Here is a 55,954-nt window from a genome sequence, read left to right as displayed (position 1 = left end):
GGCCCTTCGCGATCAACGCCACCTGGTTCTCGTGCTGGGCGGCGTCGACCAGCTGGTAGAGCAGCGGCCGGGCCACCGACACCAGCAACGGGGCCACCGGTGCAGGCAGCGAGACGTCGGGGCCCGCGGCGTCTGCCGTTCCCGTGGCAGACGCCGGAGCGGGAGCAGCCCCGGAACCCGGGCGGACGGTGGCAGGGGCGGCAGGGCGGACGGTGGCAGCCGAGGCGGAGACGGCGGCACCGGGCGCACCCTCCGCCCTGGCAGCCGCGGCGTCCGGGCCGGGCACAGCACCGGGCGCAGTGCCTGGGACGGCAGCGTCCGGGGTAACGGCGTCCGGGCCGGGCACAACGGCATCAGCGGGTTGTGGCGACGTGGGCGGCATCAACGGCTCCGTGAGGACAGTGGCGGCGGGAGCAGAGACAGGCGCGGAGGGCAGCCCACCAGCGGCAGGCAGGCGGTGCCAGAGGCACACAGGCACCAGACTCGCCAGCGCGGGGCGCTTCAGAACACGGTCGAGACGCTCATCACCAGCCAGAACCAGCGCGAAGCAGTCGGGGGCCCGGTGCGCCCACATCCCGTACAGCAGCTCAAGAGCGTCGGTGCGCAGCCGGTGGGCGTCGGGCACGACCACCAGGCGGGCAGAGCGCCTCAGTTCACCGGCGATCATCTCCTCGGCGTCGGCCAGGATCCGCGGCCGGGGCCGGCGCTGGTCGAGCCCGAGGGCGGTGTAGAGGGCCCGGCTCATGGCCGAGCGGTCTCGCTGCGCGCCCACGCGCACCCACACGGCCGTCAGGCCCGGGTCGGTCGTCTGGCGTGCTGTGACGGCCCCCTCCACAGCAGCGGTGGCGGCGGGGCCGGTCACGCACAAGATCTCCCGGTCGGCGACAACGTCGACCAGCGCCCCGGCCAAGGCCCCGGCCAGGGCGCTGCCCCCGGCCAGGGCCGCGGGGGCAGCGGAGGAGCCAGAGGCGGCACGGGGCGCAGCACCGGCAGCGGCGGGGGATGCGGCGCGGTCCGGCGACGATGCGGCAGACATCAACAAGCTCCAACAGGGGTGGCAGGGGCGGGCGGTCAACGACGAGCGGCAGAGCGGCGGGGCGGCGGGTATCAGCCGTCATAGGCGAGGCGGGCGTGCCAGGCGACACCGGGACCGGACGGGCCCGGAAGGGGGGTCAGTACGGGCGCGTGGTGCACCTGCAGGTGAGCGGCGAGCATGGTCAGCTCGGACATCACCAGGGCGTGGTGGATATCGCGCAGCTCCCGCTCCACGGCTTCGCCGTCCTCGTCGTCCTGGTGGTGGTTCTGGGGCGGTGACCAGGTGCCGGAGGTGAGCGCGGCGCTATCGGGCGCGGTCACGGCGGGGCCGTACGGGGAGAGCGTGAGCAACTGGCCCGGCCCGGTGGCGACATCCGCCGGGTCCACCCGGCGGCCGGCCGCCCGGCGAGGCACCGGCGGCGGCACCAGGCAGCACGGCCTGCTTTCCCCGGCACCGGGGCCAGGGGCGGACACCGGGCGCGTCACCGGCACCGGGGCGCGGACCACGCCCGGCCGGCTGGCAGCAGGACCGGCCGCAGCGGCGGGACCGTAGGTGAGCCACAGGACGACCGCGCCGTTACCATCCGGCCCGTTGTCCTCGTCCAGCGGCAGGCACGGATCGGGCCGGTGGGGCGGGAAGACCTGACGACCGCGGTAGGTGAACCACTCCCCTACCTCGTGGACCAGGAGCGTGGCGAGCCCGTAGTGGGCCTGCGCCACCGCCAGGGCCAACACCTCGGCGTCACTCGCGCCGTGCGCGCACGCGGCGATCAGCTCATCGTCCGCCCAGTGCTCAAACCAGTGCATGGCGAGCACCGGGCCGGACGGGTCGAGGACGTCCGGGGCGGTGAACCGCACACGCGCGGTGAAGCACTCCGGATCCGTACCCGGCCCGGACCAGTGCAGGCGGATGCCCCGGTGGTCGAACGTGACCGCGGCCAGCAGAGCGGCCAGACGCTCCCCGTGCTCGGCGACCGCCTGCCCGCGGCACGGACGACACAACGACTCCCCGGCCGTCGGCCCGTACCGGCCACACACACAACGGAGGCTGTCACGGGCCAAAGGCGGTGCGTACGCCACCAGAGACGGCAACAGCGACAGCGAGGCAGCCGGGAACGGCTGAGCGCTGGCGACACCGGCCGGGACACCGGCGGGCAGACCGGCGGGCAGCAGATCCGGCAGCGGGCGCGGGGCGGAGCCCAAGGCGGGCGCGATCGCAGCCGGGGCACCGGCCCAGGCGGCAACCGGAGCACCACCGCCGGGGGCACCAGCCGCGATCGCATCCGGGCTACCGCCGGAGGCACCAGCCAAGCCGACAGCGGGCACGGCAGGCGGCGTACTGAAGGGCACACCAGACACGACCGGGCACGCCGGCGCCGAGGGACCCGGCGCTCCCACACCCACGGGCACGGGCACGGGCAGCCCGGCAGGGCCGGACACAGCCGAGGGGCGCGGCATGGAGCACTCCGACCCCAGCACGACCCGAGCCGGACCGCACACAGGGGCGGGGACAGGCGACATCAACGGCTCCAGGCAGACGACGAGAAGCGGGACACCAGGACAGAGAAAACAGCGGGCAGAAGCCTCACCAGGCACCAACAGCCCAGCAGCACAAGAGAGTTCACACACACCCCACCAGACACGTAACACCCTACCCGACCCGTAACAGCAGACGCCAACAGGAACACAGAAGACACGTAACAAACTGGGGACGAGAGGAAGGAGAGGCGGAGAACAGCGGCGGCGGAGGCGAGCGGGCACGGGGCAAGGCCCGGGCGCCCCCGCCCGGGCGGGGGCGAGGCACAGCGAGAGCAGCGGGGCGGGGCCAGGCAGGAGCGAAGAGGAAGGAAGAGGCGCAGACGCGCAGAGGCGGACAGGCAGGGCACGACAGACAACGGCGGGCAGGACCGACACAGAGGGCACATCCCCCGCGGTGGAGACCGGAGCGGATGGCCCCCGTGCGAGCTGCGGACAAAGGCTTCACGCTGGAAATGAGCGCGCCCTGCTGCGGAGGAAAGATCATGACGACGCCGGAGAACCGACGCATCTTCATCGCGTACCCATGGGCGCTCTACCAGGACCGTGCTGCCTACAAGCGGACATACACCACAATGCAGAGGGCCCTTAAGGTGCAGTTCGTCTTCGCCGAACAGCGGGTCGAAACTGGCACTGTGCTCGAGAAGATCATCAGAATGATCGAGTCTGCGTCCTTCGGCATCTATGACGTCTCGGGCTGGAACGCCAACGTCACACTCGAGTACGGGATCGCCCGAGGCCTTGGAAGCAGGGCCTTTATCGCCTTCAACCCGGAGAAGACAGACCCAAACGATGTCCCGAGCGACGTACGCGGCTACGACAGATTGCAGTACCAGAGCCTTGAAGACCTGAGGGATGCAGTCGAAGACCTCGTTGTTGCCGAACTCGGAACAGGGGCGCCAGCGCCTGACCCGCTTGAGGAACACCGCCGCGCAATCATGGCACTGCTCCGTGAGAACCCCGGTCAGACCGTCCGCCAACTCGCCGAGAGCAGCGGGCACAAGAAGGACTACGTGCAACTACTCCTCGGCCGCAGTACAGGGGAGCTCAGAACCGAGGGCGCCACAAAAGGCACGAAGTACTATCCGGCGCCGTAGGCAACTTCTTCTCCATACGGAGAGATCCACGGCACCCTCACGCTGCTAATGCGCCAGCCCGCACACAGCGAAGCATGGTGAACAACCCAACCCGCACTGCGGGCGACCGGCAGAGGACGCGGGCGGACGACGGGACGGCCGGAAGCGGCGCGGACAAGCCGGGGCGGACACGGAGGGCACGACAGCGGACGGCCGGCCGCAGGGCCGAGGCGAGACGGCATGCGGACCGACGGGAGCCCGGTTCGTCTGGCAGGGGCTGAGGGTCCCTCTGGGGCAAGTTCTGGCGAGGCCCAGGACTGGAGCTGGCTGTGCCGGTAGCGTGGGCCCGAGCGGATATCGAGGAGGAGCCATGGCAGAGGTGATTCCATACGACCGGGACGAGGAAGCCCTCGTACGGCGGATCAAGGCCCAGGAGGCTGCGTTCGCCGAGCTGGATCGTGAGCCCCGTACGATCAGCATCAGTGGGCCGGTCAAGGTCAGCTTTGGCGGCGAAGACTTCGAGGTACCGCTCACGGTGAAGGACCTCCAGGCCGTCCTTGCGGAGCAGGATCGTGTCGCCTTTGAGGAAGAGATCGCCATTGCCGCGCCGGGCACGGCAGGCAAGGTCATTCGCAAGTGGGCGCTCCACGTGATCCCGGGAGACGACCTGGACCGTGTTGACGTGCTCCTTCTGGCCGAGCGGCAAGCATCGGTCTCCGCGGTGGCCGCTGCATGAGCTACCGCGTCGCCTTCGCCCCTCCGGCCTCAGAAGCTCTGGGGAAGCTGCCAGACCCGGCCGCCTTCAGAGCCAAGGTCGAAGGCACTATCGGCATGGCCCCCTACGGACACGGCTCAACTGCGGTCGGCAATGACCGGGACCGGCGGGAGGCCGTGGTAGAGAGCGTCATCCTGCGCTACATGGTCTCGACGAGCATCCTGACTGTGACCGTGGTCCGGCTTGTCGGACCACCGTGAACTCCCCTATGCCCGCTCCCGAGGCCCCCGCAACGAGCCAGATGCGAGGGGCCTCCGTCATGCCGAGGGGCAGAAACGAGGACAGGGCAGTGGCACAGGGCAGTGGCAGCGGGCCCGCGGGCGGGAAGAAACCGGGAAACGGCGAAGCGGGACGGGGTCGTCAACCAGCGGCAAACGCAGGCCGGGCACCAGGCATCCGGCGGCGAACGCCGGTTAGGCCGGAGCGAGGGCGGCCGCGAGAACGGCAGACCGAGAAGCGGATGTCCCGAGCGAAGTCCACTTGTGGGTCGACGCCCACCAACACCTGGCCTACTGGGCCACCGACCCCGCCACCGGCCGGCCTACCGCCATCACTTGGCAGCGGCACCACGTCGTCCACCACCCGGACCCCGGCCCCGCCCGCGCGCCAAGGCCGATGTCGGCTCCGCGGCTACCGCTGCTGAAGCCAGGTGATCTCTGCTGTCGGCTGTGGGCCGGCTCCCGGCTTCTGCCAGCGGCGAGCCAGCAGGCCGTAGAGGAGGGTGTCGGTCCACATGCCGGTGTTGATATTCAAGGTGAACTCGGGGCGTAGGCCTTCGAGATCGAAGCCCACGCGTTCCAGCAGGCGGGCCGAGGGAGTGTTGCGGACGTCGCATTCGGCACAGACCCGGTGCAGCCCCCGGCCGAAGAGGTGACCGAGCACGGCGCGAACGGCCTCGGTGGCGTATCCCTGGCCGTGTAGGGCCGGGGCGAGGGTGTAGCCGAGGTCGGCCTGCAGGCGGTTGTCGTGGAGGTTCACGCCGAGGTCGCCCGCCAGGCTCCGATCGGCCTTCAGTTCGATGGCGTACTGGAACCAACCGGGCTGTTCGGGATCTTGTTCGCTGTAGACACGGGCCTGGTCGGTAGCGGCTCCGGGCGTGAGGGGCGAGGGCCATGCCTGGTAGCGAGCTATGTCCGGGTCGTTGCGGTAGGCCGCCATGGGGGCCGCGTCCTGGCTCCGGAAACGGCGCAGGACCAGGCGCGGGGTCTCAATCTCGGTCATCGGCGCAGTGTCACACGGCATGGTCGAACCAGCTGCGCTTTCGGGAGGACTCCCGGGGGGGGCACCGTTAGCAACAGCGCGAGGCATCCCCCTCCATACACACCGCCTGCGCGCCGTCGCAGCCGTCGCAGCCGTCGCAGCCGTCGCAGCCGTCGCAGCCGTCGACGACGCGTGCCGTTCCGGACCTGTTGGAGCCGTGCCTGGCACGGCGCGAGCAGGACATAGCCATGTAGAGGCCGGGACGGTCGGTGTGACTGCCTTGGTAGATCACCAGGGGCACCGGGGGGAACGGGGTCGTCCACCACGACTTCTCTACGGCTTGGCGTAAGTCGCGGCGTGGTCGGCCAGCGCCAAGCGGGCGTGCGCGCTCGGCGACCTCCGACTCGGCCGCCACGAGGGTCCGACACCAGCACGGTGCCGCATCCCCTTGAGCCGAGCCAGTCCCTTGCACTGCGCGTCATCGAGCGCTCAAGGCGCTCGCAAGTGAAATTCGAAGCGGGTTGCACGTAACGGGAGTTTGCTCCGCGCGGGCGGGCCCCGGCCTTCACCGGGGACCCGCCGCTTACGCGTGATGGGCGCGTCACCTCAGTGTGGCGCGGATGCGGACCGTCCTGGCTGATGCGGTACCCAGTGGGCGTGTCAGCGATCGCACTCGGCAGCCCTGCCGAGAGGGGGCTTTGCCGGGATTGTCAGTGGCACCATTTACAGTCATTCAAGACATTTATCGCTTATCGGATGGGCGGTCTCTGTGTGACTGAGGAACACGAGGAAGAAGAGGTGGCGCAGCTGTGGTTGCGCCTGGGCGTCCCGGTCGGAGACCCGTTGAGGCCTCTGGGCTACCTGCACTCGAAGCTTAGGGATGACTATCTGGCGGTCATGGCGGTGCTGGAGGATTCCGTCGTCGACCTGACTCCGCATGAGGTCGCCTGCAAGCTGGCTCAAGGACGTGCTCCCCTGCCAGAGGCCGTGGTGGCTGTGCGGCTGAGGTCCTTGCACAAGACCTACGAGGCAGTCTTGCCTCAGCCAGACTCGGAAGTCAGCCGGTACGAGGAGCTCAACGGATCCAGGTGGCGTTATGCGGCGACGCCGCTCGGCCGGCAGGTACAGCGCTTCTGGGCGCAGCTGGTGTGTGAAGGGGCCGTGCAGCGGGAGGTTCCGGTGTCGGCGCTGGACCGTATGGTCAAGGCGCTGGAGGAGCTATCACAGGGGCCTTCTACCGTAGGGGGCCGGACGGCCGAGATCGTGGACGGGCTGTTTTCTGATCATGAGCATCTGGACAGTGCGCTGGTGGGGCAGGCCGACCTGTTGTCGGAGCTGGCCCGTCGTTTCGATCTCGACGCAGAAGGTGCTGCGGAGCTGAAGACCCTGCTGGTGGGATATGCCACGCACGTGGCGTGGTCGCTAGACCGGTCGGTGGCCCGGGTTCATGCCTGTCTCATGAGTTTGCGTCCGTCGTTCGGCACGCTGGCGGAGGCAGCGAAATCTGCTTCGAGGGCGGGACGCCTAATCGAACGGGGCGTGCTGGCCGCGTCGCGAGGCTCCCGGGCCGAGGACTGGGAACAGCTGGTGTCCTGGTTCAGTCCCTCCAGCGGACGGGCTGCTCGTTTTGCTCAGCAGTTGGTGCGGTCGGTTCCGGTGATGCACAGCAACCTGCAGCGATTGCACGGGGCCGGGGGCACGACATTTCGCGCCAGGGCACTGTCGCTAGCGGTCGCGTGCCGCCATCCCGTCTACGGACGCAGAGTGATGACCGCGGCGCTGGGAGACAGATCGTGGCGCAAGCTGCACAGCATCGCGCCGGACGAGGACGATTCCGCGCCGTCGTGGCATGACGGCCCCAAGGTAGGCGTGGCTCGGTTGCTGCGCCAGACCGGCCGATCGCAGCCGCGCGGAGGTGTGGCGGCCGGTCCACGGCGCGAGGCTGCTGCCGCAGTGCAGGCGGAACGGCGGGCCGTTCGGGAAGCTGAGCGGCGCAGGGTTGTGGGTGAGGTGCTGTCGGGGAGGCGTCCGCTGTCGGATACGGCGGTGCGGGCGGCGCTTCGAGCGGCGATGGCAGCTGCTCAGGCCGTGGCGCGGCAGGGACGCCGTACGGGGGTGTGTGAGGGCTTGGCGTGCACCTTGGTGAGCGTCGATGGGACAACGACGGGGACGGTGGAAGGGGTCTCGTGGCGGATCGTTCTTCCGGGCCGGCTCGCCTTCTTTCATCCGCCAGGGCAGCTGCCATGTGACCTACCGGCCCCTGTCCTGGCCGATGCCGGCGACATGGTGACGCTGCAGGTGGTCCGTTGAACGGGCAGGAGGCTGCGGTGGCGGCATCGGCCGACGAGCAGGCGGACGTCCTTGAGGCGGAGCGTATTGCCGAGATCGTGCAGTTGCTCGAGCGCCGATGCTGGCTTGTGGCTGGCCGGGATGATGCCGCGATCGAGGTCGTTCAGCGCCGGGCGCGGCAGGTGCGTGAGGTGGTGGCCCGGGCGGGACGCGTGATGGTGATCAGTCGGGATCTGGTGCGTCTGCGCAAGCCCCCTCCGCACCCCAAGGATGTGTCCGTACCGCGGGAGGCCGCCCCGGAAGGTACTTGGTACTTCTTGCTGCTGGCGGGCATGTCCAGCTTGCCGCGCTGGGTGGGACTGGGGGATCTCGTGAGCGCGGCACGCAGCGCAGCGAGCGAGAGGGGGATCCCTGTCACGGGAGCAACCGCAGAGTTGCGGCTGATGCTGCAGGGGCTGGCCATGCTGCGGGAACGAGGGCTGATCGAGGAGGTCCAGGGCCGGGTCGAGATGGTGCTGCGCGACGAGAAGCCGGCGGTGCTGCTGGATCTTCGGCACGATCGGCTGCGCCATGTGATCGCCAACGGTCCCCCGCTGGAGGAGGACGGCCAGTGGCAGGACGACCCCGCCGACAGTCCCGCGCAGTGGCTCGCCGCCCTTGAGCGGCCCGGCGATCCCGGTACACGCGTGTGCCAGTTGCTCCTCGACAGTGCTGTCGTGCACACCGTGGATCTCGACGAGGACGAGGCGTCCTGGATGAGCCGCCAGCTGGGCTCTCAAGGGGCTGCTGTCGCAGCAGCCTACGGTCTGGGACTCGAGCGGCGGGCTGAGGGCGGGGCATTCGTCATGCCCGCCGAACGCCTGACCCGTGACGAGCAGCTCGGTCCCGGCGCGTTCCCCGGCCGGTCAGGCGGCACCGTGGCACATGCCTGTCTGCGCTTGCGCGACGTCCTGCTCGCGGATGGCACAAGCACGGCGAATGCCCCGGGGCCCAGGTGGAGCGGCATGGCATTCACTGACGTTCTCACAGTCCTGACCCGTCTGGCCGGCGAGCCCGAGCAGTCGTGGTGGGCCGGGGAACTGCGCGGCAATCCGCTCCTCCTTGCGCAGCGGATCCGCACAGTCTTCGAACACTTGAACCTGCTGCGCATCACCTGTGCCTACGAGGACGTGTGGTGGCTCTCCCCCGCCGCCGCCCGCTGGGACGGCACCGCATCCGCCCTGCCCAGCAATGAGACGCCGGCCCTGCGAACGTAACGGAGACGTGATGGATCACTCGCCCATGGACCACGGTCAGTCCCCCGCCGAGCGGGCCACGGTGCCCGATCAAGCCGCCGGGGAACCGCCGATGGTGGCGCCCGCCGCGCCGACACGCTTCGGCAATCGGTGGCGCCTGGTAGCCGCCGGCGTGGACAACGTCTGGAGGTACCCACGGGAGATCCTGGCCGTCCTGACCGGCCGGCTACTGCTTCGCGGGTCGAACGGCACGGGGAAGACAACTCTGCTTGAAGCCCTCTTTCCCTTCCTGCTCACGCTCGACTCGCGTCTGCTGCGATCCGGCCGCAACCGCTACACCACCCTGACGCAGTTGATGGCTGACGGAGCATTGGGCAAGCGGCGTTTCGGATACCTGTGGCTGGCCTTCGCAAGCCCCAGCACACAGGATCCCCGGCCGGAGCCCGGAGAGGTGCACAGCTATGGCGTGCGTCTGGAGTTCAACGACGGCGCCACTACGCCCGTCACCCTGGTGCCCTTTCGCGCCACCGGTACGGCACCCGCCGTGCTCACCGCGCATGGCGCGTTCGGCGAACCCGTCGCCCGGGACACCTTCACCGCCGAAATCGAAGCGGCTGGCGGGGAGGTGTACGAGGATGTGGACTCCTACGTCGAGGACTTGGCACAGCGCGTGTATGGATGCACCGCTGCCGAACTTCGGAAGATGGCCGACCGTATCCACCGCGTCCGCAACCCGCACCTTCTGGCCGTACTGTCCGCGCACGACGCTGAGAAGGAACTGCTCGGCAGCCTCCCTTCGGTGAGCGAGGAGGTCATCAGCGCCACCGGGCAGGCCCTTGCCTCCGCCGAGCAGACCCGTCTGCGCTACGCGTACGAGGCCACCACAGCCGACCGGCTCGACGAACTTGCCCGGGCGTGGACAGCAGTGGTGGTCGGCCGCGTCGCCGCGTGCCTGAAGACGGAACGAGCCGCCGCCGAGGACCTGGCCGCCAGCGAGCAACAGCTCACTGCCACTGCGGCTGCTGCGGCCGCAGCCCGGACCCGCGCCGAGGACAGCGCAGTGGACATGGAGCGACTGTGTGCTGAACGAGCCGTGGCCCAGGCTACGGTGACAGCTTTGAGTCAGGATGGCGACCTGTCGGCGGCGGACCGGCTGCAGCGGGCCCGGGAAGCACGCGCAGCCTGTGCAGCGGCGTACGAGGTCCGCTGCGACAACGTCGCGCTGACCCTCTCGGTGCGCCTCCAGCAATCCACCCGAGTGCGGGAAATGGCGCGCGCGCTGCAGGAGGACCTGCAGGCCGCCCTCGAAGGGGCACCGCACACACCGTACGCGTCGGGCGGTGTGCCTGTTCGTCTCGCGACCCGGAGCCTGCCGGGCCTAAAGATCGGCGATCGCTGCTTCCCCGCCGACGAGCTGGTGGACGTGACCGCTGACCCTGCCGCGGCCGAGGCGCTGGCCGCTGAACTGGAGGCCGGCGCCCAGGCGCAGGAATCGCGGTGCCAGCGGGCCGCGGCCGCGAAGATCGACTATGAACCGGTGGATGAGGCACATACGCAGGCACAGGATGCTCTTGGGGAGGCGGCCAAGGACGCCCACCTGGCCGACACCCAGCGCGAGCAATACCAGCAAGCCGCTCACACGGCTATGACAGCGGCAGCTGGTGCGCTCGACGAGATCATCGCCTGGGGCAAGGGCCATCTGCCCGCCCGGGTACTGCGTGCCCAGCAGGACACCGAGGTCTGGTGCGCACCGTCACTGGCCCTGCAGCTGGAAGACTGGCGGGGGCTGGAACCCGCACTGGTCGCGGAGCACCTCGACGGCCTGCACCAGCAGACGGGCGCCCGCGCCGACAAGGAACGCAGCCGGGCCCGGAGCCGTTGCGCATGGCACACCGGGCAAGCCGCTACCGCCGACGAGCTGGCCGAGGCGGCCGAGGCCGAGGCAGACGCGTGGCGAGACGGCAAACTACCGCCGTTCCCTGGCCCGGCATGGCAATCGGACGTACCCGCCGCCGAGGAGATGTTCGGAGAGCTGGTGCAGTGGCGCCCCGGACGCGCTCCCGCAGAGGGCCCGGAAAGGGACCTGCTGGAAGCGGTCATCGCCGCGACCGGCCTGCTCTCGGCTACATTGCGCGACGGGGAGCTGCATGCCGGCGTTCGCTGGACGGTGACGCCTCATGGGTCGGCCTTCCCCCGCACTCTGGCCGACGTCCTTCAACCTGCCGCTGACCATCCACTCGATCAACAGATCCGCGCTGTCCTGGTCCGGATCGCTCTCCTGCCCACCGCGATCGCAACCGCCGGCGACCCGCACGGCGCACTGGTGATCGGACGCGACGGCACCTACCGTGCCGGGGTACTCAGTGCCCGCATCCCCGCAGCTGACCAGCCCGCCCTGCTTGAGCCGGCCCAGTACATCGGCACGCAGGCCCGTCAACGCGGTGCCCGCCGCCGGGAAGAGACAGCGCGCCGACACGCCACCCACCGGCACGCACAAGCCCGACGCCACCGGGCGGCAGCGCTCCGCCTGAACGACCACGCCGACACCACTACCCGCATCCTCTCGTGGTTTCCCGCCCAGAAGATCTTGTGCGTGCACGTGACGGAACAGGCCCGCGCCGCTGCGGCCCAAGCCGACGCCGCCGCCCGTGCCGCGGCACGTGCCAGCACGGAGAAAGCCCAGCAGCTCGAGGAGGCCCACCGAAAGGCGTGGTCGGTGTGGCGGGCCAACACTGAGCGCATGGGACTGCCGACCGACATCGCCCAGCTGATCCAGGTCATCGCTGACGGCACCCAGCAGCGTGATGTGCTGCTGCGCGCCTGCGCAGGAGTCCGGCGGCTCCTCCCTCGCATGACGGACCTCAGCCGCTCGGTCACCGAGTTGCCCGACACGAACGCCGACCTTGAACGCGCCGTCGTCGAGGCACGCTCCAGCCACCACGAGCTCCTCGCGGCCGAAGCCGAAGTCATCGCCCGCGAACGGCAGTGCACCCCGCAGGTGCTGCAGGCCCAGCAGCGGCTCGACGACGCCACGCTGGAGTCCCAGCGCCTGGAGGAGGCAGTGAAACAGGCACAGAAAGCCGACGAGCGAGCCCGCGAAGAGCAGACCAGAACCGATGAGCGTCTGCGCGCAGCGCGCGATCGACATCACCAAGCCCGTCCTGCCCTCGACACTGCGCGCCGGCTCCTCCAGCAGCTTCTCGTCGCACCCGGAGTTCGCACAGCTCTGGACGCAGAACAAGTCCCCGAGGTCTTGGACGAAACCGCTGTGTGCCACTTGGGCGAACTGCTCGCACGGTGCACGGCCCCCGCATCCGTGGCTGCCGCGGTCGCCGAAGCGGAGAGGTGCTGGGACAAAGTGCGTGATCACCTTTCCGCACAAGGTGAGGAGGAATGGCACCGCAGCCACGGCATCACCCATGAGGACCTCCCCGCCTACCAACTCAGCCGAGATGGCCGGCACTACGCCCCACCACAGGCCGTGCTCGCCGCACGATCGCTCCAAGAACGCGCCCTCGCCTCCTTCAACGCCGTCGAGGACAAGGTCATCGAGCAATTCGTCGTGGGCTGTCTCCCTTCGGCGATCGGCAGGGCCTGGCAGGAACTCGAAGAGTGGACGAAGAAGGTCAACACGAACATGGCACTCGCCGCCGCTTCCTCAGGGCTCCACGTCAGGGTCGACCTGCCGCTGCGCGGGGACCTTCCGGACTCCCTGCGCACCATTCACGAACTGTGCTGCAAGACCTCGGACGCCGTACGCACCCCGGAACAGCAAGAGCGCGTCGGCCAGGAAGTGCTGACCGAGCTACGCCTGGGCGATCGCGACAGCGCGACCACCGACGACGACTGTGAAGGCATCGCGCAGCGCCTGCGGCACATCGTGGACATCCGCAGCTGGATCACCGTCCGCTACATGATCACCCGAGACGGGGGGAAACCCGAGCGGTGGGGTAGCAGGACGACCTTGTCGAAGGGCGAGAGCCGGCTGGTGGCCCTCGCGCCGATGCTCGCTGCCCTGGCCACCGCCCACACTGAACTCTCCCCCACCGCGCCCCGCATCATGGCGCTGGATGAGGTGCCCGCCGAGGTCGACGACCAAGGACGAGACGGCCTGGCCCGCTTCCTGGCCAGCCTCGACCTGGACATCATCTGCACCAGCCACCAGTGGGACGGCTCCCCCGATGCCTGGGACGGCATCGACGGCTACGACCTCGAACGCATCGGCGATCTCGTCCTTTCCGCACCGATGAGCACCCACAGCACCTCCGTCGCTCTCATGCCCGGCAACCTCCCCAAGGCCGGCGGCACACCAGAGCGGCTCTCGTGAGCGGCTGTGGCCTGTGCAACGGCGCGTGTGCGGAAGCGGATCTGGGACCGCTCCTCGTGCCCGATCTGACCTGGCTGTGGCGCCAGGTCGCCCGCCGGGCGGACCGTACCGGTAACACCGACCAAACCCGCGGGCGGCTGAAGGTCGACGCTCCGGCCAGCGCGGCCGAACGCTACAGTGCCCGCGGCCTGATCGGCGACGCCCCTCTGCACCCCGGCCAGACCCGCTCCGTCAACCTCGCCGACTTGCACACCCGCCTCCAGATCCACGGCCCCCACCTCACCCCCGGCGCGGTCGCCGCGCACGCACTCGACCGTCCTCTGGGCACCGCCGTACAAAGCCGCCGCACCTCCGCGGCACGTACCCGAGATCTCGCCCAGTACGGCCAGGACCTGCTCGCGAAACTGCCCACAGCAGCCCCGCATCGCCCCGATCCCGCAGCGTGCTGGCAATCCCTTCGCAGCGCCGGCTGGGAAGCCCGGGTAGGGAAAGCACCGGACCCCGAACGCCTGCTGGAGCGGGCGGCGGCCGTCCTGGCCACATTGCGCTCGAGCACCCGCATCGACCGACGGGTTCTGGCCCGCACCATCACCGGCGACCCCCACGGCCTGGACCGCGGGACCGACCTGGGCGGACTCGTCCTGGCCATACTGGCCGGCGACACACCCCCGGACACCCGCGGAGACAACCGCGCGGCCTGGTCCAGGCTCAACGTCGACTGCGACAACCTCACCAACGGCCTGATCAGCATCAACGTCCACCCGGCAGGATGGGAGGTACCAGATCCCCTCCTCATCCTTGCTCCACATCACCTGGCATCCTGCACCTGGCCCGCTCCCCATGACGAAGAGTCCGGCTGGATCTTCATCACCGAAAACCCGTCCGTGGCCACCGCGGCACTCAAGAGCGCGAACCCCGAGCGCATCCGGCTGCTGTGCACCAACGGCACCCCCTCAACCACTGCCATCGCCACCCTCACCTGCCTCAGCACTGCCGGATGGAAGATCGCGGTGCGTGCGGACTTCGACATCGCGGGGCTGCGGCACGTCAACACCATGCTCCAAGCCCTGCCCGACGCGGTCCCCTGGCGCATGCACAGCACCGACTACCAGTTCAGCCTGCACCCCGATCCCTACACGCCCCACACGCTCGACGTCGGCAACCTCCCCGACACCCCGTGGGACCCACCTCTGAGCCGCATGATGCGGGACACCGGCCAACCGGCCTACGAGGAGGCCCTCATCGACGACCTGTGCGCCGAGCTCCTCCTCGGCTCCCCAAGCCCCTACGCCACGCCCCTCGCAACCACCCTCGTACACTCCGGCTGTCCCGCCGCTGGCCTATCACATATGGATGGAGAGCACCTCCATGCCCGGCTCCGATCTGCCAGCGTCTGACGACCCGTGACTGCCGAGACATGCATTGCACCGCTGGCCGAGCGACGTCCACCGAACCGAGCTCATCCATGGGACTCTGCTCTTCAGCGGGCGCGTCGACGAGCGCGACGTCGCCCAACTCGCCTACCCGTGCTGACGGGTACTGCTGAACTCCAGCGGCAGCATCGAGGGCCATCCGGGCGTGGATGAACCCGTATCCCTCCTTGACCAGTAGGCGCGAACGCCATCGAAACGGTGCGACGCCGCAAGAGTCCAGCTACAGGCGCAGCGCACGGCTGCTCCGTGCCCCGCCAGCCGGTCAGGTCACCCGGGTACCGGCCAGCTGCTGGATCCTGCTCAAAAGAATCCGGCAGTTCTTCACCGCGTCGTACACCCCGTGCAGGCGCTGATACCGGTACGCCGCACGCTTGGCCGACCACAGCCCCTTCCACACGGCCACGGGCACTATTGCGTCCTCCCACCGACAGGCACCCAGCCACATCCGCACGGGCAGAGAGGCCGTGTAATGGCGCTGGAGTTCCCGCTCGATGACCCCGCGGTCGAACGGCAGGTTGTAGGACACACACCGTCTTCCGCGAAAGATGACGGTGAGGCGGGGGAGAATCGCGCTGAACGTGGCGGCGCCCGCGGTGCGGTCGGCGGTAATGCCGTGCAGAGAACTGGCCGCTGGGTCGATCTCCGCGAGCGGGTTGACGTACTCGTTCAATAGCACATGCCCGGCGCCGTCCACGGCACCGATCTGGACCGCCCATGCCTCCTGCAGCCCAGTGGTCTGGACATCGACGAAGAGCAATGCCGGGTCGGCGAGAAGGCGTCCAGCCCAGCGTTGGACCTGCTCGCGTTGCTCTTCCCACACCGACGGCCGGCGCAGAGCCCGGACCGCATCGTCGAGTTCCACGTAGCGCTCGCACAAGGTCTGCACGTGCCACAGGCCGTCGATATGGGTTTGTGCGTGCAGAGTCCCGAGATAGTCGTGCTGTTGGTAGGCGACCCATGTAGGGCGTTCCGTGTCAATCGGCCGAACGAACTGAACGGGTGTGCCATCGACCGGGCGGCTGAACGTGTCACCCCACTCATCCGGACCGACCGAGACCCCGAATGGGCCAGGACTTCGCTGCGCGGGCGAGCACAACAGGTCCTGAGCCGGTGCAGGACGCTGATGCGCTGAACCATCCATATGCAGATCATGCGATATTCGGCGCGGAAAGGATCAAAGCCGCCTGCGTCGACACGCCATACAGCCACCAATGGATCACCTGCAACCAGGACGCCTCACGGCACTGCGCGGGATTCGCGTTGCTGCCTGGCTCCTTCAGCACAGCACGGCAGCCGTCCGTGGCGCTGGTTTCCCGGGCGGGGGGGGACCAGCCATCCGGTATGCGGGTGACCTTCCAGTGTCGTGCATTCTCGAGCATGAACGTGTGACGTTCTAAACATTATTTCTATCGCATGGCGGTATTTCTCCTGCACGCGAGAGACTAGAGGGTTCCATGTCAGCCCCGGCTGACCCAACACTCGTTCACACCGAACATATGCGACTGGCAGGGCAGGTATGCGCAGCGGCCTTTCGGCGCGATGTTCCGCTAGTTCCCAGGCACTGGGACGAGAAAGGTATTTGCCGCCTCAGCCCAAAGATAGTTCGCCCGGCATGCGAGCGCCGACATGACGTTGTGCCACAGAGCGGTGAAAGTATGGACGTGAGCCTTCATCAACACTGGGCCGCGCGCCCGATCGGACCGCAGCCGATACGGGTTGCGGGAACGAGGGCGGAGCTTGCTCTTCGATCCGGGCTCCGGTCGTCTGCCTTACGCAGCCGCCCCTCCCGCTCGGCCAGCAACAAACTGAGGATCATTGGCCCATCAACGTCTAGAAAACCGCGCGACAAGCCCGCTGAACTTCCGCTCCTGCACCAAGTGGCGATTCAGGCGCGACAGTAAGGCGCTTTCCATCAAGTGAATCTGAGTCGCCCATGCCCTGCTCGAACACTTCACATACAGCCGCCGCTGCGCGTCCACACCCTCAGGCGTGACATGACAGGCGATGTCCTCGCCCACTGCCGGCACCCACCACGCGCCCAGGTCGCCAAACCATGTCGGCCGCTCCAGCATCGTGATCATTTTCCTTTGTATCGAACGCAAGACGGGTACAGGTCCCAGGATAATTCCCGAACACTTTATCCGGCCGAAGGATGACCGGGAAGAACGGAAGTGAGTGCGCAGGGGCCGTGAGCGATGTTCTGCGGCCTCCCGTGCCGGTGGCTCTAGCTACGTCCGCTCCCGCTGTGCCCAAGGGGATGCCGGGCCACTGGTGGTACGAGCCGAAGTTCGACGGCTGAAGGCTGGTCATCCTGCGTATCGAGGATTCGGTGGTGCTCCAGACCCGCTCTGAGCGCCTGGTGACACACGCTTTCCCCGACCTCGCGGCCGCCGCGTGGCCCTTCCCGCCGGTACGGTGATTGACGGGGAGGCTGTGATCTGGTCCAGCGGCCGGATCGACTTCACCGCCGTCCAGGAGCGGGGCCTGTCCTCGCCCGCCCGCGCCGCCGCGCTCGCCCGCACCAGGCCTGCCTCGTACGCGGCCTTCGACGTCCTCGCCGTGCGCGGCGAGGACGTACGGGCCCTGGCCTACCGGGAGCGGCGCCGGCTGCTGGAGGAAGTCCTGGCGTCGCTCGGCCCACCGCTCCAGCCCGTACCGGCCACGGACGACCGCACGCTCGCGATGCACTGGTACGACACCCTGCCCGCCGCTGGTCTCGAGGGCCTGCTCGCGAAAAAATCCACCTCTCCCTATCGCGCGGGGCGCAGCAGGGCGTGGCTGAAGATCCGCCATTCCGAGACGCGGGAAGCGGTGGTGGTGGGAGTCGTCGGAAGCCGGGCCCAGCCTCACGCCCTGGTGGTGATGCTGCCCGGCCGGGACACCCCCGTCATCACCAGCCGGCTGTCCGCTCTCGTCGGCAGCCTGATCGCCGAAGAGCTTGCGCTACTGCCCGACGACGATCGCCCGTCGACCACAGTCGGGGATGAGCGGTACATGCCGGTGCCACCGCGCCTGGTTGTCGAGGTCGTACACGGCACCACCGCCCGGCACGCGACGACCACCGTCGTCCGGCTGAGGCTGCTGGACTGAACAGCGCGGCGCACTCGGGCAAGGAGATGCGGCGCGCCGTGGAAGAGGAAGCAGGGGCCCGGCAGCGAGGCGCATCGTCATGTCGATGATGTTGCTGCCGGGCCCGCGCATTGTCTCCAGCCCCACGCGCCACGACAAGAGGTACCTGGGCGCGCCAAGGGGAGACGACCAGCCCCGGTGACGTTGCAGGGCAGGCAGCCGTGGCACTCCGCGGTGGTTCACAGATCTGCTGCGTCCAGCAGGCGCAGCAGGGCCTTCTTCGTGTGGTGCTGGTGGCGCAGCTGTTGGCAGCGTTGGGTGAAGGTGTCGGTGGTGCCGTTCCGTTCGGCCAGCACGGCAAGGTCGCCGAGGATCTGGATGGCGGCCGGGTAGTTGCGGCCGGTCCGGTTCGCGATCAGCTGGGTGGCGCGACTCCAGGCTGCCTCCGGGGCGTCTTCCATGGCGGCCAGGCGTTGCTCCTGGGCGATCGCGGCCGCACGGCGTGCGACCTCTTGTCGGCCCGCTTCCTCCTTCTGTTCGCGTTCGGTGCGCAGGGCGGTCTGGGCCGGGGTGGCGGAGCGCAGCTGGGCCACAGTGCGTTCGGGGACCGAGCACTGGGTGGGCGGGTGGGCGGCGCGGAAGCGGCGGTGTAGTTCGGCAACGGCGTGGGGGTCCTCGCCTTCGAGGAGGCGCAGGAGGATGTCGTCCTTCTCTGTAGCGGGGAGGGCGCGCACCCAGGCCTGGTGTGCATCGTGGGTGGGTTTGGGGACGAGGCTGGGGTTGGGGTGAAGGGTGGCTGCGGCGGCGATCAAGTCGGGGTTGATGCGCAGGAAGGCAGCCAGGTCGTTGAGGGAGTCGGGCAGGTGCGCCAGGCCAGCGGGGAGCGGAGGCTCGATGTCGTCTTCGGCCAGGTCGTCGTTGTTCAGCGCCAGGAGCCAGGCGAGATAGAGCAGGCGCAAGTCTCCGGCTGCGACGTCGGAACGTGCCCGGGCGATCGAGGGGAGCCACTGCTCCTCCCGGCCGGGGCCAGGGCCATAGTCACCGGTGTCGAAGAGGTCTGCGAAGTCCCCGTACGCGTCTTCCGGGTCGGATGTCAACGTGAGGAGGACGTGGCTGCCGTGCTGCCGGGCCCGGGCCGATGCGCCGGAGCAGTAGCGGGCGGCGACCCGGAGCGGGAGCTGCTCGGCCGGCCAGCGCAGCATCACTTCCCGGGTGCCCCAGTTCGCGAAGTACAAGAACGCGTCGTACTGGTCCTCCATCAGCCGCTGCGGGCTGCCCTTGAACGCCCCCCACTGATAGGTGTTGACGAAACTCGTACGGGTGAGAACAGCCCGGGTACTCAGACTGCGGACCGCGGCGAGCTGCTGATCGCTCAGAGGCCGGTCAACAGCGCCAGCCACCGGCGTACGGCCGACCGCCGTGTCGGGCTGGGAGGCCCGGCCGGGGGCACGGCTGGTGGGTAGGCGGGCGGTGGCGGGAAGGATGAGCTGTTCGGCTGTGGGGTGCGTTCCGGTGCGCGAGCGGGCGGGAGGTCCCCGGCCCGTTCGTCCGCGTCATCGGCGATGCTCGTGACCGGGCTGGGAGCGGGTGCGGTGCACGCCGCCGCGTGGGGTGAGGCGTCATCGGCCTGCTCCGCGGGCGCGTCGTGCAGCGCAGGCGGCTCCGGTGGGTTGGGCGGAGCGGGTGTGGGGGCGCGTTCGGGATCCTGGGGAGAGGACGTGGGCGGCGGGCTGGGCAGGAGTTCGGCTGAGCGTCGTGGAGGTGATGGTCTGCGGGTGCGTGCCGGGGTGGGGGTGACGCCCTCGGCGGCGGTGTCGAGGTCCCAGCGTTCCACCTGCCAGGGCTGGTCCGCCCACAGTTGCAGCTCGATCCAGCCGCGGTCACGGGCCCGGGACAGGTCTGCGGGGAAGAGTCTCCAGTAGCCGTAGCCGAGGAATTTCCCCGAGCGGGTGCCCGCCCCGATCCAGTCAGGGTCGGCGCAGCGCAGGGCAACACGGAGCTGGAGGCGCTTGCCGTCGATGGTGACAGGGTGGCGGGCGGCGTACTGCACCACGTACGTCTCGCCGGTCTTCCCCGCGACGGCGTCCGCCATACTGACCGGCCCCCAGACCGCGTGGGGGATCGCGGGGGCTGTGCCGTCGATGAGCGCCTGGGCCAGGATGTGGGCGTTCGCACGCGAGTAGCAGAACGCGTCCCAGGGAATGTCGCGCTGCCCGTTCGGCGCGGTGGCGGCGAACTCGGCGACGGTGTCGGGATCGTGCTGGAAGTCCTCCAGCAGTTGGACGATGCGCCGCGCTGAGGCGATCGCAGGGCCGGCGCGCTTGCTCGTCGCCCGCGGGCCCGCGCCGCTGGCGCGCGCCCCGGGCCGGGCGGGTCCTGGCGGCCGCTTGGTACTGCCGCTGCCCGTGCGCTCCAGGGGCGGGCAGGTCAGCCGCCACTGACCGCCCCGCCGCACGACCGTGCCCAGGGATCCGTCGACCAGGAGCCTCCCGCGCTGCTCCAGGTCGAACGCGCAGTGCGGCTTGTGGTCCTCGAGCTTGAAGTAGTGGGACGAGCGCGATCCGGGGTCTTCGGCGTTCCCATGCCGGGCACCCACCCGTGACCCGCACCCGTCGCACGTGAGCGGCGGCACGTACGGCGACTTCGGTTTCACGTCGATCGCGAAGCGGTCGTAGCGATCGCCGAGGGCGTCCCGGACGAACGGTATGCGCACCCCACGCTTCGCCTTCGCCACGAGTCCCTCCCCAGACCGACAGCTCACCAACACCCCCTATCCTCACCGACCCGGGCTACCGGGAGCCCCAGCTCTGCTCGACGGTGAGCCTGTTCACACCCGCCCACGGGTACACGCAGCCGGTCGTCGCCTGGACCAAAGAGGAGCAGCAGTACGAGATCGTCGACGGGTTTCACCGGCACCGCGTCGGAAAGGAGAACGACGCGATCCGCCAGAACGTGCGCGGGCGCCTGCCCATCACCGTGATCAACTCCGACCGGACGCACGAACACGACCGCATGGCCGCCACGATCCGGCACAACAGGCCCCGCGGGCTGCACACGGTGGACGGGATGTCCGAGAGCGTGCTCAAGTTCCACAGGGACAGCAAGAGCGAGGCATGGATCGGCGCAGAGGGCGGCATGGAGCCTGCCGAGGTCCGCAAGCTCTGCCAGAACCTCGGACTGGCCGAGTCCTTCGCCCACGAGGAGTTCAGCGAAGCCTGGGACGTCAAGTCCCCCTGGGAGCTGGAAGACGACGCCCACCTCATCGGACCGGGGGCCCAATGACCAGCACGACCGGCCCGCTGCGAACGCCGGCCGGACCCCTCCGCCCGACTTCCCCCTACCGGTCGCCCGCATCGCCCGCGAACTCGGCGTCGACCGCCGTACCCTCCACCGCGCCAGGCTTCGCTATTTCGTCTGCGTACGGATGAATGCCCCCAGAATCGCGTACATCGCTTTGGCTTCTGCGAGGCTTGCCTCTTCGCGGCAGTCACACCCGCTGATGAAGAGTTTGCCGCGCTCCACAGCAAGGCCGTGGCTGGTGCCAGCAATTTCGACCTGTACCGCCTTCCCTTGGAAGACGGCTTCCTTGAGCTTCTTAGGGGAGGACGGCATGAGAAGCCTTCTGTGAAGTCGCGGCATAGACCGCGAGCCGAAGCAGAATATGTAGGAGCCCGGGCAGACGGCCTGGGAGCAGCGGTACCGGAGAACCCGGCCAACAGGCGGCGGCCAGCCCGGCATGAGGCGGGGGCGGCCCCCGCGGCGCCTCGTATGGGTAGGGCCCTCGGGCCTCAGGGGAGCAGCAGGCTGGCTGCTCCCCTGAGGTGGCGGCCCGAGGGTCCGGCATCACTGGTTGGAGGGATCAGGCCCGGCGGACGTCGTAGGCGCAGAGCCAGTCCTCGTTGCCCTCGAAGTCGATGATCTTGTAAGTCAGGTGGGGCTCGGGCCGGGCCGGGTCGACCTCACACGGGCCGGTGTCGAGCACGGTCATGGTGAAGTGAGGCAGGAGATGGTGGTAGATCCTGACACCCACGTCATAGTTGTCGATCAAAGGGATTTCCCTTTCGTGAAGCGGTCTTGGTCAATTGCTCAGATGCCGAGTTTCCACGCCAGCGCGTTCCGGTCGATGGTTCGCTTTGTGTAGGCGATCGCGATCAGCTTCGCGGCGAAGTCCTCCGCCTCCATGTTGTTGCGGGCGGCGTCGGCGTTGATGCGGTCACTGATCCCCTTCGGGACCTGGGCGCGAATGGTCTCTTTAGGGGAGTGGTGCTCGCCTTGGGTGTTACCGAAGTACCGTAGTGTCGCGTCATGCTGGTCGTTCCGCTCAAGCCAATTGCGGGCCTGAGCGGGCGTGATCAGCTCATAGACCAGTTGGACATCGGTACCGGTATGGTGGTCGCCCAGATCCACTCGCCCGTGTCCGTCCGGAAGAGGTGATTGACGCCGGGAATCGGGTTGTCATCCCCCTGCCCCAGGCCCTCGAAGTGCTCAGTACCCGGATAGTCGGGCTGAAAGACGCCATGCTGAGTGAATCCATCCTCGGCCTTGACGACATACGGAACCTGAATCACGTTTCTCCTTCAATGGAAGTAATGCTGCGCGAGTCACAACCGTCCACCCACGGCCCAGGAGGTTCGACTGGTCGCTGTGGTGGGCGTGTTGACGGGCAGGGTTTCGCTGGTGGCAGGGGGCTGACGAAGGCGGTCGACAGCCCAGGCGCTGGGCAATGTCGATCGGGGGCAATGGCTGCGCCTCCGTTTTACTGGAGGTCGCCGCTGCGATGACACCAAGATACCACCCTCAAAACATTTAAGCAATCTTCTTGCCCTGTGCTTGGCTCGGTGCACAGGCACGGAGGGTGCAGGCCGCCACGTCGGCTCCCACGGGCGAGCGCGACGGGCACCGCGACGGAGCGGCTTCGACGCCTGCCCGACGGTAGTGCCCGCGCAGCCCGACAGCATTCCCCCTGCGGGGGCGCACTCTGCGGCGGTCGGTGACAGCCTGGCGCGGCTACCGGACCCCGTTCGTAAGGAAGTTGGCACGATGAACCCCGCCCCTGAAGAGGTGCCACCCCCACCGCGTGGTTCATGTGCAGATTCGCCGCGGACGCGCCCAACGGAGCGGTAGGGTCCTGGATCAGGCGCACCGTGTGTGCGCTCCCCTCCACGAGGAGCCTCCCCTGGGATCGGGCTTCTCGCCCAGGGGGTCCGATCCGGGCCTCCTCCGGCGCGGCCGCCGGCAACGGCCGCAACCCGCTGGAGGGGAGCGCGCGATGGCGCGTCACCGCAGGAAGCCTCTATACGAGCGGATCGCCGCGGTAGTCCGTGAGTTCTGGAGGTGGATGCGGGGCCGGTGACGGCCGCCCTCCGAGAGACTGAGGGCGGCCATTGAAGCACCGGTTCGGTCCTCGCCCGTGATTTTTGCCGGTCCCGGGCGCGTCGGCCCTGCGGCGACGGCTCGGGGCTCCTGCTCCGCCGTCAGAGTTGTCGGTCAGTCCGGCCTGCGGGTGGCGAGCCACACGGTCACGACCGCCGCGATAGCTCCGATCGCTTTGTGAAGCGCTGCGTCCAGCTCCATCCATGCGCTGCCGGGACCGAATTTCTCCGCGACCACGTTGCCGTCCTGGTCGAAGCGCAGGGGCTGGCAGTGGTCGATGAAGCCTGTGTTGCCCGTCTTGTCCGCGAGCCACTCGAAGGCAGCGCCGCGGTCGATCGCCGCGTGTGTCCCGGCGTTGATGGCGGCTCCGGCCAGCAGGGCTGCGACGGGCACCCGGTAGCCCAGGGCCCTCGTGGCCACGACGGTCGTCGCAGCCTGGATCCCGGTGTAGCTGGCGACGTGTCGCCAGACCGCGCGACGACCGAGCGAGGTGGCTGTCATGACCTCACGGCCGGCTTCGGCGTCTTCCGGTGCGGCCGGTTTGCCGTCGGCGTAGACCAGATGGTCCCCGTACAGGCGCTTGGCCTTGGCGTCAACGCTGCGCTGCGGCCACAGGTCCCCAAATGAATGTACGGCCTCGAAGAGCCCGAGGAGGGCTCCGAGCAGGGCGAGCCGCTCGATGACGCCGCGCTGCGTCGGGCGCCCTGCACTAGGGAGCGGCGTAGCAATCGAGCGGGGGTGGCGGCGCCCGGCAGGTCGCCGGCGGGGGATCGCCGCGTCGAGGCGGCGGGAGGCGATCCGCAGGACTCGTCGGGCGGCAAGCGTCGCAGACATGGACGTCCTCGTTTCCGGTAGGCATGCGTCACCACGGACGCTTGGGTGCTCGTTCGAATGGTCTGGTGCGCGGTCCCGCGAGGCTGCCCACGGCTGGGCAGCCTGGGGGTGAGTCCGGTCACCAGGTGGTGACCTCTCCCATCGTGGTGCGACTCGCGGAGCGCGTGTGCACCCGAGGCGCACATAGAGGTTGATCTGCCTCACACCAGCGCGGCGTCCCGGGGCTCCGGTCCTGCTGGGCGCGGGGGCGGGACTCGGTGCCTGCGGGGCGTCGCGTCGTCGCCTGCGTCGCGGCGCGGCCGGGCCTCAGCGTCCCGGGGCCCGGGGGGCATGGGGTTGTCTCGGGCTCCCTGCGCTCAGGCGGCCACGGCTGGGGCACTGGCCGCGTTCGGGTCCCGCTGCGAACGCCAGCCGGACCCCTCCGCCCGACTGTCCCCTACCGGTCGCCCGGAGCGCCCGCGAGCTCGGCGTCGACCGCCGCAACCTCCACCGCGCGCTGGTATCCGACCCCGCCGCACCTGGTCCGGCTGACCACGACGACAAGGGGCGGGCCTTGTACCAGTTCCAGCCGGTCACCGACTGGTGGCCCAAACAGCGCGGCCGCGGGCAGCGAGGCCCTGACCGTCAAGCACGACGGCCTCGCACACATCTGCGCAGAATTTCCCTCTGCCGGACCCCGCGTCAGCGGATGTTTCGGCAGAGGATGTCTGAAGGACGCCTTCGCCCGTCAGAGAGGCGCCCGTCGTCCTCCCGTGCCAACGCCGACCACGAGGTTCCCCCATGTACGAGCCCTGCCGGGCCCGCCGTCCCGTCATGACGCAGGTGCTGGTTCCGCTGCTGCGCGCCAGCTGCCCGCCGGACGCGGGCGGTTACGGCGGCGGCATCGAGCTACGCCTGACCGAAGACGAAGCCGAAGCGCTCGGTGGCGTCGCACTGGTACGCGCCGCGCTGCGCGCGGCGGCCCGAGAACTCGGCTGGAAGACGGAGACCTTCGGCTGGACCGAAACGATCCACGGAACGATGGTGGGCGTCACGGACCGCCGTACGCCTCCTTCGCCGTTCGACTCGGTTGTCGACGCCGACCGGCAGCGCCGGATGCGCAAGGCCGTCGAGCGGGTCGGCTCTCCCGGCGCGCCCTCCCCTCCGCGCTCCGACGAGCCCTCGGTCCGGCTACCCACGCAGAAGTTCCTCACCGCCTATGCAGCGGCGCAAAGCGCGGTGGACTGGTGACGCGGCGAGGCCGCGTCACAGGTCGACGCCGCTACTTCTGCTCAGCTTTCCCAGGGCCAGCGGGCGTCCCGACCCGCCTCCAGCAGCGGCACCATGCGGAACGCCGCATCGGTCAGGCCACCGAACGTGTGCCGGTTGGCGGACCCGGAGGGGCCGTGGCCAGGCCGGTAGCCGGCGAGGTTCCACGTGTAGACCGGAATGTCGGCCGGGACCTGCTCAGTCGGGTCGCCCGCGTAGTGATACGAGGCCTGCTCGTCGGTGACGATCAGGACCCGGTCGTGCCCGCGGTAGTGCCTGCGCACCGCCTCGGTGGTGTCCGTACCGCCCAGGCTCCCGAAACGCTCCAGCACCTTCAGGACCGACTCGCCCTGGCGGTACGCGACCGCCGCGCTGGTGGTGCCGAACTCGACGAGGTCGGCGTCCGCGGCGCGCAGTGCCACGGCGGTGCCGAAGATGGCGGCGGCGTCCGCGCGGTTGAGCTGGGACCGGTCGGACAGTGGCGACCACATCGAGCCGGAGCGGTCGACCAGGATCAGCGTCCGGCCCGGAAGTGCCGGCACGTTCGCGAGCGAGTGTCCGAGGGCCTTCTCCAGCGGGTAGGCCCAGCGCAGGGAGGGAGCGTGCTGGTAGGCGGCCAGGTACCGGAAGGGGAACTGCCGCGACCGGGCGACCTCGGCCGGGTCGGCGATCCGAACAGCCACCTGCTGGGCGACCTCGTCGCAGACCCCGGCCTCATCGAAGTTCCGCAGGTTGCGGACGAGCGCCATGGTGCCCATGGAGGGGATGACCGCCTCCCACGCCGCCGCGTCCATCGGGCCCTGGAGCCAGCCCGCCAGCGCCTCCCACGTGATGCCGGCCTCCGCAAGATGCTCGGCGCCGCCCGGACCGGTGACCAGGGCGCGCCGTTCGGCGACGGGTACGGACATCAGCGCACAGTGCGCGGTGAGAGTGCGGTCCGTGGTGGGCGGGGTGGCTGTGTCGGGGTTGTGGCGCCGGTCGAGTGCGTACTGAAACAGCTCGCCCTGCCACGGCTTATCCGGGTGGGGCGTGGGGTGGACGATGTTGAGGACGTCACCGAAGCGGTAGCCCTTGGATGCCGTGTCGTACTTCAGCAGGTTCCGGCCGGTGTACAGGCGCCGTACGGCGTCGGCGATGCCGCGCTTGACCGGCTTGGGCACGTGCCGCCCGTGGACGGACGTCCAGTAGGCCAGCATCTCGCCGGGCTCGTCGGCACGGCGCAGCACCGAGTCGACAACCTGGCGGTTGGCCGGGCCGTTGGTGGCGCCGGCGTCGAGGCGGGCCTTGACGTACTCGGCGGCGCCGACGAGGGCGGCGGTGCGCATCTGGCCCTCGCCCCGCAGCCACCCGAGCAGGCCCGCGGTCCAGGCGGCGTCCTCGACAGCGAGCTTGTGCACCAGCGCGCCGAAGCGGTCATCGCGAGCCGCGCCGTTCTCGTGGAAGGTCTGCTGGGAGACGAAGTTGGCGACCGCGAGCAGGAACAGCTCCGAGCGGTCGTCGCGCACGTACCCCTTGCCGCCGAGGTGGGTGCGGGTGTGCCCGGTCGTGGTCACGGGCGAGGTCGGCCGGGCCGCCTTGGGCGCGCGGGCGTTGAAGCGTGCCATGTGAAATCCCCCGAATTCATCCGGGGAAGCACGGCGAAGGGGCGTCCGAGATCAATGAGGTCGGCGACGGTACAAGACAGCTGCTCTTCCTGACTGAGCTACACCAGCCCGAAGCTGGGACGGGATTTGAACCCGCGGCCGGCTGTTCCGAGAAGTAACCGTCACCTGCGCACCGGACGCCCCAGTGCCGCGCCTCCCGAGTTCAAATGTGGTCACGGCGTGGGATTCGATCACAACGAAGTAGCCGTGGCCCGCGCACCGGGAGGTGCGTGAAGCGTAGCGTCCAGAGATCGAAGCGGCGGAACCGACAAGGTGCTCTGCCAACTGAGCTACACCGGCCTGTGTGCCGGTGGCGGGACTCGAACCCGCGGCCTCCCCATTAAGAGTGGAAGTAGGTCCTGCCTTCGCACCTGGACGCTGGTCACTGTAGGGGGCCGGTGAACCGGCGCGCCAAGGGTTTTTCGCGTCCCCCGCACATGCTCACCCTCTCGAACGGTTGTGGCATGGTCTGGTCACCGGCGCGGTGTTCGGCTGCGCTGTTCGATGACAAGGGGTTTGTTCATGGCGCACGAGGCTCTGGTGATCGAGACGGACGGCACCGTTCGCCCCGTGGAGCTGCCGTCGGTCCCTCAGGAGCGCAGCTCGGCGTTGCACGTCGCTGTGGGCGGGTTGGCGGAATCGGCGCGCTATCACCCCATGGCGGTGCTGTATGTGAATGCCGACGGTGCGGAGGTGCCGAACGTGGCCGCGTGGGCTCTGGCGTGCGCGTGGCGTGGGCTGGACCTCGACTACAGCCTCTACGGACCGGTCGTGGTCACCGCCCCTTCGCCTGGCGATTCTTTGCCGGAGGCTCTGGCTGGTCAGGTTCACGCCGCGGCGGAGGGTGTGGTGGAGGTCCTGGCCGAGTGGCGCGGCCGCCGGCCGGTCTCCTCGGAGGCCGGGATCCGGGAGTTGCTTGCCCAGGTCCGCTTGCGCGTACCCGCAGGGGTGTGAGTGCTCAGGTTCGGGGACTGGGCTCGGGAGGGTCGAGCAGCTGGGGCCCGTTGTTGCGCACGCTATTTACGGCCCGGGACACGGCGCGGGCGTCGAGGTGGCCGGCGGCGGGAGCAGCCAGCAGGTCGCGGAGCTCGCCCGGGTCCTGGTGGCCGGGGTCGAGCCAGTTGTCCCAGTCGTCCGGGGCGATGGCCAGGGGCATGCGGGGGTGGATCCGCCCGGCGTCGTCGGTGGCCTCGGTGGTCAGGACGGTGCAGCTTGCCACCCATGCGGCCGGGTCATCGTCCTCGGCCACCGTCGAGTCCCGCCAGAACTCGTAGAGCCCGGCCATCGCCATGACCTGCCCCTCGCGTGGGCTGATGAAGTATGGCTGCTTGTGGGGCTTCTTGCCCTCCGCGGCTGGCACGGGGACCCATTCGTAGAAGCCGTCCGCGGGCAGGAGGCAGCGGCGTCTGACGAAGGCACGGCGATAGGCCGGCCTCTCCGTCACCGTTTCGGCCCTGGCGTTGATCATCTTCGCGCCGGTGGCGAGGCTCTTCGCCCACGACGGCACCAGGCCCCAGCGCAGCGTCCGCAGGCGCCGGAGGACCTCGCCGGTTTCCGGGTCGGGGCCGTCGAGTACGGCCCACACGTTGTTGGTGGGTGCGACGTTCCAGTTCGGGGCGAGGCTCTCTCGCGGATCCCAGGAAGTGACCTGGAAGAGGTCGGCCAGGTCCTGCTGGCCACGGGTGGAGACGTATCGGCCGCACACGCGCCCCACCCTACGGGTCTGGCGATGGCTGCAAGGGTGTTCTGTTGATGTCGCCACGCCGCGGGTGCCCGCCAGCGCACCATCAGTCGGCGGTGGCGGCTGAGCCTGCCTACTCGAGGTCGTAGACGGTTACGGGGACCCCTTGCTCGATGAGCCGGTGGATGATGAGCGGTTCGATCTCCTCCCACGTCCCGCCGGCGAGCCCGCAGCCGATCCGCGGCATATGGACGGAGGCCCGTCGTTCCGTCGCGTGTGCCGCCAGGGCGGTCAGGGCCTGGTCGATGGCCTCGTAGCGCACAGGGCGGGCGGTGGAGGTGCGGCTGCGGATTCCGTGCTGGCCGATCAGGTTGGCCACCCACAGGTCGGCGTCGACCTGGACGAGTTGTGCCGCGCCCAGGGCGAAGTCGTTGGTGGCGCGGTCGCGATGCCATTGACGGTAGGCGGCTTCGGGCTGCTGCCACCGGCGGGAGAGAGCAACAACGAACCCCTTGCCCCAACCACCCGCGTCGTTGCAGACATGGGCGATGATCTTCGGTCCCGTTCCGGCAGGCCTGGTCGCGTCGCCACGGACGTATGCGAGCTCTGTGTTCATCCACGGACCGTACGGGCAGGGACTGACAATCGGCCCGGCCGACCGGTGGCGGATGTCCGTCCTGCGGGCCGGGCGGCAGGTGGGGTTCCGGGGGCTGCTGCCGGGGCCGGGTCGTGGAGTGCGTGCTTGGGCGTCGGCCGGCGTGCTGGGTGCGGTCGGGCGAGGGCTGCCGGTTTGATGGCTCCGGGGCCGAACCGTGCCCGCGCACGGTCGGACACGGCCTCGATGGCCTGTTGCCGCTCGTCGTCCGGTCCGAAGGCGAGTTGATAAGCGGTCTGGTGGGCCGGGCGGATGGCTTCCGCGCGCAGTCCGAGTGTTCGAACACGGGCTCGCTGGAGTCCGAGCAGCCGGTACAGGTCGTATGCGGTGGTGACCAGGGGCGCGGTGTGGTGGGTGGGCTCCGTAAGGGTTCTGGAACGAGTGGTGGTGGTGTGGTCGGCGTAGCGGGAGATGAGAGACAGGCCGCCGGCCGCCGCCTGGTCGTCTCTCAGGTGGGCGCCGAGCTGATGGGCGAGGTCGAGCAGGGCGCGGCGGTGCTGGTGGGGGTCGAGGCAGTCGGTGCTGAAGTGGTGTTCGCGGCTGAGGGATTTGGGTGCGGGCTGGGTCTGAACGGGGCGTGGGTCGTGGCCCTGAGCGCGGGCGTGCAGGGAGCGCCCGGTGGCGGTGCCAAGGAGCCGGGTGAGGGCGGGCAGCGGGGCGTCGGCGAGATTCCCGATCGTGTGCAGCCCGTGCTTGGTGAGGGTCGTGGCCGTGGCGGGCCCGACACCGTGAAGGAAAGCGGCGGGGCGGGGGCGGAGCCAGGCGGTGACTTCGTGTTCGGCAAGGAGCGTCGTGGTCCCGGGCGGGGTGACGGCGCCGGCCATCCTGGCGAGCATCGGGTTGGGTGCGACGGCGCACGTCGTGAGCACGTCGGTCAGCGCCAGAGTCCGGATGCGCAGGATGTCGCAGATGCCGCGGGCGTCGCGGTCCCAGTACCGGGTGGCGCCGCCGACGTCGAGGAGCGCGGCGTCCGGGGGGAGGGGTTGGACGTTCGGAGTGATGTTGGTGGCGATCGCGAGGAGTTGCTCGTAGAGCTCGGGCCCGGCGGCGGGCGGGAGGGCGAAGTGGGCATGGAGGATCTGGCGGGTCATGGCGATCATCCCGGGGAGCCGGGACTGGCGTGGCCGAGGGAGCGGAGGTTCGCGGAGCGGTCGCCGGCGGGCTGGAGGTCGGCCCAGGGATGGAGCTGGGCGCCGCCGGTGCCGATGGGGAGGGTGCGGTGGGGCTGGGCGGGGGTGGGGTGCGGGTGGGTCTGGCCGAGGAGGCGGAGGGCGGCATCGGGGCCGTGGTCGCGGCGTGCTTGGGCGATGGCGTCGAGGTCCCAGGCCATGTCGCCGGTGACGGTGGTGCGTGGGCCGCGGCGCTGGACGGTGCCGCGGACCAGCAGCAGGCCGGAGTGGAAGATCGTGTGGGCGCAGGCTTCGTGGGTGTTGTCGAAGAAGGCGAGGTCGACCATGCCGGAGCCGTCTTCGAGGGTGACGAAGATGATGCGGCGGCCGGAGCGGATGGGCGGGGTCTGGGTGGAGGCGCGGACGCCGGCGACCAGGACGCGCTGGCCGGGGCGCAGTGCTCGCAGGTGGGCGGCGTCGGTGGCGCCGAGTTCGCGCAGGAGCCGGTGGTGGTGGTCCATCAGGTGCTGGGAGACGTCGATGCCCAGGACGGTGAGTTCGGCGGTCATGGCTTCGCGGCCGGTCATTTCCGGCAGGCCGCTGGGCTCGGCGGCCAGCAGCTGGTCGTCGAGGGGGAGCTGTCCGTCGTCCTGGCGGGCGCGGGCCTGGTGGTGGAGTTCGGCGATCTGCAGGAGGAGGTCGCGGCGGGTGAGGGTGCCGCGGACGGGTTCGAGGGCGCCGATTTCGGCGAGGCGTTCGGCGGTGGGGCGGGAGGGGCGGGCGCGGTGCCACAGGTCCTGGAGGGAGACGTAGGGCTGGCCGGTGGCCAGACGCTGCACTTCGTCGGCGTGGATGCCCTTGACCGCGGAGAACGCCAGGCGCACACCCCAAGCACCGCCGGAGGTCTGTTCGATGACGTGCTGGGTGCGGGAGGCGTTGATGTCGACGCCGAGGACGGGGACGTTGTGGCGGCGGGCGTCGGCGACGATGACGCGCTTGGGCCACATGCCGGGGTCGTGTTCGAGGAGGCCGGCGTAGAGGGCGGCGGGGTGGTGGGCCTTGAGGTAGGCGGACTGCAGGGCGGGCACGGCGAAGGCGACGGCGTGGGCCCGGCAGAAGCCGTAGGAGCCGAAGGCCTCGCAGATGCTCCACACCTCCTCCAGGACGGCGGGCCGGTAGCCGCGGGCGGCGCCTTCGCGGTGGAACCAGGTACGCAGGGCGGGCAGGCGGGCGCTGTCGCCGAGGGCGCGGCGGGCGACTTCGGCCAGGGCGCGGTCGCAGCCGGTCATGGTGGCGAGGATGTCGATGATCTGTTCGTGCCAGATAGTGACGCCGTAGGTGTCCCGCAGGACCGGCTCGAGGTCGGGGTGGGGGTAGCGGGGGGCTTGGCCGTGGCGTGCGGCGATGTACTGCTCCGGCATGCCTCCGGCGACCGGGCCCGGGCGGAACAAGGAGATGTCGGCGATGACGTCCTGGACGTCGCGGGGCTGGAGGCGGCCGAGGAGGTCTTGCTGGCCGGGGCTTTCGAGCTGGAACATGCCGATGGTGTCGCTGTTCTGGATCATCTTGAAGGCGAAGAAGTCGTCCAGCGGTACCTCGTCCAGGACGACGTCCGCGCCAGTGGCGCGTTTGATCTCGTGGACGGCGTGGGCCATCGCCGACTGCATCCGCACCCCAAGCACGTCGAGCTTGAGCAGGCCGAGCTCCTCCACGTCGTCCTTGTCGGCCTGGACCATCGGGTACTGGCCGCCCGGGGTGGGCTGGACGGGCAGCCGGTCCAGCAGGGTGCGGTTGCTGAGAATCACCCCGCACGGGTGCATGGCGTAGCCGCGGGGCAGGGCGTCGAGCCCTGCGGCGAGCTCCCATAGCGGGCCGAACCGCGCGGCGTCGGCGGCCAGGGCGCGCAGTTCGGGGAGCTCGGTGAGGGCGGAGGGGATGTCGCAGGCCCGGATGTGCGGGAAGCTTTTGGCGATCTTGTCGACGGTGCGGGGTTCGATGCCCAGGGCGAGGCCGGTGTCGCGGAGGGCGTGGCGGGCGCGGTAGGTCTCCGGCATGCCGGTGACCGCTACCCTGTCGTGACCGAATCTCTCGAAGATGCGGTCGTAGACCTCCAGACGGCGGGCGGATTCGACGTCGATGTCGATGTCGGGCAGGCTCTTGCGCCGCTCGGACAGGAACCTCTCAAAGAGCAGCCGGTGGGACAGCGGGTTGGCCGTGGCGATGCCGAGCGCGTGGCAGGCCATGCTGCCGGCGCCCGAGCCTCGGGCGGCGACCCGGATGCCCATCTCGCGGATGTCTTCGACGACCTGGGCGACGGTGAGGAAGTAGGAGTCGAAGCCGAGCCGGCCGATGACGGCGAGCTCTTCCTCCAGGCGCGTGACGGCGTCGGTGTCGCGGTCCAGGCCGCGGCGGATCATGCCGGACTCGCAGCGTTCCCGGAGCAGACGCGCCGCACCGCCCGGGCCGGGTGCGGCGCCGACGGCTTCGGCCTCGGGGAAGTGCGGGATGCCCATGCCGAGATCGACGACGGGGTCGAGGGTGCACTGCTCGGCGGTCCGTACGGTCTCCGCCATCAGGCGCAGTGCCCGGTCCTTCCCGGCGCCGGCGGCCTCCGCGATGTGCTCGGCGGCCGCGGCCATGGAGGCTGGGTCCTTCAGCCACCGCTCGCCCGCATCGAGGTGGCGGCGGTCGACGGGGCGCAGCAGCCGCGCGGCGTCCAGGACGTCGGCGAGGCGGTGCTGGGCGGGGTCGGCGTAGCGGACGGCGTTGGTCAGGACGGCCGGGATGCCGAGGTGGTCGGCCAGGCCGAGGGTGCGTGCGGCCAGGCGGAGCGAGCCCGGGCCGGTACCCGGCAGCCCCCACCACAGGGTCTCCAGGCGCAGGTTCGGTCCGGCGAGGTCGCGCCATGGGGTGAGCAGTTGCTCGGCGCGGTCGGCCCGGCCGGCGGACAGGGCCCGGGCAGATTCGGAGACGGGGCCGAGCAGCACGGTCAGGTCCTGGCCGGCGTGCTGGTGCAGCATGGGCCAGCTGACGACGGGATGGCTGCCGGCGGCTTCGGCGTGAGCGGCGGAGACCAGGCGGCACAGCCGCGCCCAGCCGGTCTTGTTCTGGGCGAGGAGGGTCACGCGCAGGGGCGGCTCGCTCACGTGGGCGCCACCGCGGACGGGGGTGCGCTGCCGTTCCACTCCTGTCGTGGAGGGCTCGGCCGGGGCAACCGCGACGTCGACGCCGAAGATCGGGCGGGTCCCGGCGGCGCGGGCCGCTTCGGCGAAGCGGACGGCGCCGGCGACGGTGTCGCGGTCGGTCAGAGCGACCGTGCCGATGCCCCGCTCTGCGGCCCGTTCCACCAGGTCGCGGGGGTGCGAGGCGCCGTATCGGGCGGAGTAGCCGCTGGCGACGTGGAGGTGCACTCCTTTACTCATCGCTGTCTCCCGCCGTGGCCGCCCTCCCCTTCCAGCCACCTTGGCCGGTTCCCTTACCCCACAGTATCGAACTAGAATTCGAACACGCATCTTGGCGCGCACTCGGCGCGGGCGCGGAGTATCGGCCCGAAGTCCGGCGGTGGCTCCCTCGCCCGCAGAGCCGCCGGTCGGTCGGCAAGGGGCGCGTCAGACGACACGACCTTGCGGGAATGCGCAGGGCGAGCCTTTTGTCCTGTGATGAGAGTGAGAGGAACCCCGAACGTGAGCACGCCCGCGCCGATCAAGGCAACCGTCCTTACCTGTCCCCGGTCCCAGATCGGGCCCTGTGCCCGCTGCCAGCAGGACTGCCGGCGTTACGGGCCTGGCGCCCGCACGCTCTGTGACACCTGCTGGGAAATCGCTGAGGCCGCCCGGAAGACGCCGAAGACCGGCTGACCAGTGACAGCGAAGCCGCGACGGTTGGCACCGAAGTCGGGACGTCGCGGTTCTGTTGGGCCTGGCCAGTCAAAGAGGTCAGCGGGTGAGCGGTACCTCGGTGATGGTCAGTGCGTCGGTGTCGAGCACGTACTCGGCCTCGCCGCGACCCATGTGGTAGGCGCGCAGTGCGAAGGGCGGCGGGACGACGCGGTACACCCTGCCCGTGGTCGGCCAGCGGGCGCCGCCCGTCCCGGCGGCGTAGCCCTCGGCGACGGCGCGGCAGGTGGACGACGCCCAGTCGGCCCGGCGCTCGGGCGCGCCGCCGCACGGCACCATCCTGCGCGGGTGTTCAGCCAGCGCTCAGTGGCTCGATGTCGGCGGGGGTGAGGTCATGGCGGAGGCGCAGGTACCTCACGGGGTGCCGGTGCCGGCCGTGTTCTGCCGCTGTGTCGGCGCGATACTCGGCGACGATGGCCGGCTGGACAGTGTCGTACCGCAGGTCCTCCCTGCTGTTCCACCCGGCGCTGATCCGGATCCCTGCCCAAGGGTGCTCGGGCCCGCCCGGGACCAGCTCCGTTCCCAGTTCGCGGCGGGCGGCGGCGGAGAGCGGTGTCGTACGGCCGATGAAGCGCAGCCGTCCCGTCGTGTCGTACCGACCCAGGAGCAGGCTGTAGGGCGAGCGTAACGGCCCGGTGACGCCGGCGATGATGCCCTCGGTCGTCTGGAAGGTGCGGACCTTCCACCAGCTGCCCCTCTGCCCCGGGCGGTAGGTCCCGGCGCCCGCCTTGACCAGAACCCCTTCGACGCCGACGCGGCCCCACGCCGGATCCAGCCACTCCTCGGCGGTCGCCCTGTCATCCGTGGAGGCCGCCAGCGTCCAGGGCGACCGAAGAATGCCGGAGGAGAACAGCGCCTCCACGCGCGCCCAGCGCTCCCGGTACGGACGGGAGAACAGCACCTCCCCGCCGGGCGCCTCCAGCAGGTCGAACACCACCAGCAGGGCCGGCACCGCACGAGCGGCCTCCGCCGCGCCCCGGCCGCGCCGCCGAGCCCGCTGCTGGAGCGCCGCAAAATCCAGGCGGCCGCCGTGGAATGCCACCAGCTCGCCGTCGACGACCAGATCCTCCTCGATGCCAGCAGCGGCCTCGACGAACTCCGGGAAGGCGGCCGTGAGATCGGCGCCGCGCCTGGACTGGAGCAGCACCGTGCCCGAGCGGATGAACGCCAGGCACCGGTAGCCGTCCGCCTTCTGCTGCCAGATCGCATCCGTCACCTCGCCCGGGCGTGGGAGCGTGTCACGGGCCTGCGCCAGTATCGGCTCGATCGGTGGAGTCAGCACAGCCACAACCTCGCCCAAAAATGCCGTGAGCGCCCGGCGAGTGACCCAATCGTGCAGTGCATACGAGCCCGCACGCGCGCATGCCCTCCACTCCAGGGGCGCGAAGTCCTATCCGCCTTCGCGCTGGCAGACCCGTAGCTGCTGGGCACCGGCTGATGTAACCGGCGGCGCGTACAGCCACAGGTCCTCGTCCGCGCGCTCCGGTCGGCGCCCGCAGACGATGGGGATCAGCCGGATCATCCGCCGCGAGACCAGGGGTTCGGCCTGCGCGCGGTACGTGAGGTCCGCCCGCACGAGCCGGTGCTGTCCCATGCCGGCGAGCGGACCGGGCCTGCGGCCGAGACCCGTTATCGTGCGGGAATGCCCGAGATGATCAGTGCCGTCCCTGCGCGATCCGTCCCAGCGGAGCGATTTCTCCTCGCCCGGCTCCGGCGCGCCAGCACCGGTCGGGAAGTCCGAATGAGTGTGCACACGGCGGTGTGTCCCGTGGTGCCTCGGCACGGCAAGTTGGTGATCAGCAGCGGCTCGTGGGAGGTCGTCGAAGCCGCGGGCACGGCCGTGCCCGGTCTCGTGGACGAGGCGGAGCAGCGCGGGGTGGCGGTGCTCACTTCTTGCCGGCGCTGCGGCGGCTGGCCGCCCGCCTAGGTACACGGGCGTCCCCGGGGGAGCCAGCGCCTCCTGATTCCGTCCACCGTGCGGGCTACCGCTTAGGGTTCGATCATCCGTTCCCGACCAGGGGCGGCACAGGCCGGTAGCTCACCGGAACGGGTCCTTGCGGCCCGGTGACCTGAAGGGGGAGGGACAGTGTCGTTGCCGCTGCCCGACATCTTTGAAGCGCGGCAGGCGCGGGAGATCCTGGCCGCCTATCAGGCGCAGGACTTCGAACGCGCCGCCAAGCTGGAAGAACACCTGATCACCGAGGGCTCCACCAGCGCCGAGGAGCGCGAGCGGCTCAAGGACCAGTTGCGCTGCGCACTGCTCTTTCGCGCCCAGAGCGACGCCAGCGCGGCCGGTGACAGCGCCGGCGCAGAGATTCTGAGCCGGGTCATCAAGATGGTGTGCTCGGAGCGCTCGATCAAGACGACCCTTGTCGCCGCGTGGATCCATGCCGGGAGCGAGCTGGGGCTGTCCGGCCATCACTACGACCAGCTGATCGCCTTCGTCGACGAGCTCGGTGCCGGGCCTGAGATCAGGGCGGCGGTCGCCAAGATCCAGCGCCTGGACTAAGCGCTCTCGCACACCAGCAGGTGTGCGGCCCGCACGATCGCTTCTGCGCCCGCTGCCACGGCATATGCTTCGCCGCCGGGCTGTTTGCGCGTGAGGTCTTCCCCGCATGTGGCAGGCCGGTCTGTGACGCAGGCGGCGCGGCTGGGAACCGGCCTCGTGTCAGTGGCCACCCTCATCATGAGTACCGTCGGATCGCCCTTCGGAAGACGGGTGGGGACCGACAGCGGTGAGCAGAGATCACTGATCGCATCCACGGCCCCCGGGCCGGAGGCGTAGCAGCGGGGCCCCTCTCGGGGGCGCGCACCGGCAGGCGGACTAATCCACACACATTGGGCAGGAGTCATGAACCGTAGTTGGCAGAGCACCGTTGACACCCTCGCTGACCGCGCCGAGCAGGCTGCCCGTTCGAGCGTGCGGGTGAGCGAGGCCAAGGGTGAGCTGGTCCGGATCCGCCCGGCGCACCTGGCGGAGCTGTCCGAGAGCGACCCGAACGCATACCGGCGCCAGGCTGAGATCCACGTCCGCTCAGACAGCTTCGCGGAAGCGCAGCGTGCCTTGCTCGGTGCGGTCGCGCTAAGCAAGGCCCACGACGCAGCGTTGCTGAAGGCGGCCGGCATGGTGCTGCGGCGCCGGGCGGAGGGCCGGCTGGCGCCTCGGCGTCTTCCTCGGCCCCGTGTTCTGCCGGGCGAGGCGACGCCGCAGTGGTGGATCGACTCGGTCAACAATTCCGCCGCCGGTATCTGGCGCGTGATCCCTGAGCCCGGGCCTGAATCGACGCTCGGCCCGCGGGATGACCGCCTGGTGCAGAACGTCGCTCAGCAGGCGCGGCGGTTGCAGGCCAGCCTCACCGGTCACCGCGCCCGCGGTTCCTACTACGAGGCGTACGAGCCCGATCCCACCGCGGCCGACGGCCACGGCACCCGCCCGGTACCCGCCCTTCCCGGCCTCAGCCAGCGCACCAGCCGGCGAGTGAACCTGTGGTTCAGCCACGGCCACCGGGTACCGGCCGAACGACTCGACGAGTTCCGGCAGGCCGGCCATGACGCGTTCGCCGTGTGGGAGCGCGCACGGGGCTACGGCGACGCTGTCCTCGCGCTGCTGCGCAGCGCCACCTGAGACGACTGTTTGCGAACCCGTGGGCGCAGGTCAAGGGTGTGTCCGGCAAGCGGTAGGGCAGTGGAGCCGTTCGTGGAGCCGTCACGGTGACGGCCCCGCAGATGCATCTCAGCGGTCTGCTGAGGTAGCTCCAGGCCGTTTCGCGGGCGCCCAAGTCGTGAGGCTTTGCTGCGGATCGGTGTCCATGAGGAGGCCCTCATCGGAAACACTGAGGCCCAGGGCGCTGCCCATGAGTGTCTGCCACTCGCGGTCGTTCGGTTCGGGGCTCATGGCGTCATCTTTCCACGCCCGGAGTTGGGAATCAGGTGGTGGCCGCCTTTCGGCCACCAGCAAGCGGGTTCGCAGCCCCTGCGCACGACGGTCCCGGTGCTCCGGGCGGGGCGGGGGCTGGGGGACACTGTGCGGATGAGCACCGACCTGTCCCGCAGCCCCGCAGACTCCAAGAACCGTGAGCGCCGCCCGCTGCACTCCCTCATTCCGTCGGCGCCGGCGCCGCATGCCGACACCGTCGCCCGGACCGTTCCGGCCTCCGGCGATGTGGCGAAGGTCAGGGCCATGGCCGCGCAGGCAACCCCCGCCGCCGGGCAGGCGCTGGCCGCCCTCGCGGCAGTGCAGACCGCCTCCGTCCACGTCGGCGTGCTCCAGGCCGCTGTCGTGCTCCTCGAAGACCGGACCCGCGCCGGCAACGACACGGCGCAGGCCCAGGCCATGACCGCGACCGCCGCGGTGCTCCGCGAGGCGGGCGCCGGGCTTCAGGCCGTCTCGGCGAGTGCCTCGCCCGCCGAGCGGGCCATGGCCACGCTCGCGGTAGTGCGGACTGCCCCCGTGCACGTGGGGGTCCTCCAGGCCGCCGTGGTCCTCCTGGAGGGCCAGCCCCGCCCCGACGACCTGACAACCGACGAGGCCGTCGCCGCGACGGTTGCTGCGCTCCGTGAGGTCATCGAACGCGCTCGTAGCTGACGAGGCGTGACCGTCTCATCCTCACGCCAGCGCGCGCATCTGGTCACGGGAACCGGCCGGGGACAACGGGCCGGGTGCTGGATCGCCGCGGGCGTTGACCGTAAGGGCACGGCGTGGCCGGGCGCGACTGCCGATCGTATGCGGGCGGACGTCAGAGCGCAGCCTGTAGGGGCAGGGCCGTGGTCGCTGAAAGACGCCTGATGGCCGCCGGGAACCATCCCGGTGGCCATCGCCCTATCCAGCCGCGTCCGGCCGACCAGCCAGCTGGCGCCTGCGCGCCTACGCCGCGGCGGCCTTGGCTAGGGCAGCGAGTGGGGAGCTCCCCACTCGGACCCTTCACCGCCTGCACGCCCCTTGGGCCGCAGGGCCGGCGGGCAGCAGTCGCGGGCGGCTCCCGGCCTCCCCCTCACCGGCATGAACCCGGACGCCTCTCACATCAGGCAGATATTGCTTAACTGTTTTCATGAGGGTAGAATTAGAGTCGTAGCCGGGCATGGAGCCCACCGGCGCTCAGCCGCCTCCGGCCCATTCCTGTACGGCACTTGGATGCCGCCGAATCCACCCCTCCCGCGCCTCACCGCGCCGTCCACGGCATTGGTCACCCCCTCATCGGGGCCAGTGGCGCCGGACGTGCAGCGCCGAAGGCGCCTTGAACCACCGGCTCTTGTGACGGGCTGGCTTGAGGAGAGCTCATGAGCATGCGATACGAGGTAGACGACGCCGACTGCAACCTGGGGATCGTCACGTCGAACAACGCCGATGACTACCGGTTTGAGCTTGACGAGGGGAACTACGCGCTCGTGATCGGGGACCCGTGGGCGACGGCCTTCGCGGTTGAGGACACCCCCGAGAAGCTGCGGGCGTTCGCGCAGCGGGTATCGGAGCTGACCGACCGGGAGATCCCCGAGCCGAACCCGGCGCCGGACGCCGCCCCGAACATCAAGGCCCTGACGCACCCGGGCAAGTCCCCGCTGGCCGCCGATCCGCACGGCTTCCTGGCGGCTCTGGACGATGTCTCGCTGAAGCGCGTCGCCCGCGCGCTGCACACGGCGCGGGCGGAGCGGCTCGCCCAGCGCGTCGCCGAGGCGACGCTGGGCGCGCTGCCCCGCCTCGGTGCGCGGGCGCCCTTCGCCGGTCGGGGCGCGATCGGCCGCGTGATCTTCACTGCGGAGGCGGGCGCCGAGGGCGGCTCTGCCTACTGGCCGTCCTTCGCCACCGTGCACCTTCGCGACGGCGGCGTGGTCGAGGAGGTGACCTTCGAGCGCTACGTGGGGGCGTTCCAGATGGCGCTGACCGAGCTGATGCCGCCGTCGGAGGGGATGCAGCGCGTCATCCCGGTGCCTGGGGTGGCCATGCTGAAGGACCCGTGCACCGTGTGCCATGACGTGGCCTGCCGCAGCCGGAACAGCGGCACGCGGGCTCTGTGCGCGGCCTGCCCAGAGCCGTGGACGGTGGCGCACCGCTCCCACCCGCGCCGGGACTGTGACGGGTTCACGCCCGTCCCGCCCGCCGCTTCTCAAGGCCAGCTGGCCGCCTAGCCTGCCCACCCGGGGGCACACGCTAGCGCCCCCGGGCCCCTTCACCGTGTCGTTCCCAGCAATGGAGATGCACCATTCTCGACATCGGAGCCAACGCCCCGCTCAGCTCCCGTGATGCCGCTCATGCCGTGCGGCTGCTCGGCCTGGCCGGATCCCTCGGCATCAAGGAGACCGATCTCGACATGGCCGTGCACGAGGGGGCCGCGTCCTACGCCAGCGCCGCGTGCAACGCCACGGGTGCCGTTGACGACGAGGCCACCGCCGACGCGCTCTACGGTGAGGCCGGCCGCCAAGCTGCCGACGACGTCAACAATCGCGGCCTCGCGCACCAAGTGTCTTATCTGGTCGCGCAGTACGGGGCGGCGGAGGCGGAACACCTCATCCGCGAGGCCGCCTCGACCCCCTGACACGCCGGCATCAGGCGCAGCATCTGGTCCCGGGCTACCGCAGCGCGCTGCCCGGTTCTCGGCCACCTTGTGTGGTGAGCGCAGGGAACTGCCCGCTCCGGGCGTTGCCAGGGTGTGGCCGTCGTGTCGGTGTTCGGATGGCGCCGCAGTCTGGCGGCCGGCTCTCCCGTACCTGCCGACCCTTTGCTCGGCGAGAGCGCCGAGGACAACCTACGCGGCAGCCCTCAAGGGGTGCTCCGGGTGCACGGCCCAGACTGCGGCACGGTCGGCGAGTCCCTCCCGGTGCCGAGCGGCCTCGTCCTCGTCGCCGGCGCTCTGAGCGTCCAGCATCGCGGTGTGCAGCGCCATTGCCTTCCGGCGCCGGTCCCCGTACCAGTCAACGGCGTCGGAGCCCTCCTGTGCGTACCGCTGACGCATCTCCTCGTCGAGCCGGTCAGCGATGAACGCGTAGAGCTCGGTACCTCGCGCGCTCACGATTGGGGATCCTCCTTGAGTCGGCCTGGCGGCGTTTCGCCTGGGTTGACGTCCTGCACATCATGGCGGACCGGGGACATGTTGATGGCAACGAGGCCCCTTGGATGATGTTGTCGCAGGTCTGCGACCACGCCTCTGAAGCACTGATCGGCGAGCAAAATTCGACTTGCTTAACTGTTTTTCTATTGGTATATTTAGAGACATGGGGACGACAGGCCCCGACCAAGAACCACTGCGAAGGGGCCCGCGCTGACGCGGGCTCGCCCTCACCGCTCGTCCCCCCTGGTGGTGAGGGCCAGGGCCCGGACCGGCTTCCCCTCCCACCCGGCCGGTCCGGGCCCCCTCCCCCTCTCTCTTCTTCCGCCCCGTCGGCATTCCGCTGGAGGACGACGTGCGTCACGCATCCGAACTTGCCGCTCTGGAGACCCTGGCCCGCCGCGCGGCGGTGGTCCGTGCCCGGACGGGGCACGCCCGTGCCGTGCGCCCGGCCCCCGGGGTTCACCTGGCGGAGTCGGAGGCCGCGGGCCTTGCGAACGTGCTGCGCCACCGGCTCGGCCTGTCCCGGCACGTGCCGGTCACGGTGGCCCGCGACCTCCACCACCCTCTGTTTCCCGGCAGCTCCCGGCTGCGTGCGGAGCGGCTCCAGTTGGCCGACGGCTGCGCGAGGCGTCGCGGCCGGGTGTTCCTGGCCGCCTACGACGACCACGCCCAGTTGGTGCTCAGCGTCGTAGGCCGGTGCGCGGGCTGTGGCAGCCCGGTGCCGACCATGCGTATCGACGCGCTGGAGGACTTCGGGGACTGGCTCTTAGGCCACCCCGGCCAGAAGGTCTCGCCCCTCTTCGCCGCCTCCCCTCTACACACGAGCGTCTGTTCCCACACCCACTGACGAAAGGCATTCCGTGACCGAGCAGCCCACCCGCCTAACCCGGGCCGAGACCTACCAGCGCAACCGGCACCTGTGGGAGAACCTCCGCGGCGCCCTGGCCGCCCTCGACGCGGCGGGCGAGGAGATCGAGCTGGACCCCGGCGAGCTCTTCGTCGAGGACCCGGCGCTCGTCGGGTATTCCGGCCGCGTCTACTTCGCAAACGGCTGGTCCGCCGAGCAGAACTGACCCGCCCGGACCCGTTCCCCCGCTCCACAGCACACACCACCCGCACACGGCTCACCCTTCCGCCGCGCACCGGGGCGCTGCGCCCCAACTCCACGCGCTCCGGCGACGAACGACCCCAGGACTGTCCATGAACAGCGACCTCACCACGGTCACCGTGCACACGAAGGCGATGCACACCGCATTCCACGACATCACGCTCATCCTGACCCTCCCAGCCGCGATCGCGGCCAGCCCGGCGGCCGTGCTGGCCCACCTCGACGAGTTCAACCCCGGCGTGCTCGAGGCCGCCTGCACCGAGGACACGGTGGACCGGATCTCCGACGTCCAGGTCCTGGACGTCCTGTCGGTGCACACCGCCCGGCGCCCCACCGCCCAGCGGAAGGAGCGTCATGACGGTGCGTAAGAAACATGGCCCGTTCGGCTGTGTCGTGCAGGATCCCGACTGGCCCCGGCCGTCCCGGTCGCGGCGCGGTGGCCGGGATAACGATTTCGACGGGCGGGTGCAGCTGTACCTGATCGGGGTGGTTCCGCTGGTGATCGCGGAGCTCCGGAATGCCGGTCCCGGGGAAGTGGAGCGGCTGCGGGTGGAGGCCGTGCGCGAGCTCGGCTCCCATGGGGACGACCTTCAGTACGGGGGGCGTCATCAGGAGTCATCCCGTAGGGCGCTGGCCACCGCGATCGGCATCCTGGCCCATGCGGACGGGGGTGTGACGGCGTTCGGGGTGCACGCCTGTACCGGCCCGCATGAGGAGTGCCCCGGCGCCCGTCTCCCAGTCGGTTCCCCGGCCGCCAGCGGTGACGGAGGGCCGATATGACCACGCCCTTCCCGGGCGCCGCTGCGGGCCTGGGGCAGCAGCGCCAGGAACAGCTCTTTGTCTGGCCGGGTGCGCCGGCGCCAGACGGTCCCGCGCCGGAGCGGCCGGGGCAGGACCGGGCGGCCCGGCGTGGTGCGGAGCCGGGCTCGTTGCGGCTGGTGCCCGTGCGGTCCCGGGAGGCGAAGGACTTCGTCCGGGCGTGGCACCGGCACCACCCGAACCCGCCCGCGGGGCAGGTCTTCGCCGTCGGGGTCGCGGACAGCCTCGACGTCCTGCGCGCGGTGGCCATCGTGGGCCGCCCTCTCGCCCGGCACTTCGACGACGGCCTGACCCTAGAGATCACCCGCACGGCCAGTGACGGGGTGCGCAACGCGAACTCGATGCTCTACGGCGCGGCGTGGCGAGCGGCCGCGGCGCTCGGCTACCGCCGGCTGATCACGTACACGCAGGGCGGGGAGAGCGGGGCGTCCCTGCGCGGCGCCGGCTGGCTCGTCCTGGCGCACCGTCCGCCCCGGGGCGGCTGGCACGCCCCGTCCCGGCCGCGCGCCAGCAGCGGCGCCGAGCACATCGCCCGGACCGTCTGGCACGCACGCTGACCGACGGCCGTCGCCCACCGCTCTTTCCCTTCCTTTTTCGCCCGCACTCGCCTGCCCTTGACCTTGGAGAACCGGCCCTGATGCCCGAGAGCACCACCACCGCCACGCCTGCGCCGTCCCGCAGCCGCAAGTGGCTCTTGACCCAGAACCGGCAGCTGCGCGCTGAGGGGATCTTCAACTGGCCGCTTCCGGCGTGGGCGGGCCGGCTCGACGACGGCCGCACGTACAACACGTGCCCGGAGGCCGGCGCCTGCGCCCGGCTGTGCTATGCGAGGACGGGCACATACCGGTTCAGCAACGTGCTGGCGGCCCACGAGCGCAACTTGAAGATGATCCTGGACACGCCTGGGGAGTGGGAGGAGGCGATGGCCGCCGAGCTCGCCCACAAGCGGTACCAGGGCAAGTGGGTGCGGCTGCACGATTCCGGAGATTTCTTCAGCGACTCGTACGTGCTCGCATGGATGCGTCTGATGCGGGGCGCGCCGCAGGTCCGGTTCTACGCCTATACGAAGGCGGTCTCCCGGGTACGTCGGCTGGTCGAGCCCAGCCCGCCCGCCAACTTCTCGTGGTGCTACAGCCTCGGGGGTACCGAGGACCATCTCCTGGACCTCGCGGCCGAGCGGCACGCGGAGGTCTTCCCGGATGTCGCTGGCCTCGAGGAGGCCGGGTATCACGACCAGAGCTCCTCCGACCTGCTCGCCGTGCTGGGGCCCGAGCGCGTCGGGATCCCCGCCAACCCCATCCCCCATCTGCTCCGGCGTCAGGGACGGGAGACCTTCGGCAGCCTCCAGCGCGCTATGGATGCCCGTCGGGCGCAGAAGAACCGGCGGGCGGCAGCCCGCGAGGGGATGAACCACACCCCGACTATTGCTTAACTGTTTTGTTGGGTGTATATTTAGTGCTGTCGGGCCGGGTCAAACCTCTCCCCCGGCCCCAGCGGGAACCGCACCGAGTTCCAGCCATCCTCCCCAGCGCCCCGGTATCTCCGGCCCGCCCTCCTCGCCTCTTTGCGCCTCCCTCGCGACCGGGCTCCGTGGCCCCGCTCAGCTCAACACCCAGTTTTGGAGACACTCTTGAACCTGATCGTCGATGCACGAGCGCACGCCCGTCTGCTCTTCGACCGCCGTGCGGCCCGCCAGGAGCTGATCCCCGCTCTGGAGGGCCTAGCCCAGTACGTCGAGCACGCTGTCGCCGCCATCGGCGACCGCGGCTTCCTTGAGCATGTGCTGATCGCCGACATCGCGCGGCTGGAGCAGGCCGTCATCGCCATGCGCCGACTCCAGGCCCACGCCCTGATCGACGCCCGGGTCAAGGAGACCCTTGCCCAGCCCGAGGCGCAGCACCTGATGGACGGCGGTGTCACGCAGTCCATCGCGACGAGGCGGGCGACGATCGTCGCTGCCCGTGAGGTGGCCGCCGGGCTCGCCCGCGACGGCGATGAGATCGCGTTGCTGCCCGGCGCCTACATTGCCGCGCTCGACGGCATCACGCGGGCCCTCGCCGCTCATGCCCGGGAGGAGCGGGCCGCGCGGTGACGGCTGGGCCCGTCCGCCGCGCGGCGCGCTGCGCCCGCTGACCAAGCCTGACCACGCCCGCCGGTCCCATCATCCTGCGGCCGCCGCCCGCCACCGCCTGTCGTCTGCACGCGGCGGCATGTCGGCTCACCGGGTGCCGGTCCCCGCGCCACAGGAGACGTACCCATCCGGCGCGCCGCTGCGGCCGGATGCGCCTCCCTCTCACGTTCTTCCGTGCCGGTTCGGCCACAACGTCCGCCGCCAGCTCCGCACCGTCGCCGAGGGCCGCCACACCCGAGTACTACCGACGGCTGCCCCGCTGCCCCGGCCTCATCTTCTGGGAGACCCTCATGCCTCATGCGATCCAGCACGTCGTCCTCCACCACGTCACTACGAAGAACAACCGGTTAGACGGCTGGTCCACCGAGAAGACGATCTATCGTGCCGCCGTTCCGGGTGCGATCGGTGACCTGGCCCGTGAGTGGATCCATCAGGAGGCCAAACGGCTTGGCCTGGACGGCATGCAGGTCCATTCCGGCTCCCTGATCTGGGCCTTCGCCGTCATCGACACGATCACCGACCACACCGAGGTCGCGGGCGCGCCGGGGACGCTCGTGCTCACCGTCAGCGCACGCGAGGCCCAGGTGGCCACCTCGTGGGAGCTGGACCTGAACGCGGGCCAGAAGGAGCGCGCGAGCGCACCGGCGCCGTTCACCGATGCCCTGGCCGCCGCCATCCTCGGCACCGGCGGGCTGGCCGCCCGGCACAAGGAGGCCAACGGCCTGGCCACGCTGCGGGGCTGGCGCCTTCACCGCGGCGAGATGTCGCCCCTCCCAGGCCACGCGATGCGCGATGCGGCGCTTGTCGATCCGGCCACCGGCCGCTGGTTGGGACCCGAGCCGGGCGTTGCGTACATGGACGCCTTCCCGGTCGCCCTCTGAGCCACGCAGTCGCCCCGCAGAGCCGCGCGGCATCGCGCCCGCACCACGGCACGGACGCACAGCCGAGCCGGGGCACCGCGCCGGACCGGCTGATCTCCAGCGCACCCGCACCACGCATGACCCGCACAGACGAGTTACAGAAGGATCCTCCCCAGTGACCACCCCCTCCTCCCGGTCCGACATCCGCATCCGCACCGCGACGGCCGCAGACGGCGACACCGTCGTCGAGCTGGCCTCGCTCGTCGACCTTCACCTGCCCGCCGACAAGGTCCCCGGCGCCCTCGCCCCGATGCGGCACGCCCTCGCCGATTTCAGCGACGGCCCGCTGTCCCACGGGTACAACCACTTCCTGCTCGCCGAGAACTGCGAGGGGTTTGCGGTGGGGGTCATCGTCTGCGGGCCGCCCAACTGGATGTCCCTTCCGGGCCGGGCGCCCGGCCTGGTGCGGCGTCGGCTCGTGCCCCGGCTCTCCACTGTCCACGCTCTCGCCGTCCGGTCTGACCACCGTGGCCGCGGCATCGCGCGCAATCTTCTCCAGCAGGCCGAGGAGACCTTCCGGAGCGAGGGCTACGCGGCGCTGACACTGCGCCACAATCGCGAGCTGACCGCCTTCTACCAACGCCTCGGATACACCAGCGCGAACCGGCTGTCGCTGATGCTGCCGTCGCTGGGGCTGCTGTCACTGACCGACCGGCCCTGGAAGCACGCGTTCAAGATCCTCGACCCCGACGTGTGCGTCACCACCATCCAGGGGCTTCCCACGATCACCGGCGTCCTGCCCGACTGACGCCCGCGCACCGTGCCCTGCTCCGCACGGCCGCCTCCTCATGCACCCTTCCCCTTCCCGGTGCCGCGCTGAGCGCGCCTCGGCGCGGCACCGGGACGTCAGGCCGGGAGCCGAAGCTTCCGGCCCCGGTCCCGACCCCGCCGGCGCTCGCGCCGTACCTGCCGGCCGCAGCCGTCTTCCCCCCCTCCTCCTCACCCCTGTGGTGAGACCAGCACTGCCAGGCCCGTGCCTTTCAGGGCCACGGCGGAGCACCCCTCGAGACCACGCGGACGCCAACAAAAGGACGACGAGACATGACGCACGACCATGTGAGCTTCAGCGGCCGGAACGTCATGCAGGACTTCACCGCCCGTGACCCGGACGCCCGCTGGTGGGCCCGGTACCCGGACGCCCCGGTGGAATGGCTCGCGGACAACCCCCTGTGCGAGACCATGTCCCGCCGTCTGGCCACCGCTTTCCAGGAGGCGGGGTTCACCGCCAGGCTCGTACTGCTGCGCGACCACCCTGACGACGACGTGCTGGCCGAGGATTTCGGCATCCACTGGATCGTCGCCGTGAAGGACCATGACGGGGCCTGGTACGGCGCGGACCCCACCGGGCGTCAGCTCCACGACCTCAGGCGCCGTGACGGGCGGCCCTTCTTCGGCAGCGACGACCCCGACGAGTACCCCGCCCCGCCACAGTGGCCGCTGGGCGCGACCGACCTGAACACCTGGAACGGCACCAACCACCCCTTCCTGGCCACGAATGCGATCCGCGGTAGCGAGCTGTGCCCCCGCTGCCGTTCCCTCTACGAAGGGGAGCTCTGCCTGCCGTGGGGACACAGCTGCCCTGCCTGCACCGGCTCCGCCCGATGAGGCACGGCCGGACAGTTGCCTCACGCCGTGCCGATCCGAACCGCCCTCGCGGCCCGCGGCCGTGGCCGCAGGCCGCGTCGCGCCTCGGCCATCCCCTCCACGGCGGCGCGCGCCCCGCCCCAGTCCCGGCCCACATCCGCTGGCCACGGCCCGTGCATCCCAGCCGGTGCCACCGGCTCGCGCGGTCCACGCCCCCTTGCTCTCTGCTCTGCCCCAGTCCGGGTGCCCGTGCGGCGTCCGTGCCCGTGAAAGGCAACGTCCTATGTCCCTCTCCCCCACCGGCGCCCGCATCCTCGCCGACCACACCGACGGCCATGTCCGCGGACATGCCGCCGCCATGGCCGCCCTGGCGGCCCGCCGCCTCGTCACCTTGCGAACGCCGTCGAAGGGGCTCATGACCGCTGAGGGCCATGCCGCGCTGGCGGCCTGGCGCGCCGAGCACCGCGACGCGCCCCAGAGAGCAGACGGAGTGTGGGTGGCGCCCAAGCTGCCCGGCAAGGCGCACGAGGCGGTGCTCGCCGCCGCGCGCCGCCCCGACCATCTCGTCGCCGGCCGTGGTGACCGCGCGGCCGACCGGGGCGGCGAGCCCTGGTTCCGCCGCACCACGCTGCGCGCCGTCCACGAGGCCGGGTACGCCGACATCCGCCGCGAGCCGGGCGAGAGCGGCTCGACGACGTGGGAGTCCACCGGCCGCTCCCTCTACCTCACGACGGCGGGCCGGGCCTACGCGCGCCAGCGCGGCGGAATCGACGTCGGTCGGCGGCGGGTCGTCATCATCGCCTGCGGCCAGGACAAGCAGCCGGACCGCGGCCGCCAGGGCTACCCGGCCGGTGAGCTCTACACCGGCCAGTACCACCGTTCTCTGCGGCGCGCGGCCGACGCCCTGACCGACCCGTCGCTGATCCGGATCGTCTCGGCGCTGCACGGGCTGGTCCCGCTCGACCGCCCGCTCCACCCCTACGACGTCACCCTCGGTTCCGAGCGGGCCATCACGGCGGAGAAGATGTTCCACCACGCCGCGGTGGAGGGGCTGGACGACGCGGAGGTGATTTTCCTGGGCGGCCGGGAGTACGCGGAGCTGCTGCTGCCGTCGGTCCCGCACCTGCTCTTCCCTCTCGCTGGCGGCATGGGCGATCACCGCGGGCTGTGCCGGCAGGTGTGCGAGGACCCGGCGCGAGGCGACGCGTGGTGGGCCCGGGCCTCCGCGCTCTTCACCACCCTCCACCCGTCCTCCTGACGACGCCGAAGCTCCTCCGGGACCGGTCGACCTCTCGCGTTGGAGGTGGCCAGTCCCCTCCAGGGGTCGGCTACCAGAGCCGGAACAGGACCTGCCCCCACGCCCATGCCCGCAGTTGAACCAGTGTGCCCTTGGTTCCCGGTTCTGCCGGGACACCCCCGCTCGGGGCGGGGCAAAGACACTCACCCGCCGATCGGGCGGATAAGACCAGGGAGAAGCGCACCCCATGACCGAGATCAAGCTGGGAACCTTTATCGTCCGCGGCGACGGTCGTCTCGACCGTGTGCGCGGCACCGTTCACCGTGCTGACGAGCCGGGCAGGCTTATCGTGACCGACCGAAGTGAGTGGGTGGCCGACGAATGCCGCCCCGCCGCGTTGGACGACTTCGCGCCCTCCGGCGGCTGCGCCGAGCGTCACGGTGCCGCCGCAGGCCGGAAGGGGTTCACCATCGCGTGCTCCTGCACCCGTCTGTGGGGCGGCTCGAACTGGGTCCGGACGCCGTGCTGCCGTGGGGGCCGTCGCGGGGTCGAGTCCGGCGACACAGTCATCTGCCCGGACTGCGGCTGGTACTGGGGCGTGTTCATCGTCCCGGGCGGAACGCGCTGGGTGTCCGAGGGGTTCGGGGAGAGCCCGCGCCAAGGGCGCCCACGGATCCGGTAGGTGAAGCCGCGACGGCGTGGCTCGCACGGCCACGCGCCGCGCCGTCCGGCCGCCCCGACGAACGCCCGCTGACACGCTGCGGCGTCGCAGTGGCGCGGGCCTGGCTGACAGAGCCGGGACCGCGTCGCATTGCGTTGTCTGTCCGATGCAGGCCCCCTCCCATCCATGGGGCTTTACGCGCCTTGCCCGTGCCGAGGCGCGCCCGCGCGACGGGGCCCGATGAGATCTACCCGGCGCTGGCCGGCTTCGGTCCGCCCACGGCTGAAGGCTCAATGGGACCGGGGTAGCGAGGGGAACGGGGCACGGAGGTCGTGGACCACACGCTCGGCCAGGACGGCCGGGTCCTGGGATGTCCACTGGTACCGGGCGCCCGCTCCACGCGCGGCAGGCGAGCCCGGCCGGGCGTCCTTCGAGAATAGCCCGGTCTTGAGGCTGGCCCACCAGGTCGGTGACGCTGGCTGCCGGGTCACCAGCACCGGAGAATCCTCGGCGGCACTGAACCTCCGCAGTCTCTCCCCACCGCGCGAACTCCAGAACGCGGCGTCGGCGACCAGAGCGACGTTCAGGACCAGCCACGACCCAGTGGTGGGGTCGGGATCCGAGCACAGCCACAGGGCGTAGGTGCCCGATGTCGGTTCGTCGACGGCCCACGTCTGGACCTGCGGTTCCAGTGCCTCGGCGCCCGAGGCACCGCCCGGCGTCGGCCGGCCCTTCTTGACTGGGCAGCGCCAGCGGAGGCCAGGGCCGGCCAGGCCGGCGGCAGGTGACCGGAGAGGTCAGGCCGGGCCGGTTGTCACTGATGCCCGTGGGCTGCACGCGCAGACCGCGCCCGTTCAGGCCGCTGCCGCGAGGTAGCCGACGGCTTGCTGCCGGGCGTCCACCTGCTCGAGCAGCGCCTGCTGCACTTCCTGCGCCGTCAGCTGCCGGGCCGCCTGGTCCAGCGGCAGGCCGCACGTCGCGGCGTCGCCGCGCCACTGCGGCCGCTGGGCATCGAGCCCGCTGTAGTCGCCGGCGATCACCAGCATGTTGTCGGCCACGGCGGCCGCAGTGCGCAGCGTGGCCCGGTAGTAGCGGTCGACGGCCTCGGGGACCTGGTGCGCGTGGCACTCGCCGCACACCAGCGACCGCGCCCCGTCCGTACGGGCACCCCAGACGTAGAGCCGGCGGTCGTGCTCGACCAGCACTCCGCAGAACAGACAGGGGCGCGGTTCGGTCGTCTCCAGGAAGGCGATGTCAAACAGCACGACTTCGACGGACATCACCGGTCTCCTCACAATGCACTGGTGCTGTGCTCGCTCTTCACGCAGGCCGCCGGGCCTTCCCGCGTACTGCCCCGCAGGCGGCCGTCGGCGGTCCGGCCAGGAGACGCTCACGCGGTGGCCGCAGAGGGCAAGCTCCGCAGAACGGCGGACAGAGCCCGGGCATCGTGCGGGGCAATGCGGACCAGGACGTGCGCCAGGGCGTAGCCGTGGGTGTCCACCTGGTGTCCGGTGCGGGCGTGGAGCCAGGCGGCCACGGCGTTGTTCAGCGCCCGCTTGGTCTCCTTGGACGGTGCGGACAGACGGTGCCGGGCCTCGGCCACCAGCAGGTGGAGACGGACCACCGTCGGCCAGTCGCACGCGCGGAGCGCGAAGTACGCCTCGAGCTGGGCCGTCAGGACGGTGTGGGGGTGGTCGTCGCCGAGTTCGGCGCGAACTTGCGCGGCCAGCCGGCCCGCGGCCGACTGCGCGGCGTACCAGGCCTCCTCGCGGTGAGCGGTGCGGACCATGTCGAGAAGCGGGTGCTGATCTAGCCCATCACCCAGCCACCGGGAATCGGCAGGGTCGGTCGCAGGCGGCTGCGGGTGAGCTGCAACCGGGTCCAGGCGTCCGTCCGGGCGGGCAAGGTAAGCCGCGACCGTGCCGTCCTGGTGCCCGACGCTCACCCGTACCGGCCGGCCCAGTTCCTCCGCCTCGGCCTGGGCCAGCCGCCAGGCCCCGTGCACCGAACCCCACAGACCCCCGGTATCGGGCAGCAGGCCGCCGATGGCGTGGACAGTCCCGTCCGCCAGCACGACGAGCGTGAGATGCGGTTCATCCGGTATGCCCGTGTCCGCGGACAGGGAAGACGAGGCCATGGTGGGGGCTCCTTGACTCAACGGGGGTGCTACACCCATAGAGGTGTTGCCAGGGGTGACGGTGTGACATGAGACGTCGCACGAAGTTCCGAGCCCCCTGGACGGATGCCCGCGCGCCAGCCTGACGGGCCGCCAGTCCCCTGCCGACCCAGGCGTCGAGAGCCCTTTCCCAGGCCGCCCGCGTCCACAGGCCTGGGGGCCTGGGGCCACCACCGGCTGCCGGGGACGGTCGTTGTGCTGTCGTGGATTCTCAGACGATGTACACCGCCGACCTGTCCGGAACGCCAGCCCCGCTCGGGATGCAGGCCTGGAGCGATGACCGCAGCAGCATGCCGGCGGTCATCTTCGCGGCCTCCCACCGCATCGAAACATTCGCCACGCACGGCGGGCCGGGACCGGATCCGCATCTGCGCAGCCTCCAGGCGGGCGGCTGGGGGAAGTTCGGCGACCTCGCGGGATGGTCCGAGCCCGCGCCCGGCTGGAGCGCCGTCCTCAACGTGTCGGCCGACGTGTTCACCGTGACCGGCCCGGGCAACGTGCCCTTTTACGACGGCTCTCTCAACAGCTCGAAAGCCTGGCGACGCGGGGCCTGCAAGCACGGCCTGTTCCTCGCACTTGCCGGGGACATCGCGAGCCCCGCCGACATCCAGCAGGCTCAAGAGCGCGGCCGCATGTATGCCATGTTCTGCCCCGTCACCCTGGTGGTGCCGGGGTGACCGGGCGGAACGGCGTGCCAAGGCAGCGGTTGCTGCTGGGGTTGAGCGACGGGCAGCGCTCCATGGCTCTGCCCGGCCGCGGATCTGGAGGCCAGAGGACCTGTGGTGCTGGTGGTCCTGCACCTTCCTGCTGGGGAAGGCGCCTCTACGGGCGGGGAGCCGGGTGCTCCGCCGCTGGAGAGGCTCCAAGGAGTCGCTGGCCGCAGTGTTCGGTGGCCTGGATCTCCTCGAAGAACACCCGCCCGTCGTGCAGGTCGGTGAGAGTGGCGCCGTACATGCCATTCACGGCGATGCTCCGGAAGCGCCCCAGCTCCCGGAGCACGGCGTCCCGCAGGACGTCATCGGCGCCGTGATCGTCGAGGTAGGTGACGATCCGGTCCCGTAGATCGCTGTGCTCGAGCTCGTTGGCGATCAGCACGGCGCACGCCACACGGCCGATCCGGCGTCGCGCGGCCCATTTCCTGAGGATGCTCATTGCTGTCCCCTCCACGTAGTTCTGACAGGGCAGAGCCGTGCCCCGGGGCTCGACGCCCCGCCCCCCGGGTGAGCCAGAAGGAGGACGTGCGTCGGGCTGGAAATCGGGCAGTCAGCGCAGGGGTACCTCCGCGATCGGGGTCCAGGTGATGTGCCGCCGGTCATGGGACTGGGCTACCAGGCACAGGCGATCGGCCCGCAGACGGACCGGTTCGCCCGGGTGATCAGACAGGAGCACCTTCAGCGCGCGCCGGTCGGCACGGACCTGGTCGGCGGTGCCGTACGCCAGCGAGACGTGCGGGTAGTAGACCGCGGGGATCAAGGGGTACCGGTGGCCGGTTACCTCTGCATCGACTCGTGCAGTGATCTCCCACAACCGGCGCGCGGGCTCGCCGGGGCGTCCGGCACACTCGACGGCGACGGTCCCCACGCTGGGCCGGTCGAAGACGAGATCGAACGCGCCGATGTCCTTGCACTCCTTGGTGACCCGCTCGACGACGTCGGCGATCTGCTGCTGCCGGTAGTCGACGGCCGGGCCGGCGTGCAAGATCGTGCAGTGCAGCCAGTGCGCAGCCACCGGCGCCAGTCCGGGCTGGTGGGTTATCTCCCGATACGGCTCCACCAGCGTCCTGTGTACGGCTGCGGCGTCGAACAGGAGGTGCCAGTGCAGGTCGGCACGGCCCGCGGGCCAGGCATTCCGGCGCGATTCGACGCCGGCGAAGAAGTCCTCTACGGGGGTTCCGCTCACCGGACCCTCCCGGCAGCCGCGAGTTCGGAGATCAGATGCACGGGGGCAAAGCCCTCGCTGCGCAGCTGTCCGGCGGTAGGGAGCTGCGGGTGGAGGTTGAGCAGCATGCTCACGGGCACGACGCGGTCCCGCCCGGCATAGCGGGCCTGGGCCGTCTTCAGCGGGACGTCGGACAGGACGGCCGAGGCGGGGCGCCGCCAGTAGCGGGCGTGGGCCAGCAGGTCGGCGGGCACGCGGGGGTTGATGGTGACGGCGTCGACGAGGGTGGTCCGGCGGCGGGCGAGGCGGGTGTCCAGGAGCAGGGTCTGTACCTGGGCGGCTACAGGTGTGGCGGACTGGTCCGTCATCTCGTCCGTCGCCGCCGGACGGTACTCCTCCAAGCACACCCGCCAGCTGCGCGGGCAGGAGGAGGCGAAGGCCGTCTTGCCAGAGCCGGGCATGCCCACCACGACCTCGCGTGAGGCGAGAGGGACTGGTGCGGCAGAGGGCGGGCTCGAGTTGGTCACTGTGTCCAGCATGGGCACGGGCGGTAAACCTCCTTGAAGGTCATGGGATGCGTGCGCCGCCGTCAACGCGCGGCGTCGGAGGCGGGGGCAATCAGAGCCATCTGCCAGCGGCCTCGGGGCCCGTGCGCTACAGGCACCTCCCGCCACGTGGCCGACGTGCGGGCATCGGTCGCGGCATGAGTTGCCGTCAGCAGAGTGATGGCCTCTGCAGTGGCAGCGGTCGACCGAGCGTGTTCAGGAACTGGTCCGGCGACGGGACCCTGGCTGCCGGTGACGCCGCGTTGATAGGCAGCCCATCCCTCGTCCTCGACAAAGGCGATGCTGCGGGCCATCTGCTCCACTTCTTCCGCAGGCCTGCGCCATGGGGCGACGGTGGCCGTCGTTGAGGATGGTGAGCGCGAGGCAGTCATGGGTGGCTCCAAGGTCAGATAGACGGATCACCCATAGAGGTGTCGGGGAGAACGGCCGTGTGACATCAGAGGGCAAGAAATGCGCAACAGCCCGGCGAACCAGCACCGCATCCTTCCTGGCTCCAGCACTCACCCAGGGCTCCACAAACCATCGCCGCCGACCCTGATGATCGGCCGGGCACCTGCTGTGCTTGCAGTGGCGCCCCAGGGCCGGTTACTTCAGCAACCGTCCGACGGCGCCGCGTAGCCGCACCCCCGGATCGTGGATGCCCCTCGGCTGGGAGCAGGACGTCTGGCCCCGAACCACGAGACAAACGGCGCCCGCAGCCGCCGCCCGTCGGCTGCGGAGTCCCCACCCCCAGGTCCTCGTCATATGCCGGAGACATGGTCACGTTAAGGTGACATGACAAGCAGGAGGGCGAACGGCCCTCCGGTTCGCCAAGGAGGGGGACAGATGTCCATACGCCGGAAGGCCAGCACAGCCCTGGCCGCGGCCATCGTGGCACTCAGCGGAGCCGTAGCGATGGCACCCACGGCATCGGCGGCCGGCGGCCCCGGCCGCGAGGCTTGCGACGGCCGCTCATTCGACCGTGTGGAATCGGTGAGCACGGACAGCGGTGTCAATTTCCGCACCGGCCCGGGCACCGGCTACGAGTCCCGCGGCCTGTTGTACGACGGCACGCGGATCTACGTTGGCTGTTTCTCCAACAGGGGATACGCCTACGTCAAGGTGTACTCCGGCGGACACTCGGGCCAGTACGGCTGGGTTTCGACCTCCTACATCACCGGGCTCTACAACATGTAATGCCCCGAGCCCGCTGACACCCCTGGGGCAGTGACGCCCTCTGCTCCAACCGTCCTTGAGAAGCGGGGGAGCCGGCAGGTCTGCCGGCTCCCCCGCTTCTCAAGGACGAACCTGAGCCATATGCGACTGACCATGCGTCCGGTCGGCCCGACCGGACGCATGGATGGAATCGGTGGGGTCGCACAGTCGTCGGCGCGCGCAATGGCACGGGCGCCGAGCCCGCGGCAACCCAGGCCGGCCA

The 55,954-nt window shown here is 70.4% G+C and carries 55 protein-coding genes and 1 pseudogene; 31 read left to right on the top strand and 25 right to left on the bottom strand.

All coding sequences use genetic code 11. The features are described from left to right. Nucleotides 1-862 (bottom strand): annotated as a pseudogene (locus tag ACZ6MA_RS31325) (hypothetical protein); the annotation flags it as partial. A gap of 245 nt (nt 863-1,107) precedes the next feature. After that, on the bottom strand, nt 1,108-2,238 hold the full coding sequence (locus ACZ6MA_RS31320; RefSeq protein WP_469437976.1) for a hypothetical protein: 1,131 nt from the start codon (nt 2,236-2,238) through the stop codon (nt 1,108-1,110). Between the two features lie 818 nt (nt 2,239-3,056). Here ACZ6MA_RS31320 and ACZ6MA_RS31315 point away from each other — a divergent pair. From ACZ6MA_RS31315 to ACZ6MA_RS31305, 3 genes are all read left to right on the top strand, one after another. Further along, nucleotides 3,057-3,668, top strand: a complete 612-nt coding sequence (locus ACZ6MA_RS31315) for a hypothetical protein (protein ID WP_469437974.1) — start codon at nt 3,057-3,059, stop codon at nt 3,666-3,668. A gap of 349 nt (nt 3,669-4,017) precedes the next feature. After that, nucleotides 4,018-4,383, top strand: a complete 366-nt coding sequence (locus tag ACZ6MA_RS31310) for a hypothetical protein (RefSeq protein ID WP_469437973.1) — start codon at nt 4,018-4,020, stop codon at nt 4,381-4,383. Continuing rightward, entirely contained in the window at nt 4,380-4,622 is a 243-nt protein-coding gene (locus ACZ6MA_RS31305) for a hypothetical protein (protein WP_469437971.1), read from the top strand. Before ACZ6MA_RS31310 ends, ACZ6MA_RS31305 begins: the two co-directional genes overlap by 4 nt. A gap of 430 nt (nt 4,623-5,052) precedes the next feature. Here ACZ6MA_RS31305 and ACZ6MA_RS31300 read toward each other — a convergent pair whose 3' ends face one another. After that, nucleotides 5,053-5,643: a GNAT family N-acetyltransferase gene (locus ACZ6MA_RS31300; protein ID WP_469437969.1), complete on the bottom strand. Its 591-nt coding sequence runs from the start codon at nt 5,641-5,643 to the stop codon at nt 5,053-5,055. 750 nt (nt 5,644-6,393) lie between these two features. On the opposite strand from ACZ6MA_RS31300, the gene ACZ6MA_RS31295 reads away from it, so the two are divergent. The 4 genes from ACZ6MA_RS31295 to ACZ6MA_RS31280 are packed head-to-tail and all read left to right on the top strand — an operon-like array spanning nt 6,394 to nt 14,870. Continuing rightward, on the top strand, nt 6,394-7,932 hold the full coding sequence (locus tag ACZ6MA_RS31295; RefSeq protein WP_469437967.1) for a DUF2397 family protein: 1,539 nt from the start codon (nt 6,394-6,396) through the stop codon (nt 7,930-7,932). After that, on the top strand, nt 7,929-9,167 hold the full coding sequence (locus tag ACZ6MA_RS31290; protein WP_469437966.1) for a DUF2398 family protein: 1,239 nt from the start codon (nt 7,929-7,931) through the stop codon (nt 9,165-9,167). The genes ACZ6MA_RS31295 and ACZ6MA_RS31290 overlap by 4 nt, the downstream gene beginning before the upstream one ends. Nucleotides 9,168-9,192: 25 nt before the next feature. Beyond that, nucleotides 9,193-13,473: an SbcC/MukB-like Walker B domain-containing protein gene (locus tag ACZ6MA_RS31285; RefSeq protein ID WP_469437965.1), complete on the top strand. Its 4,281-nt coding sequence runs from the start codon at nt 9,193-9,195 to the stop codon at nt 13,471-13,473. Then, complete coding sequence (locus ACZ6MA_RS31280) at nt 13,470-14,870, top strand: DUF2399 domain-containing protein (RefSeq protein ID WP_469437963.1); 1,401 nt, start codon at nt 13,470-13,472, stop codon at nt 14,868-14,870. The genes ACZ6MA_RS31285 and ACZ6MA_RS31280 overlap by 4 nt, the downstream gene beginning before the upstream one ends. Before the next feature lie 298 nt (nt 14,871-15,168). On the opposite strand, the gene ACZ6MA_RS31275 is transcribed toward ACZ6MA_RS31280, so the two are convergent. Both ACZ6MA_RS31275 and ACZ6MA_RS31270 read right to left on the bottom strand, forming a co-directional pair. Further along, on the bottom strand, nt 15,169-16,047 hold the full coding sequence (locus ACZ6MA_RS31275) for a 3'-5' exonuclease (RefSeq protein WP_469437961.1): 879 nt from the start codon (nt 16,045-16,047) through the stop codon (nt 15,169-15,171). A 682-nt stretch (nt 16,048-16,729) separates the two neighbouring features. Beyond that, on the bottom strand, nt 16,730-16,987 hold the full coding sequence (locus ACZ6MA_RS31270) for a DciA family protein (RefSeq protein ID WP_469437960.1): 258 nt from the start codon (nt 16,985-16,987) through the stop codon (nt 16,730-16,732). A gap of 352 nt (nt 16,988-17,339) precedes the next feature. On the opposite strand from ACZ6MA_RS31270, the gene ACZ6MA_RS31265 reads away from it, so the two are divergent. Continuing rightward, nucleotides 17,340-17,996, top strand: coding sequence for an ATP-dependent DNA ligase (locus ACZ6MA_RS31265; RefSeq protein ID WP_469437958.1), 657 nt, complete (start codon nt 17,340-17,342; stop codon nt 17,994-17,996). A gap of 218 nt (nt 17,997-18,214) precedes the next feature. Here ACZ6MA_RS31265 and ACZ6MA_RS31260 read toward each other — a convergent pair whose 3' ends face one another. Together ACZ6MA_RS31260 and ACZ6MA_RS31255 are read right to left on the bottom strand one after the other, a co-directional pair. After that, nucleotides 18,215-19,375, bottom strand: coding sequence for a hypothetical protein (locus tag ACZ6MA_RS31260; RefSeq protein ID WP_469437956.1), 1,161 nt, complete (start codon nt 19,373-19,375; stop codon nt 18,215-18,217). Then, nucleotides 19,348-20,709 carry a hypothetical protein gene (locus ACZ6MA_RS31255; protein WP_469437954.1) on the bottom strand — a complete coding sequence of 454 codons (1,362 nt, stop codon included), beginning with the start codon at nt 20,707-20,709 and terminating at the stop codon, nt 19,348-19,350. Before ACZ6MA_RS31255 ends, ACZ6MA_RS31260 begins: the two co-directional genes overlap by 28 nt. A gap of 83 nt (nt 20,710-20,792) precedes the next feature. Between ACZ6MA_RS31255 and ACZ6MA_RS31250 the strand changes: the two genes are divergently transcribed. Continuing rightward, nucleotides 20,793-21,257, top strand: a complete 465-nt coding sequence (locus tag ACZ6MA_RS31250; protein WP_469437953.1) for a ParB N-terminal domain-containing protein — start codon at nt 20,793-20,795, stop codon at nt 21,255-21,257. Nucleotides 21,258-21,380: 123 nt separating this feature from the next. On the opposite strand, the gene ACZ6MA_RS31245 is transcribed toward ACZ6MA_RS31250, so the two are convergent. The 4 genes from ACZ6MA_RS31245 to ACZ6MA_RS31230 all read right to left on the bottom strand — a co-directional run bounded on the left by ACZ6MA_RS31245 (nt 21,381) and on the right by ACZ6MA_RS31230 (nt 24,182). Next, nucleotides 21,381-21,587 (bottom strand): hypothetical protein, encoded by a 207-nt coding sequence (locus ACZ6MA_RS31245; protein WP_469437952.1) that lies wholly within the window; start codon nt 21,585-21,587, stop codon nt 21,381-21,383. A 247-nt stretch (nt 21,588-21,834) separates the two neighbouring features. After that, nucleotides 21,835-22,023 (bottom strand): hypothetical protein, encoded by a 189-nt coding sequence (locus ACZ6MA_RS31240; protein WP_469437950.1) that lies wholly within the window; start codon nt 22,021-22,023, stop codon nt 21,835-21,837. Between the two features lie 38 nt (nt 22,024-22,061). Then, on the bottom strand, nt 22,062-22,382 hold the full coding sequence (locus tag ACZ6MA_RS31235; protein WP_469437948.1) for a hypothetical protein: 321 nt from the start codon (nt 22,380-22,382) through the stop codon (nt 22,062-22,064). Between the two features lie 1,080 nt (nt 22,383-23,462). After that, on the bottom strand, nt 23,463-24,182 hold the full coding sequence (locus tag ACZ6MA_RS31230; protein ID WP_469437947.1) for a hypothetical protein: 720 nt from the start codon (nt 24,180-24,182) through the stop codon (nt 23,463-23,465). 813 nt (nt 24,183-24,995) lie between these two features. On the opposite strand from ACZ6MA_RS31230, the gene ACZ6MA_RS31225 reads away from it, so the two are divergent. Beyond that, nucleotides 24,996-25,412 (top strand): hypothetical protein, encoded by a 417-nt coding sequence (locus tag ACZ6MA_RS31225; RefSeq protein WP_469437945.1) that lies wholly within the window; start codon nt 24,996-24,998, stop codon nt 25,410-25,412. Between the two features lie 41 nt (nt 25,413-25,453). On the opposite strand, the gene ACZ6MA_RS31220 is transcribed toward ACZ6MA_RS31225, so the two are convergent. After that, nucleotides 25,454-27,034 carry a TROVE domain-containing protein gene (locus ACZ6MA_RS31220; RefSeq protein WP_469437943.1) on the bottom strand — a complete coding sequence of 527 codons (1,581 nt, stop codon included), beginning with the start codon at nt 27,032-27,034 and terminating at the stop codon, nt 25,454-25,456. A 561-nt stretch (nt 27,035-27,595) separates the two neighbouring features. Here ACZ6MA_RS31220 and ACZ6MA_RS31215 point away from each other — a divergent pair. Beyond that, a complete protein-coding gene (locus tag ACZ6MA_RS31215; RefSeq protein ID WP_469437942.1) occupies nt 27,596-28,027 on the top strand; it encodes a hypothetical protein in 432 nt (143 codons plus the stop codon). A 4-nt stretch (nt 28,028-28,031) separates the two neighbouring features. On the opposite strand, the gene ACZ6MA_RS31210 is transcribed toward ACZ6MA_RS31215, so the two are convergent. From ACZ6MA_RS31210 to ACZ6MA_RS31180, 7 genes are all read right to left on the bottom strand, one after another. Continuing rightward, a complete protein-coding gene (locus tag ACZ6MA_RS31210; protein ID WP_469437941.1) occupies nt 28,032-28,778 on the bottom strand; it encodes an SOS response-associated peptidase in 747 nt (248 codons plus the stop codon). 109 nt (nt 28,779-28,887) lie between these two features. Further along, the gene (locus ACZ6MA_RS31205) at nt 28,888-29,370 is read right to left on the bottom strand and encodes a macro domain-containing protein (RefSeq protein WP_469437939.1); all 483 of its coding nucleotides are present in this window, start codon (nt 29,368-29,370) and stop codon (nt 28,888-28,890) included. Continuing rightward, a complete protein-coding gene (locus ACZ6MA_RS31200) occupies nt 29,367-30,500 on the bottom strand; it encodes a DNA polymerase Y family protein (RefSeq protein WP_469437937.1) in 1,134 nt (377 codons plus the stop codon). Before ACZ6MA_RS31200 ends, ACZ6MA_RS31205 begins: the two co-directional genes overlap by 4 nt. A 5-nt stretch (nt 30,501-30,505) precedes the next feature. Beyond that, nucleotides 30,506-33,940 carry a DNA polymerase III subunit alpha gene (locus ACZ6MA_RS31195; RefSeq protein ID WP_469437936.1) on the bottom strand — a complete coding sequence of 1,145 codons (3,435 nt, stop codon included), beginning with the start codon at nt 33,938-33,940 and terminating at the stop codon, nt 30,506-30,508. 513 nt (nt 33,941-34,453) lie between these two features. Next, nucleotides 34,454-34,693: a hypothetical protein gene (locus ACZ6MA_RS31190; protein ID WP_469437934.1), complete on the bottom strand. Its 240-nt coding sequence runs from the start codon at nt 34,691-34,693 to the stop codon at nt 34,454-34,456. A gap of 13 nt (nt 34,694-34,706) precedes the next feature. After that, complete coding sequence (locus ACZ6MA_RS31185) at nt 34,707-35,696, bottom strand: ATP-dependent DNA ligase (protein WP_469437933.1); 990 nt, start codon at nt 35,694-35,696, stop codon at nt 34,707-34,709. 108 nt (nt 35,697-35,804) lie between these two features. After that, nucleotides 35,805-36,008: a hypothetical protein gene (locus ACZ6MA_RS31180; protein ID WP_469437931.1), complete on the bottom strand. Its 204-nt coding sequence runs from the start codon at nt 36,006-36,008 to the stop codon at nt 35,805-35,807. Between the two features lie 147 nt (nt 36,009-36,155). Here ACZ6MA_RS31180 and ACZ6MA_RS31175 point away from each other — a divergent pair, with 147 nt between their 5' ends. The 6 genes from ACZ6MA_RS31175 (at nt 36,156) to ACZ6MA_RS31150 (ending at nt 40,944) form a co-directional block, all read left to right on the top strand. Continuing rightward, nucleotides 36,156-36,341, top strand: coding sequence for a hypothetical protein (locus tag ACZ6MA_RS31175; protein ID WP_469437930.1), 186 nt, complete (start codon nt 36,156-36,158; stop codon nt 36,339-36,341). Between the two features lie 159 nt (nt 36,342-36,500). Next, the gene (locus tag ACZ6MA_RS31170; RefSeq protein ID WP_469437929.1) at nt 36,501-36,923 is read left to right on the top strand and encodes a hypothetical protein; all 423 of its coding nucleotides are present in this window, start codon (nt 36,501-36,503) and stop codon (nt 36,921-36,923) included. A 342-nt stretch (nt 36,924-37,265) separates the two neighbouring features. Continuing rightward, on the top strand, nt 37,266-38,039 hold the full coding sequence (locus tag ACZ6MA_RS31165) for a hypothetical protein (protein WP_469437927.1): 774 nt from the start codon (nt 37,266-37,268) through the stop codon (nt 38,037-38,039). A 405-nt stretch (nt 38,040-38,444) separates the two neighbouring features. Further along, on the top strand, nt 38,445-38,999 hold the full coding sequence (locus ACZ6MA_RS31160; RefSeq protein WP_469437925.1) for a hypothetical protein: 555 nt from the start codon (nt 38,445-38,447) through the stop codon (nt 38,997-38,999). A 692-nt stretch (nt 39,000-39,691) separates the two neighbouring features. Beyond that, complete coding sequence (locus tag ACZ6MA_RS31155) at nt 39,692-40,537, top strand: hypothetical protein (RefSeq protein WP_469437923.1); 846 nt, start codon at nt 39,692-39,694, stop codon at nt 40,535-40,537. Between the two features lie 128 nt (nt 40,538-40,665). Beyond that, nucleotides 40,666-40,944: a hypothetical protein gene (locus tag ACZ6MA_RS31150; RefSeq protein ID WP_469437921.1), complete on the top strand. Its 279-nt coding sequence runs from the start codon at nt 40,666-40,668 to the stop codon at nt 40,942-40,944. A gap of 210 nt (nt 40,945-41,154) precedes the next feature. On the opposite strand, the gene ACZ6MA_RS31145 is transcribed toward ACZ6MA_RS31150, so the two are convergent. After that, the gene (locus ACZ6MA_RS31145; RefSeq protein WP_469437920.1) at nt 41,155-41,418 is read right to left on the bottom strand and encodes a hypothetical protein; all 264 of its coding nucleotides are present in this window, start codon (nt 41,416-41,418) and stop codon (nt 41,155-41,157) included. Nucleotides 41,419-41,809: 391 nt separating this feature from the next. On the opposite strand from ACZ6MA_RS31145, the gene ACZ6MA_RS31140 reads away from it, so the two are divergent. The 12 genes from ACZ6MA_RS31140 (at nt 41,810) to ACZ6MA_RS31085 (ending at nt 49,938) form a co-directional block, all read left to right on the top strand. Then, a complete protein-coding gene (locus ACZ6MA_RS31140; protein WP_469437918.1) occupies nt 41,810-42,304 on the top strand; it encodes a hypothetical protein in 495 nt (164 codons plus the stop codon). Between the two features lie 13 nt (nt 42,305-42,317). Then, on the top strand, nt 42,318-42,530 hold the full coding sequence (locus ACZ6MA_RS31135; RefSeq protein WP_469437916.1) for a hypothetical protein: 213 nt from the start codon (nt 42,318-42,320) through the stop codon (nt 42,528-42,530). Nucleotides 42,531-42,657: 127 nt separating this feature from the next. Continuing rightward, nucleotides 42,658-42,933 carry a hypothetical protein gene (locus ACZ6MA_RS31130; protein WP_469437914.1) on the top strand — a complete coding sequence of 92 codons (276 nt, stop codon included), beginning with the start codon at nt 42,658-42,660 and terminating at the stop codon, nt 42,931-42,933. Beyond that, nucleotides 42,920-43,345, top strand: coding sequence for a hypothetical protein (locus tag ACZ6MA_RS31125; RefSeq protein ID WP_469437912.1), 426 nt, complete (start codon nt 42,920-42,922; stop codon nt 43,343-43,345). Before ACZ6MA_RS31130 ends, ACZ6MA_RS31125 begins: the two co-directional genes overlap by 14 nt. Next, nucleotides 43,342-43,941 carry an XF1762 family protein gene (locus ACZ6MA_RS31120; RefSeq protein WP_469437911.1) on the top strand — a complete coding sequence of 200 codons (600 nt, stop codon included), beginning with the start codon at nt 43,342-43,344 and terminating at the stop codon, nt 43,939-43,941. Before ACZ6MA_RS31125 ends, ACZ6MA_RS31120 begins: the two co-directional genes overlap by 4 nt. An 80-nt stretch (nt 43,942-44,021) precedes the next feature. Further along, complete coding sequence (locus tag ACZ6MA_RS31115) at nt 44,022-44,816, top strand: GP88 family protein (protein WP_469437909.1); 795 nt, start codon at nt 44,022-44,024, stop codon at nt 44,814-44,816. Between the two features lie 198 nt (nt 44,817-45,014). Beyond that, nucleotides 45,015-45,476 carry a hypothetical protein gene (locus ACZ6MA_RS31110; RefSeq protein WP_469437907.1) on the top strand — a complete coding sequence of 154 codons (462 nt, stop codon included), beginning with the start codon at nt 45,015-45,017 and terminating at the stop codon, nt 45,474-45,476. A 329-nt stretch (nt 45,477-45,805) separates the two neighbouring features. After that, the gene (locus ACZ6MA_RS31105) at nt 45,806-46,396 is read left to right on the top strand and encodes a hypothetical protein (RefSeq protein ID WP_469437906.1); all 591 of its coding nucleotides are present in this window, start codon (nt 45,806-45,808) and stop codon (nt 46,394-46,396) included. A 154-nt stretch (nt 46,397-46,550) separates the two neighbouring features. Then, a complete protein-coding gene (locus tag ACZ6MA_RS31100) occupies nt 46,551-47,183 on the top strand; it encodes a GNAT family N-acetyltransferase (protein WP_469437904.1) in 633 nt (210 codons plus the stop codon). Between the two features lie 293 nt (nt 47,184-47,476). Further along, nucleotides 47,477-48,040, top strand: a complete 564-nt coding sequence (locus ACZ6MA_RS31095) for a hypothetical protein (RefSeq protein ID WP_469437902.1) — start codon at nt 47,477-47,479, stop codon at nt 48,038-48,040. 262 nt (nt 48,041-48,302) lie between these two features. Beyond that, the gene (locus tag ACZ6MA_RS31090; RefSeq protein ID WP_469437900.1) at nt 48,303-49,277 is read left to right on the top strand and encodes a DUF6884 domain-containing protein; all 975 of its coding nucleotides are present in this window, start codon (nt 48,303-48,305) and stop codon (nt 49,275-49,277) included. Between the two features lie 226 nt (nt 49,278-49,503). Continuing rightward, nucleotides 49,504-49,938, top strand: a complete 435-nt coding sequence (locus tag ACZ6MA_RS31085) for a hypothetical protein (protein ID WP_469437899.1) — start codon at nt 49,504-49,506, stop codon at nt 49,936-49,938. 833 nt (nt 49,939-50,771) lie between these two features. On the opposite strand, the gene ACZ6MA_RS31080 is transcribed toward ACZ6MA_RS31085, so the two are convergent. Further along, nucleotides 50,772-51,197 (bottom strand): hypothetical protein, encoded by a 426-nt coding sequence (locus ACZ6MA_RS31080; RefSeq protein WP_469437897.1) that lies wholly within the window; start codon nt 51,195-51,197, stop codon nt 50,772-50,774. A 110-nt stretch (nt 51,198-51,307) separates the two neighbouring features. After that, on the bottom strand, nt 51,308-52,054 hold the full coding sequence (locus ACZ6MA_RS31075) for a hypothetical protein (protein WP_469437895.1): 747 nt from the start codon (nt 52,052-52,054) through the stop codon (nt 51,308-51,310). Nucleotides 52,055-52,311: 257 nt separating this feature from the next. On the opposite strand from ACZ6MA_RS31075, the gene ACZ6MA_RS31070 reads away from it, so the two are divergent. Further along, nucleotides 52,312-52,770 (top strand): hypothetical protein, encoded by a 459-nt coding sequence (locus ACZ6MA_RS31070; protein WP_469437894.1) that lies wholly within the window; start codon nt 52,312-52,314, stop codon nt 52,768-52,770. Between the two features lie 145 nt (nt 52,771-52,915). On the opposite strand, the gene ACZ6MA_RS31065 is transcribed toward ACZ6MA_RS31070, so the two are convergent. From ACZ6MA_RS31065 to ACZ6MA_RS31055, 3 genes are all read right to left on the bottom strand, one after another. Then, nucleotides 52,916-53,245 (bottom strand): hypothetical protein, encoded by a 330-nt coding sequence (locus tag ACZ6MA_RS31065; protein ID WP_469437892.1) that lies wholly within the window; start codon nt 53,243-53,245, stop codon nt 52,916-52,918. A gap of 111 nt (nt 53,246-53,356) precedes the next feature. Further along, complete coding sequence (locus ACZ6MA_RS31060; protein ID WP_469437890.1) at nt 53,357-53,992, bottom strand: 2'-5' RNA ligase family protein; 636 nt, start codon at nt 53,990-53,992, stop codon at nt 53,357-53,359. Then, entirely contained in the window at nt 53,989-54,498 is a 510-nt protein-coding gene (locus ACZ6MA_RS31055) for an AAA family ATPase (protein WP_469437889.1), read from the bottom strand. The genes ACZ6MA_RS31060 and ACZ6MA_RS31055 overlap by 4 nt, the downstream gene beginning before the upstream one ends. A gap of 864 nt (nt 54,499-55,362) precedes the next feature. Here ACZ6MA_RS31055 and ACZ6MA_RS31050 point away from each other — a divergent pair. Beyond that, nucleotides 55,363-55,713, top strand: coding sequence for an SH3 domain-containing protein (locus ACZ6MA_RS31050; protein ID WP_469437887.1), 351 nt, complete (start codon nt 55,363-55,365; stop codon nt 55,711-55,713). The last annotated feature ends 241 nt before the right edge of the window (nt 55,714-55,954 follow it).

The organism is Streptomyces sp. NPDC042259, from assembly GCF_055582085.1.
Note: the sequence above shows the minus strand (reverse complement) of the source record. Positions and strands in the feature narration are given on the sequence as shown.

Excerpts from the sequence above, each read along its gene's own strand:
- ACZ6MA_RS31095 (WP_469437902.1), top strand. The coding sequence starts at position 47,477 with ATGACGCACGACCATGTGAGCTTCAGCGGCCGGAACGTCATGCAGGAC.
- ACZ6MA_RS31130 (WP_469437914.1), top strand. The coding sequence starts at position 42,658 with ATGAACAGCGACCTCACCACGGTCACCGTGCACACGAAGGCGATGCAC.
- ACZ6MA_RS31070 (WP_469437894.1), top strand. The coding sequence starts at position 52,312 with ATGTACACCGCCGACCTGTCCGGAACGCCAGCCCCGCTCGGGATGCAG.
- ACZ6MA_RS31065 (WP_469437892.1), bottom strand. The coding sequence starts at position 53,245 with ATGAGCATCCTCAGGAAATGGGCCGCGCGACGCCGGATCGGCCGTGTG.
- ACZ6MA_RS31085 (WP_469437899.1), top strand. The coding sequence starts at position 49,504 with ATGACCGAGATCAAGCTGGGAACCTTTATCGTCCGCGGCGACGGTCGT.
- ACZ6MA_RS31310 (WP_469437973.1), top strand. The coding sequence starts at position 4,018 with ATGGCAGAGGTGATTCCATACGACCGGGACGAGGAAGCCCTCGTACGG.
- ACZ6MA_RS31080 (WP_469437897.1), bottom strand. The coding sequence starts at position 51,197 with ATGTCCGTCGAAGTCGTGCTGTTTGACATCGCCTTCCTGGAGACGACC.
- ACZ6MA_RS31050 (WP_469437887.1), top strand. The coding sequence starts at position 55,363 with ATGTCCATACGCCGGAAGGCCAGCACAGCCCTGGCCGCGGCCATCGTG.
- ACZ6MA_RS31075 (WP_469437895.1), bottom strand. The coding sequence starts at position 52,054 with ATGGCCTCGTCTTCCCTGTCCGCGGACACGGGCATACCGGATGAACCG.
- ACZ6MA_RS31200 (WP_469437937.1), bottom strand. The coding sequence starts at position 30,500 with ATGACCCGCCAGATCCTCCATGCCCACTTCGCCCTCCCGCCCGCCGCC.
- ACZ6MA_RS31125 (WP_469437912.1), top strand. The coding sequence starts at position 42,920 with ATGACGGTGCGTAAGAAACATGGCCCGTTCGGCTGTGTCGTGCAGGAT.
- ACZ6MA_RS31155 (WP_469437923.1), top strand. The coding sequence starts at position 39,692 with ATGAGCATGCGATACGAGGTAGACGACGCCGACTGCAACCTGGGGATC.
- ACZ6MA_RS31190 (WP_469437934.1), bottom strand. The coding sequence starts at position 34,693 with ATGGTGCCGTGCGGCGGCGCGCCCGAGCGCCGGGCCGACTGGGCGTCG.
- ACZ6MA_RS31275 (WP_469437961.1), bottom strand. The coding sequence starts at position 16,047 with ATGGATGGTTCAGCGCATCAGCGTCCTGCACCGGCTCAGGACCTGTTG.
- ACZ6MA_RS31315 (WP_469437974.1), top strand. The coding sequence starts at position 3,057 with ATGACGACGCCGGAGAACCGACGCATCTTCATCGCGTACCCATGGGCG.
- ACZ6MA_RS31270 (WP_469437960.1), bottom strand. The coding sequence starts at position 16,987 with ATGATCACGATGCTGGAGCGGCCGACATGGTTTGGCGACCTGGGCGCG.
- ACZ6MA_RS31205 (WP_469437939.1), bottom strand. The coding sequence starts at position 29,370 with ATGAACACAGAGCTCGCATACGTCCGTGGCGACGCGACCAGGCCTGCC.
- ACZ6MA_RS31195 (WP_469437936.1), bottom strand. The coding sequence starts at position 33,940 with ATGAGTAAAGGAGTGCACCTCCACGTCGCCAGCGGCTACTCCGCCCGA.
- ACZ6MA_RS31305 (WP_469437971.1), top strand. The coding sequence starts at position 4,380 with ATGAGCTACCGCGTCGCCTTCGCCCCTCCGGCCTCAGAAGCTCTGGGG.
- ACZ6MA_RS31230 (WP_469437947.1), bottom strand. The coding sequence starts at position 24,182 with ATGTCTGCGACGCTTGCCGCCCGACGAGTCCTGCGGATCGCCTCCCGC.
- ACZ6MA_RS31285 (WP_469437965.1), top strand. The coding sequence starts at position 9,193 with ATGGACCACGGTCAGTCCCCCGCCGAGCGGGCCACGGTGCCCGATCAA.
- ACZ6MA_RS31300 (WP_469437969.1), bottom strand. The coding sequence starts at position 5,643 with ATGACCGAGATTGAGACCCCGCGCCTGGTCCTGCGCCGTTTCCGGAGC.
- ACZ6MA_RS31160 (WP_469437925.1), top strand. The coding sequence starts at position 38,445 with ATGAGCACCGACCTGTCCCGCAGCCCCGCAGACTCCAAGAACCGTGAG.
- ACZ6MA_RS31225 (WP_469437945.1), top strand. The coding sequence starts at position 24,996 with ATGACGCAGGTGCTGGTTCCGCTGCTGCGCGCCAGCTGCCCGCCGGAC.
- ACZ6MA_RS31120 (WP_469437911.1), top strand. The coding sequence starts at position 43,342 with ATGACCACGCCCTTCCCGGGCGCCGCTGCGGGCCTGGGGCAGCAGCGC.
- ACZ6MA_RS31115 (WP_469437909.1), top strand. The coding sequence starts at position 44,022 with ATGCCCGAGAGCACCACCACCGCCACGCCTGCGCCGTCCCGCAGCCGC.
- ACZ6MA_RS31105 (WP_469437906.1), top strand. The coding sequence starts at position 45,806 with ATGCCTCATGCGATCCAGCACGTCGTCCTCCACCACGTCACTACGAAG.
- ACZ6MA_RS31090 (WP_469437900.1), top strand. The coding sequence starts at position 48,303 with ATGTCCCTCTCCCCCACCGGCGCCCGCATCCTCGCCGACCACACCGAC.
- ACZ6MA_RS31180 (WP_469437931.1), bottom strand. The coding sequence starts at position 36,008 with ATGGGACAGCACCGGCTCGTGCGGGCGGACCTCACGTACCGCGCGCAG.
- ACZ6MA_RS31220 (WP_469437943.1), bottom strand. The coding sequence starts at position 27,034 with ATGGCACGCTTCAACGCCCGCGCGCCCAAGGCGGCCCGGCCGACCTCG.
- ACZ6MA_RS31245 (WP_469437952.1), bottom strand. The coding sequence starts at position 21,587 with ATGCCGTCCTCCCCTAAGAAGCTCAAGGAAGCCGTCTTCCAAGGGAAG.
- ACZ6MA_RS31165 (WP_469437927.1), top strand. The coding sequence starts at position 37,266 with ATGAACCGTAGTTGGCAGAGCACCGTTGACACCCTCGCTGACCGCGCC.
- ACZ6MA_RS31175 (WP_469437930.1), top strand. The coding sequence starts at position 36,156 with ATGAGTGTGCACACGGCGGTGTGTCCCGTGGTGCCTCGGCACGGCAAG.
- ACZ6MA_RS31215 (WP_469437942.1), top strand. The coding sequence starts at position 27,596 with ATGGCGCACGAGGCTCTGGTGATCGAGACGGACGGCACCGTTCGCCCC.